54 protein-coding genes (1 of these 54 cut by a window edge) are annotated in these 56,353 nt (G+C 60.1%); 25 read left to right on the top strand and 29 right to left on the bottom strand.

Annotated features, from left to right (window positions below; translation table 11 throughout):
• The 4 genes from glyA to HB680_RS22200 form a co-directional block, all read left to right on the top strand.
• A protein-coding gene (glyA, locus tag HB680_RS22215; RefSeq protein WP_123404839.1) for a serine hydroxymethyltransferase crosses the window boundary here: on the top strand, window positions 1–367 show its final stretch. It extends 887 nt beyond the left edge of the window; 367 of the gene's 1,254 nt are visible here — the last part of the coding sequence; the start codon falls outside the window, past its left edge; its stop codon occupies window positions 365–367.
• A 337-nt stretch (window positions 368–704) separates the two neighbouring features.
• The gene (locus HB680_RS22210; RefSeq protein WP_213940651.1) at window positions 705–2,018 is read left to right on the top strand and encodes a C4-dicarboxylate transporter DctA; all 1,314 of its coding nucleotides are present in this window, start codon (window positions 705–707) and stop codon (window positions 2,016–2,018) included.
• A 92-nt stretch (window positions 2,019–2,110) separates the two neighbouring features.
• Entirely contained in the window at window positions 2,111–2,815 is a 705-nt protein-coding gene (locus HB680_RS22205) for an FCD domain-containing protein (RefSeq protein WP_213940650.1), read from the top strand.
• 24 nt (window positions 2,816–2,839) lie between these two features.
• Window positions 2,840–3,529: a GntR family transcriptional regulator gene (locus HB680_RS22200; RefSeq protein WP_213940649.1), complete on the top strand. Its 690-nt coding sequence runs from the start codon at window positions 2,840–2,842 to the stop codon at window positions 3,527–3,529.
• Between the two features lie 98 nt (window positions 3,530–3,627).
• Here HB680_RS22200 and yjiA read toward each other — a convergent pair whose 3' ends face one another.
• The 3 genes from yjiA to HB680_RS22185 all read right to left on the bottom strand — a co-directional run bounded on the left by yjiA (window position 3,628) and on the right by HB680_RS22185 (window position 7,042).
• Complete coding sequence (yjiA, locus tag HB680_RS22195; RefSeq protein WP_213940648.1) at window positions 3,628–4,599, bottom strand: GTPase; 972 nt, start codon at window positions 4,597–4,599, stop codon at window positions 3,628–3,630.
• 163 nt (window positions 4,600–4,762) lie between these two features.
• On the bottom strand, window positions 4,763–4,960 hold the full coding sequence (locus HB680_RS22190; protein WP_007895266.1) for a YbdD/YjiX family protein: 198 nt from the start codon (window positions 4,958–4,960) through the stop codon (window positions 4,763–4,765).
• A 15-nt stretch (window positions 4,961–4,975) separates the two neighbouring features.
• Window positions 4,976–7,042: a carbon starvation CstA family protein gene (locus tag HB680_RS22185; protein ID WP_213940647.1), complete on the bottom strand. Its 2,067-nt coding sequence runs from the start codon at window positions 7,040–7,042 to the stop codon at window positions 4,976–4,978.
• Between the two features lie 160 nt (window positions 7,043–7,202).
• On the opposite strand from HB680_RS22185, the gene HB680_RS22180 reads away from it, so the two are divergent.
• Window positions 7,203–7,571 carry a PilZ domain-containing protein gene (locus tag HB680_RS22180; RefSeq protein WP_213940646.1) on the top strand — a complete coding sequence of 123 codons (369 nt, stop codon included), beginning with the start codon at window positions 7,203–7,205 and terminating at the stop codon, window positions 7,569–7,571.
• Window positions 7,572–7,690: 119 nt separating this feature from the next.
• Here the strand turns inward: HB680_RS22180 and radA are convergent, their stop codons facing one another.
• Genes radA through HB680_RS22165 form a run of 3 tightly spaced genes read right to left on the bottom strand, consistent with a single transcriptional unit; the run spans window position 7,691 to window position 11,260 of the window.
• The gene (radA, locus tag HB680_RS22175) at window positions 7,691–9,058 is read right to left on the bottom strand and encodes a DNA repair protein RadA (RefSeq protein WP_213940645.1); all 1,368 of its coding nucleotides are present in this window, start codon (window positions 9,056–9,058) and stop codon (window positions 7,691–7,693) included.
• A gap of 45 nt (window positions 9,059–9,103) precedes the next feature.
• On the bottom strand, window positions 9,104–9,658 hold the full coding sequence (locus HB680_RS22170; RefSeq protein WP_213940644.1) for an ankyrin repeat domain-containing protein: 555 nt from the start codon (window positions 9,656–9,658) through the stop codon (window positions 9,104–9,106).
• 60 nt (window positions 9,659–9,718) lie between these two features.
• Window positions 9,719–11,260 (bottom strand): catalase, encoded by a 1,542-nt coding sequence (locus HB680_RS22165; RefSeq protein ID WP_213940643.1) that lies wholly within the window; start codon window positions 11,258–11,260, stop codon window positions 9,719–9,721.
• 287 nt (window positions 11,261–11,547) lie between these two features.
• Between HB680_RS22165 and mscL the strand changes: the two genes are divergently transcribed.
• Window positions 11,548–11,961, top strand: a complete 414-nt coding sequence (gene mscL / locus HB680_RS22160) for a large-conductance mechanosensitive channel protein MscL (RefSeq protein ID WP_213940642.1) — start codon at window positions 11,548–11,550, stop codon at window positions 11,959–11,961.
• Between the two features lie 47 nt (window positions 11,962–12,008).
• On the opposite strand, the gene HB680_RS22155 is transcribed toward mscL, so the two are convergent.
• Complete coding sequence (locus HB680_RS22155) at window positions 12,009–12,785, bottom strand: ferredoxin--NADP reductase (RefSeq protein ID WP_213940641.1); 777 nt, start codon at window positions 12,783–12,785, stop codon at window positions 12,009–12,011.
• A 352-nt stretch (window positions 12,786–13,137) separates the two neighbouring features.
• Here HB680_RS22155 and HB680_RS22150 point away from each other — a divergent pair, with 352 nt between their 5' ends.
• On the top strand, window positions 13,138–13,851 hold the full coding sequence (locus HB680_RS22150; protein WP_213940640.1) for an autoinducer binding domain-containing protein: 714 nt from the start codon (window positions 13,138–13,140) through the stop codon (window positions 13,849–13,851).
• Between the two features lie 168 nt (window positions 13,852–14,019).
• Window positions 14,020–15,144, top strand: coding sequence for a class I SAM-dependent methyltransferase (locus tag HB680_RS22145; protein ID WP_213940639.1), 1,125 nt, complete (start codon window positions 14,020–14,022; stop codon window positions 15,142–15,144).
• Window positions 15,145–15,217: 73 nt separating this feature from the next.
• Here the strand turns inward: HB680_RS22145 and HB680_RS22140 are convergent, their stop codons facing one another.
• The 3 genes from HB680_RS22140 to HB680_RS22130 all read right to left on the bottom strand — a co-directional run bounded on the left by HB680_RS22140 (window position 15,218) and on the right by HB680_RS22130 (window position 17,922).
• Window positions 15,218–15,385 (bottom strand): DUF2474 domain-containing protein, encoded by a 168-nt coding sequence (locus HB680_RS22140; RefSeq protein WP_082356715.1) that lies wholly within the window; start codon window positions 15,383–15,385, stop codon window positions 15,218–15,220.
• Between the two features lie 83 nt (window positions 15,386–15,468).
• The gene (gene cydB / locus HB680_RS22135; RefSeq protein WP_123367752.1) at window positions 15,469–16,476 is read right to left on the bottom strand and encodes a cytochrome d ubiquinol oxidase subunit II; all 1,008 of its coding nucleotides are present in this window, start codon (window positions 16,474–16,476) and stop codon (window positions 15,469–15,471) included.
• Between the two features lie 3 nt (window positions 16,477–16,479).
• Window positions 16,480–17,922 carry a cytochrome ubiquinol oxidase subunit I gene (locus HB680_RS22130; protein ID WP_213940638.1) on the bottom strand — a complete coding sequence of 481 codons (1,443 nt, stop codon included), beginning with the start codon at window positions 17,920–17,922 and terminating at the stop codon, window positions 16,480–16,482.
• Window positions 17,923–18,410: 488 nt separating this feature from the next.
• On the opposite strand from HB680_RS22130, the gene HB680_RS22125 reads away from it, so the two are divergent.
• A complete protein-coding gene (locus tag HB680_RS22125; RefSeq protein WP_213940637.1) occupies window positions 18,411–19,649 on the top strand; it encodes an MFS transporter in 1,239 nt (412 codons plus the stop codon).
• Here HB680_RS22125 and HB680_RS22120 read toward each other — a convergent pair.
• From HB680_RS22120 to HB680_RS22110, 3 genes are read right to left on the bottom strand one after another with little or no spacing between them, the layout of a single operon-like run.
• Window positions 19,646–21,847 (bottom strand): xanthine dehydrogenase family protein molybdopterin-binding subunit, encoded by a 2,202-nt coding sequence (locus HB680_RS22120; protein WP_213940636.1) that lies wholly within the window; start codon window positions 21,845–21,847, stop codon window positions 19,646–19,648. The genes HB680_RS22125 and HB680_RS22120 overlap by 4 nt on opposite strands.
• On the bottom strand, window positions 21,847–22,833 hold the full coding sequence (locus HB680_RS22115; protein WP_213940635.1) for a xanthine dehydrogenase family protein subunit M: 987 nt from the start codon (window positions 22,831–22,833) through the stop codon (window positions 21,847–21,849). Before HB680_RS22115 ends, HB680_RS22120 begins: the two co-directional genes overlap by 1 nt.
• Window positions 22,830–23,351 carry a (2Fe-2S)-binding protein gene (locus HB680_RS22110; RefSeq protein ID WP_213940634.1) on the bottom strand — a complete coding sequence of 174 codons (522 nt, stop codon included), beginning with the start codon at window positions 23,349–23,351 and terminating at the stop codon, window positions 22,830–22,832. Before HB680_RS22110 ends, HB680_RS22115 begins: the two co-directional genes overlap by 4 nt.
• Window positions 23,352–23,567: 216 nt before the next feature.
• On the opposite strand from HB680_RS22110, the gene HB680_RS22105 reads away from it, so the two are divergent.
• Complete coding sequence (locus tag HB680_RS22105; protein ID WP_213940633.1) at window positions 23,568–23,855, top strand: HigA family addiction module antitoxin; 288 nt, start codon at window positions 23,568–23,570, stop codon at window positions 23,853–23,855.
• A 6-nt stretch (window positions 23,856–23,861) separates the two neighbouring features.
• Here HB680_RS22105 and HB680_RS22100 read toward each other — a convergent pair whose 3' ends face one another.
• A complete protein-coding gene (locus HB680_RS22100) occupies window positions 23,862–24,413 on the bottom strand; it encodes a DJ-1 family glyoxalase III (protein WP_213940632.1) in 552 nt (183 codons plus the stop codon).
• Between the two features lie 66 nt (window positions 24,414–24,479).
• A complete protein-coding gene (locus tag HB680_RS22095; RefSeq protein WP_256735606.1) occupies window positions 24,480–24,863 on the bottom strand; it encodes a DUF4879 domain-containing protein in 384 nt (127 codons plus the stop codon).
• A 281-nt stretch (window positions 24,864–25,144) separates the two neighbouring features.
• Here HB680_RS22095 and HB680_RS22090 point away from each other — a divergent pair, with 281 nt between their 5' ends.
• From HB680_RS22090 to HB680_RS22070, 5 genes are all read left to right on the top strand, one after another.
• On the top strand, window positions 25,145–26,440 hold the full coding sequence (locus HB680_RS22090; RefSeq protein WP_213940630.1) for an NCS2 family permease: 1,296 nt from the start codon (window positions 25,145–25,147) through the stop codon (window positions 26,438–26,440).
• Window positions 26,437–27,516, top strand: a complete 1,080-nt coding sequence (gene trmA, locus HB680_RS22085; RefSeq protein WP_213940629.1) for a tRNA (uridine(54)-C5)-methyltransferase TrmA — start codon at window positions 26,437–26,439, stop codon at window positions 27,514–27,516. Before HB680_RS22090 ends, trmA begins: the two co-directional genes overlap by 4 nt.
• Before the next feature lie 226 nt (window positions 27,517–27,742).
• On the top strand, window positions 27,743–28,654 hold the full coding sequence (locus tag HB680_RS22080) for a LysR family transcriptional regulator (RefSeq protein WP_213940628.1): 912 nt from the start codon (window positions 27,743–27,745) through the stop codon (window positions 28,652–28,654).
• Window positions 28,655–28,863: 209 nt separating this feature from the next.
• On the top strand, window positions 28,864–29,304 hold the full coding sequence (gene aroQ / locus HB680_RS22075; protein ID WP_213940627.1) for a type II 3-dehydroquinate dehydratase: 441 nt from the start codon (window positions 28,864–28,866) through the stop codon (window positions 29,302–29,304).
• 5 nt (window positions 29,305–29,309) lie between these two features.
• Window positions 29,310–30,164, top strand: a complete 855-nt coding sequence (locus tag HB680_RS22070) for a shikimate dehydrogenase (RefSeq protein ID WP_213940626.1) — start codon at window positions 29,310–29,312, stop codon at window positions 30,162–30,164.
• 90 nt (window positions 30,165–30,254) lie between these two features.
• Here HB680_RS22070 and HB680_RS22065 read toward each other — a convergent pair whose 3' ends face one another.
• Together HB680_RS22065 and quiC are read right to left on the bottom strand one after the other, a co-directional pair.
• Window positions 30,255–30,932, bottom strand: a complete 678-nt coding sequence (locus tag HB680_RS22065; RefSeq protein ID WP_213940625.1) for a TetR/AcrR family transcriptional regulator — start codon at window positions 30,930–30,932, stop codon at window positions 30,255–30,257.
• Between the two features lie 102 nt (window positions 30,933–31,034).
• A complete protein-coding gene (gene quiC, locus HB680_RS22060; RefSeq protein ID WP_213940624.1) occupies window positions 31,035–32,936 on the bottom strand; it encodes a 3-dehydroshikimate dehydratase QuiC in 1,902 nt (633 codons plus the stop codon).
• 435 nt (window positions 32,937–33,371) lie between these two features.
• Between quiC and HB680_RS22055 the strand changes: the two genes are divergently transcribed.
• Window positions 33,372–34,694: an MFS transporter gene (locus HB680_RS22055; RefSeq protein WP_256735605.1), complete on the top strand. Its 1,323-nt coding sequence runs from the start codon at window positions 33,372–33,374 to the stop codon at window positions 34,692–34,694.
• A gap of 141 nt (window positions 34,695–34,835) precedes the next feature.
• Here HB680_RS22055 and HB680_RS22050 read toward each other — a convergent pair whose 3' ends face one another.
• Complete coding sequence (locus HB680_RS22050; protein ID WP_213940622.1) at window positions 34,836–35,714, bottom strand: DMT family transporter; 879 nt, start codon at window positions 35,712–35,714, stop codon at window positions 34,836–34,838.
• A 273-nt stretch (window positions 35,715–35,987) separates the two neighbouring features.
• On the opposite strand from HB680_RS22050, the gene HB680_RS22045 reads away from it, so the two are divergent.
• Window positions 35,988–36,881 (top strand): neutral zinc metallopeptidase, encoded by an 894-nt coding sequence (locus HB680_RS22045; RefSeq protein ID WP_213940621.1) that lies wholly within the window; start codon window positions 35,988–35,990, stop codon window positions 36,879–36,881.
• Entirely contained in the window at window positions 36,882–37,841 is a 960-nt protein-coding gene (locus HB680_RS22040; protein WP_213940620.1) for an alpha/beta hydrolase, read from the top strand.
• A gap of 115 nt (window positions 37,842–37,956) precedes the next feature.
• On the opposite strand, the gene HB680_RS22035 is transcribed toward HB680_RS22040, so the two are convergent.
• The 3 genes from HB680_RS22035 to HB680_RS22025 all read right to left on the bottom strand — a co-directional run bounded on the left by HB680_RS22035 (window position 37,957) and on the right by HB680_RS22025 (window position 40,090).
• Window positions 37,957–38,550 (bottom strand): HAD family hydrolase, encoded by a 594-nt coding sequence (locus tag HB680_RS22035; RefSeq protein WP_213940619.1) that lies wholly within the window; start codon window positions 38,548–38,550, stop codon window positions 37,957–37,959.
• Window positions 38,547–39,416 (bottom strand): acyl-CoA thioesterase II, encoded by an 870-nt coding sequence (tesB, locus tag HB680_RS22030; protein WP_123404765.1) that lies wholly within the window; start codon window positions 39,414–39,416, stop codon window positions 38,547–38,549. Before tesB ends, HB680_RS22035 begins: the two co-directional genes overlap by 4 nt.
• Window positions 39,417–39,520: 104 nt before the next feature.
• Complete coding sequence (locus HB680_RS22025; RefSeq protein WP_213940618.1) at window positions 39,521–40,090, bottom strand: GNAT family N-acetyltransferase; 570 nt, start codon at window positions 40,088–40,090, stop codon at window positions 39,521–39,523.
• A 73-nt stretch (window positions 40,091–40,163) separates the two neighbouring features.
• Here HB680_RS22025 and HB680_RS22020 point away from each other — a divergent pair, with 73 nt between their 5' ends.
• Both HB680_RS22020 and HB680_RS22015 read left to right on the top strand, forming a co-directional pair.
• Window positions 40,164–41,084, top strand: coding sequence for a histone deacetylase (locus HB680_RS22020; RefSeq protein ID WP_213940617.1), 921 nt, complete (start codon window positions 40,164–40,166; stop codon window positions 41,082–41,084).
• A 283-nt stretch (window positions 41,085–41,367) separates the two neighbouring features.
• Window positions 41,368–42,606 (top strand): TIGR03862 family flavoprotein, encoded by a 1,239-nt coding sequence (locus tag HB680_RS22015; RefSeq protein WP_213940616.1) that lies wholly within the window; start codon window positions 41,368–41,370, stop codon window positions 42,604–42,606.
• A gap of 431 nt (window positions 42,607–43,037) precedes the next feature.
• Here HB680_RS22015 and HB680_RS22010 read toward each other — a convergent pair whose 3' ends face one another.
• Together HB680_RS22010 and yedA are read right to left on the bottom strand one after the other, a co-directional pair.
• Window positions 43,038–44,369: a DEAD/DEAH box helicase gene (locus tag HB680_RS22010; protein ID WP_213940615.1), complete on the bottom strand. Its 1,332-nt coding sequence runs from the start codon at window positions 44,367–44,369 to the stop codon at window positions 43,038–43,040.
• 65 nt (window positions 44,370–44,434) lie between these two features.
• Entirely contained in the window at window positions 44,435–45,361 is a 927-nt protein-coding gene (gene yedA, locus HB680_RS22005; RefSeq protein ID WP_213940614.1) for a drug/metabolite exporter YedA, read from the bottom strand.
• A gap of 164 nt (window positions 45,362–45,525) precedes the next feature.
• On the opposite strand from yedA, the gene HB680_RS22000 reads away from it, so the two are divergent.
• Window positions 45,526–45,978: an Lrp/AsnC family transcriptional regulator gene (locus HB680_RS22000; protein WP_213940613.1), complete on the top strand. Its 453-nt coding sequence runs from the start codon at window positions 45,526–45,528 to the stop codon at window positions 45,976–45,978.
• Between the two features lie 123 nt (window positions 45,979–46,101).
• On the opposite strand, the gene HB680_RS21995 is transcribed toward HB680_RS22000, so the two are convergent.
• The 4 genes from HB680_RS21995 to HB680_RS21980 form a co-directional block, all read right to left on the bottom strand.
• Complete coding sequence (locus HB680_RS21995) at window positions 46,102–46,650, bottom strand: Bro-N domain-containing protein (RefSeq protein WP_213940612.1); 549 nt, start codon at window positions 46,648–46,650, stop codon at window positions 46,102–46,104.
• Window positions 46,651–46,974: 324 nt separating this feature from the next.
• Window positions 46,975–47,586, bottom strand: a complete 612-nt coding sequence (locus HB680_RS21990; RefSeq protein ID WP_213940611.1) for a 3'-5' exonuclease — start codon at window positions 47,584–47,586, stop codon at window positions 46,975–46,977.
• A gap of 22 nt (window positions 47,587–47,608) precedes the next feature.
• A complete protein-coding gene (locus HB680_RS21985; protein ID WP_054052625.1) occupies window positions 47,609–48,088 on the bottom strand; it encodes an NYN domain-containing protein in 480 nt (159 codons plus the stop codon).
• Window positions 48,089–48,223: 135 nt separating this feature from the next.
• Window positions 48,224–48,988 carry a DUF2076 domain-containing protein gene (locus HB680_RS21980; RefSeq protein WP_213940610.1) on the bottom strand — a complete coding sequence of 255 codons (765 nt, stop codon included), beginning with the start codon at window positions 48,986–48,988 and terminating at the stop codon, window positions 48,224–48,226.
• Between the two features lie 177 nt (window positions 48,989–49,165).
• Here HB680_RS21980 and HB680_RS21975 point away from each other — a divergent pair, with 177 nt between their 5' ends.
• Complete coding sequence (locus HB680_RS21975; protein ID WP_213940609.1) at window positions 49,166–49,840, top strand: YciC family protein; 675 nt, start codon at window positions 49,166–49,168, stop codon at window positions 49,838–49,840.
• A 76-nt stretch (window positions 49,841–49,916) separates the two neighbouring features.
• Window positions 49,917–50,996: an endonuclease/exonuclease/phosphatase family protein gene (locus HB680_RS21970; protein WP_213940608.1), complete on the top strand. Its 1,080-nt coding sequence runs from the start codon at window positions 49,917–49,919 to the stop codon at window positions 50,994–50,996.
• A 131-nt stretch (window positions 50,997–51,127) separates the two neighbouring features.
• On the opposite strand, the gene hrpB is transcribed toward HB680_RS21970, so the two are convergent.
• Complete coding sequence (gene hrpB / locus HB680_RS21965) at window positions 51,128–53,644, bottom strand: ATP-dependent helicase HrpB (RefSeq protein ID WP_213940607.1); 2,517 nt, start codon at window positions 53,642–53,644, stop codon at window positions 51,128–51,130.
• A gap of 109 nt (window positions 53,645–53,753) precedes the next feature.
• Here hrpB and HB680_RS21960 point away from each other — a divergent pair, with 109 nt between their 5' ends.
• Window positions 53,754–54,173, top strand: coding sequence for a polyribonucleotide nucleotidyltransferase (locus tag HB680_RS21960; protein ID WP_213940606.1), 420 nt, complete (start codon window positions 53,754–53,756; stop codon window positions 54,171–54,173).
• 30 nt (window positions 54,174–54,203) lie between these two features.
• Complete coding sequence (locus HB680_RS21955) at window positions 54,204–55,097, top strand: cation diffusion facilitator family transporter (protein WP_213940605.1); 894 nt, start codon at window positions 54,204–54,206, stop codon at window positions 55,095–55,097.
• Window positions 55,098–55,167: 70 nt separating this feature from the next.
• Here the strand turns inward: HB680_RS21955 and HB680_RS21950 are convergent, their stop codons facing one another.
• Complete coding sequence (locus HB680_RS21950; RefSeq protein WP_213940604.1) at window positions 55,168–56,253, bottom strand: DUF6515 family protein; 1,086 nt, start codon at window positions 56,251–56,253, stop codon at window positions 55,168–55,170.
• Window positions 56,254–56,353 lie beyond the last annotated feature (100 nt).

Raw genomic sequence — 56,353 nt, 5'->3', positions numbered from 1 at the left:
CATGGCCGAAGTGTTCATCGCGCGCGGCTTCGACGTGGTGTCCGGCGGTACCAAGAACCACCTGTTCCTGCTGTCGCTGATCAAGCAGGACATCTCCGGTAAAGACGCCGACGCCGCTCTGGGCAAAGCGTTCATCACCGTGAACAAGAACTCCGTGCCAAACGATCCACGCTCCCCGTTCGTGACCTCCGGTCTGCGTTTCGGTACTCCGGCCGTGACCACTCGCGGCTTCAAGGAAGCCGAGTGCAAAGAGCTGGCCGGCTGGATCTGCGACATCCTGGCAGATCTGAACAACGAAGCGGTGATCGACGCCGTTCGTGAGAAGGTCAAGGCCATCTGCAAGAAGCTGCCGGTATACGGCGCTTAATTGCACCGCTAAATCGCAGCGATAAAAAAAACCGGTCAGTGATGGCCGGTTTTTTTTCGCCTGTAGAAAGATCAAAAGATCGCAGCCTACGGCAGCTCCTACATGGAATCGCGTCCAACCGTAGGAGCTGCCGAAGGCTGCGATCTTTTGATTTTCAGGGAACCAGAACCACTGGTCAGACCGGTCATGCCAATTTTGCTATTTTCACTTGTCATCGGGAAAAAACCGAGCGTAGACTGCGCCTGCACTGGACATACCGGTAAGACCACAATAATTAAGTCCTGAATCTGATGCGTTCAAGCGCACGGCAGCCAGGACACCGACCAGGATTCCTCCCATGCTCAGATGGTGCTCGCGTTCAATCTTCCTCCAAGTAGTTCTCGGACTGGTGCTCGGCATCGTCTGCGGGCTGACCCTTCCTGAATACTCCGCACAGCTCAAACCCTTGGGCGACGGCTTCATCAAACTGATCAAGATGCTCATCGGCCTCATCGTGTTCTGCGTGGTGGTCAGCGGCATCAGCGGTGCCGGCGACCTGAAAAAGGTCGGGCGCATCGGCCTCAAGTCAGTCATCTACTTCGAAGTGTTGACCACCATCGCCTTGGTGATCGGCCTGGTGTTCGCGTTCAGTACCGGGATTGGCAGCGGCGCGAACATTCATCTGGACCAGTTGGCCAAAGCCGACATGGGCGATCTGGCCCAGCGCGGCCAGCAGATGCACACCACCACGCAGTTCCTGATGGACCTGATTCCGACATCGGTGATCGGCGCTTTCGCGGACAACAACATCCTGCAAGTGCTGCTGTTTTCGGTGCTGTTCGGCAGCGCGCTGAACCTGGTCGGTGAAGCGGCCTCGGGCATCTCGCGGCTGATCAATGAACTCAGCCATGTGATCTTCCGCATCATGGGCATGATCGTGCGCCTGGCGCCGATCGGCGTGTTCGGCGCCATCGCCTTCACCACCAGCAAATATGGCCTGGATTCGCTGCAACACCTGGGCAGTCTGGTGGGCCTGTTCTATCTGACCTGCGCCGCGTTCGTGTCGCTGATTCTCGGGTTGGTGATGCGCCTGTCCGGCCTGCGGATGTGGCCGCTACTCAAGTACCTGCGTGAAGAGTTGCTGATCGTCATGGGCACCGCCTCTTCCGACGCCGTGCTGCCACAGGTCATGCGCAAGCTTGAACATCTGGGCATCGGCAGTTCGACGGTCGGGCTGGTGATTCCAACCGGGTACTCGTTCAACCTCGACGGCTTTTCGATCTACCTGACCCTGGCCATTGTCTTCATCGCCAACGCCACCGGTACGCCGCTGGCCATGACGGATTTGCTGACCATTCTGCTGGTGTCGCTGATCACGTCCAAAGGCGCCCACGGCATTCCCGGTTCGGCGCTGGTGATTCTGGCGGCCACCCTCACCGCGATCCCGGCAATACCGGTGGTCGGCCTCGTGTTGGTGCTGGCGGTGGACTGGTTCATGGGCATCGGCCGGGCGCTGACCAACCTGATCGGCAACTGCGTCGCCACCGTAGCCATCGCTCGTTGGGAAAAAGACATCGATATTCAACGCGCAAACAAGGTGCTTTCCGGGCAGCAGGGTTATACCTTCCAGCCGAGAAAACCTGTAGCCGGGGCGCATCAACAAGACTTCTAACCCACAACCTGTAGGAGCTGCCGAAGGCTGCGATCTTTTGATCTTGCCTTTCGGCGCTCAACCACCCGTCATCGATGCTCACGGAGCCAACAGTGATTACCACTTCAACGGTCGTCAATTCAGTCGTAGAAAAACTTCGGGCCGCGCTGGCCCGTGGTCAGTGGCGCTCCGGCGACATGCTGCCGGGCCAGCGTGAACTGGCCGAACAACTGGGCATCAGCCGCCCGAGCCTGCGCGAAGCGGTGATCGTGCTGGAAACCCTCGGCCTGGTGCGTTCGATGCCGGGCAAAGGCGTGGTGGTGCTGGAAGCCAACCTCAGCGACAGCCAGCGCCACGACAGCGCGGTCGCCGGCGCGAGTCTGGAAGACGTGCTGCAACTGCGCTACACCCTGGAGCCGTTCATCGTCGGCCTCGTTGCGCAATCGATCAGCAGCAAGGAAGTCGGGCAACTGCGCCTGACCCTGATGGACATGCGCGAAGCCCTCGAAGCCAACGACAGCGAGGCCGGGGTCAACGCTTACATCGCGTTCCACGAAGAACTGTTCACCCTGACCTCGAACCCGATCTTCCAGAGCGTGGTGCAACAAACCAGCAACGCCCTCAAGCAAAGCGCCGAGGTGTTGCGCAACTCGCCGGAACATCTGGCCGAACGCCTGGAGGAAAACGAAGCCGTGGTGCGGGCCATCCGCAGCAAGAATAGCGCCCAGGCCAGCGCCGAAATGCGCCGGCACATCCTGCGCGAAGGCCAGCGTATGGGCATCGAACTGAACATTCCGGACGACCACCTCGGCAGTTGAAACCTTCCGAACTGGAGACAAGCCATGAACAGCTTCGCCTCACCGCACACACTTACCGCCCTGCCCTTCCCCCGGCGGACGGATGATCTCTATTCGCGGATCTTCGACGCGATTCTCGAACAGCGCATCGATGCGGCCAGTCGCTTTACCGAAGAAAGCCTGGCGCAGATGTTCAGCGCCCGGCGCAGTGACGTTCGCGACGTGCTGACGCGTTTGTCCCATCAGCAGATCATCGTCCTTCGCACCAACCATCGCCCCCGGGTCGCCACCCTCGACCACGAGCAAACCCGGCAGACGCTGCATGCACGGCGGCTGACCGAGATCACGTTGATACGACTGGCCTGCCAGCCATCCCAGCCGCAAGACTTGAAATCGCTGCGGGCCCTGATTGAAAGCGAGCGCCACTGCACCGCGCGCGGTCCGGCGATTCGGTTATCCGGGGATTTTCATTTGCGCCTGGCGGAAATGGCCGGGAATACACCGCTGGCGCATTTTCTCGGCAGTCTGGTGCCGCTGACTTCGTTGGCGATTGCGCAGTTTGATACGCAGTTGGAAGACTATTGCGTGTGGCAGGTGCATCTGGCGATGCTGGAGGCGGTGGAGCGTCGGGATGCCGTTGCGGCGGTGACCTTGCTGAGCCGGCATCTGGATTATCTGGAGGGGATGTTGCTGAACGCCGAATCATCGATCAGTAGAAATCGTGTTGCCGGTTAGATCGCCTTCGCAAGCAAGCCCGCTCCCACAGGGGAATGCATTCCAAATGTGGGAGCGGGCTTGCTCGCGAAGAGGCCATCACAGACACCAACCCTGTATCAGATGGCGGCAACCCGCTCAAACCCCGCCCGAATCTTCTCTTCCGGCAAATCATCCGCAATAAACACCATCACACTTTCCCGCGTCTCGCCCTCGGCCCATTCGGTGTCCCAGTCGAAGCCGTACAACTTCAGCACGCCTTGAAACACCATGCGCCGCGGCTCGCCAACAATGTTCAGCACACCCTTGTAGCGCAGCAATTGCTTGCCGTGGTCTTCCAGCAGTTCGTTCATGAACTCGCTGAGCTTGTCGAGATCCAGTGGCTTGTCGGTGCGCAGCACCAGGCTGGAAATGCGGTCGATGGACGGCGCTTTGCTCACAGGGCGCAAACTCACGCCACCAACCAGGTCGGCATTGAGGTTGAAACCGCGCACGTCGAGCAGTTCCGCCAGGTCGATCTTGCCGTGCTCGACCACGCGAATCGGCGCGCGACGGTTGATGCGGGTCAGGCGTTCACTGAGGGCGATGAAGGTCGGCTCGTCCACCAGATCGCGTTTGCTCACCAGCAAGCGGTCGGCAAAACCGATCTGCGCCTGGGCGATGGTCTGGGTCAGGTGAGTCTCAGCATGAGCGGCGTCCACCAGGGTGATGATGCCGTCGAGAATGTAGCGCTCGCGCAGTTCCTCATCGATGAAGAAGGTTTGCGCCACCGGCGCCGGATCGGCCAGGCCGGTGCATTCGATCACCAGGCGATCGAAGGCGATTTCGCCGCTGTCCAGGCGTTCGAGCAGCAGGTACAGGGCTTTGGTCAGGTCGGTGTGAATGGTGCAGCAGACGCAGCCGTTGGACAGCGTCATCACTTGTACTGGTTCGTCGCCCAGCAGTTGGGTGTCGATACCGGCGTCGCTGAATTCGTTTTCGATCACGGCGATTTTCAGGCCGTGCTCGGCTTTGAGCAGGTAGCGCAACAGCGTGGTTTTACCCGCGCCGAGAAAGCCGCTGAGGATCGTTACCGGGATGGGAGAGGACAACTGGAATCTCCTGTTTCACAAAATGAAAAATCAACACAAAACAAATGTGGGAGCGGGCTCGCTCGCGAAGGGGCCATCACATTCAACATCTCTGTTGACTGACACACCGCTTTCGCGAGCAAGCCCGCTCCCACAAGGGGGATTGCGTCAACCTGAGGTCAGGTTAACAACACTTCGGCCCACCCTTGCCACCGTAACGCGCTTCCTGACGTTCCCGAAAGAACATCTCGTAGCTCATCACTGGTTTGTCCGGGTGTTTGGTTTGCATATGCTCGACGTAGTTGTCGTAGTCGGGCATGCCGACCATCAGGCGCGCGGCCTGACCGAGGTATTTACCGAGGCGACTCAGGTCATTGAACATGTTTGCAATCCTCAGTTACGCGTCCGGTACAGCCTGGAAAGGTGCTTCTTTATCCGTACGTTCTTTGCTGCCCCAGGCCGAAATCCCGACCTTGAGCGCATAGAACAGGATGCTGAACACCACGAACAGGAACAGCGCCGTCAGCGTTGCGTTGGTGTAGGCGTTGAAGATCACGTGCTGCATCTGCGTAATGTCCTTGGCCGGGGCGAGGATCTGACCGTTGGCCAGGGCATCGCTGTATTTTTTCGCCAGGGACAGGAAGCCGATCGCCGGGTTGGCGTCGAACAGCTTGATGAAACCGGCGGTGGTGGTGCAGATCAACAACCACGCCGCCGGCATCAGGGTCACCCAGATGTAGCGTTGGCGTTTCATTTTGATCAGCACGACCGTGGCAAGCATCAACGCGATACCGGCGAGCATCTGGTTGGAGATGCCGAACAGTGGCCACAAGGTGTTGATGCCGCCCAACGGGTCGATCACGCCTTGATACAGCAACCATCCCCACATCGCCACACAACCGGCGGTGGCGATCAGGTTGGCGGTCCAGGACTCGGTGCGTTTCAGCGACGGGACGAAGGAGCCGAGCAAATCCTGAAGCATGAAGCGTCCAGCCCGGGTGCCGGCATCGACTGCGGTCAGGATAAACAGCGCTTCAAACAGGATCGCGAAGTGGTACCAGAACGCCATGGTGTTTTCACCCGGCAGCACGCTGTGCAGGATCTGCGCGATACCGACCGCCAGGGTCGGTGCACCGCCGGCACGGGCGAGGATCGTGGTTTCGCCAATGTCATGGGCCACCGCTTGCAACGCTTCCGGCGTGATCGCAAAGCCCCAACTGCTGACGGTTTGCGCCACGGCCACCACGTCACCACCGACCACCGCGGCCGGGCTGTTCATGGCGAAGTACACGCCCGGCTCGATCACCGAAGCGGCGACCATGGCCATGATCGCGACGAAGGATTCCATCAACATCGCGCCGTAGCCGATGTAGCGGGCATTGACTTCGTTATCCAGCAGCTTCGGCGTGGTGCCGGAAGAAATCAGTGCGTGGAACCCCGAGACCGCGCCGCAGGCGATGGTGATGAACAGGAACGGGAACAACCCGCCCTTCCACACCGGGCCGGTGCCGTCGATGAACTGGGTCAAAGCCGGCATTTTCAGCTCGGGCATGGTCACCAGAATCCCGATCGCCAACGCGATGATGGTGCCGATTTTCAGGAAGGTGGAAAGGTAGTCACGCGGCGCCAGGATCAGCCACACCGGCAGCGAGGCGGCCACGAAACCGTAACCGACCAGCATCCACGTAATCTGCACGCCGGTGAAACTGAACGCCTTGGCCCAGACCGGATCGGCGGCAATCTGCCCGCCCAGCCAGATCGAACCCAGCAGCAGCAACACGCCGACCACGGAGATTTCACCGATGCGACCCGGGCGGATGTAGCGCATGTAAATGCCCATGAACATCGCGATCGGGATGGTCGCCATCACCGTGAAAATACCCCACGGACTTTCGGCCAGGGCTTTGACCACGATCAGCGCCAGCACCGCGAGGATGATGATCATGATCAGGAAGCAGCCGAACAGCGCGATGGTACCGGGGATGCGGCCCATTTCTTCACGAACCATGTCGCCCAGGGAACGACCATTACGGCGCGTGGACAGGAACAGCACCATAAAGTCCTGCACCGCACCGGCCAGCACCACGCCGGCGATCAGCCACAGCGTGCCGGGCAGGTAACCCATCTGCGCCGCCAGTACCGGACCGACCAAAGGCCCCGCGCCCGCGATGGCCGCGAAGTGGTGACCGAACAGGATGTGTTTGTTGGTCGGGACGTAGTCCAGGCCATCATTGTTGAGCACGGCGGGGGTGGCCCGGCGCGGATCGAGTTGCATCACATTGTTGGCGATGAACAGACTGTAGTAACGATAGGCGACCAGATAAATGGCCACGGCAGCGACCACAATCCACAAGGCGTTGATCGCCTCGCCTCGACGCAGTGCCACTACGCCAAGGGCACACGCTCCTACGATTGCCAGCAGCAGCCAGGGTAGATGGCGTAGCAGGCTATTATTATTTTTCATTTTTTTATTCCAGCCAGGGTGGACAAGAAAGACAGCCACCCCGAGTTTAGCTCTACTGGCGACAAAGACCATAGTTCGACATTGGTCGAGCGCCATCACTGTGCTGGCAGCCTTTGGCGATGCAGGTCTATAGTCAGCGAACCTTCACGAGGATTGCGCCATGAGCGAGCACCCTGCTGATCGCCGTCGCTTCAAACGTATTGCGTTCGATGCCCGAACCGAGCTAAGCCAGGCGGAATTCACCTGGCCGGTGAAGCTGATCGACCTGTCGCTCAAGGGCCTGCTGATCGAAAAACCCGAGCCGTGGCTGGGTAATCCGGACTGGCATTTCCTGGTCGATATTCATCTGAACGCCGACGTCGAGATCAAGATGGACGTGATGTTGACCCACGATGACCACTGCCAGCTCGGGTTCGTCTGCAAACACATCAGCCTGGAATCCATCGAGCGTTTGCGCCGGTTGATTGAGTTCAACCTGGGCGATCCAGAGGAACTGGAGCGCGAATTGGGGGCGTTGATCGAGGTCTGAAGCCCACCGCAATTCAATGTGGGAGCGGGCTTGCTCGCGAAGAGGTCGTGTCAGTCGACATAAATGTTGAATGACACACCGCCTTCGCGAGCAAGCCCGCTCCCACAGGGATTTATGGGTTACTCGAATAAGGCGTCGAGGGCCTGTTCCAGTCGCGTCACCGCAATAATCTGCAACCCCGCCGGCGCTTCTTTCGGCGCGTTGCCCTTGGGCACGATGGCGCGTTTGAAGCCATGCTTGGCCGCTTCTTTCAGGCGTTCCTGACCACTCGGCACCGGGCGCACTTCACCGGACAAGCCGACTTCGCCAAACACCAGCAGATCATGGGGCAGCGGCCGGTTGCGCAAACTGGACATCACCGCGGCCATCAGCGCCAGGTCAGACGCGGTTTCCAGCACTTTGACCCCGCCGACCACATTGAGGAACACATCCTGATCGTGGGTCGGAATCCCGCCGTGACGGTGCAACACCGCCAGCAACATGGCCAAGCGGTTCTGATCCAGCCCCAGCGTGACCCGACGCGGGTTGGCCAGATGACTGTCATCCACCAGCGCCTGCACCTCGACCAGCATCGGCCGCGTGCCTTCCCACGTCGCCATGACCACGCTACCCGGGACTTCTTCCTGAGCACGAGTGAGAAAAATCGCCGAAGGGTTGGAGACTTCTTTCAATCCCTTGTCGGTCATGCCGAACACGCCCAGTTCGTTCACCGCGCCGAAACGGTTTTTCACCGCCCGCAGCAGACGCAAACGCCCATCGGATTCACCTTCGAAATACAGCACGGTGTCGACCATGTGCTCCAACACCCGCGGGCCGGCCAATGCGCCTTCCTTGGTCACGTGGCCCACCAGGAAAATCGCCGTACCGCTCTGCTTGGCATAGCGCACCAGCAACGCCGCACTTTCGCGCACCTGGGACACGCCGCCGGGTGCCGATTGCAGTTGCTCGGTGAAAATCGTCTGGATCGAATCGATCACCATGACCTTGGGCTTTTCCTGCCGGGCGGTGGCGATGATGGTTTCAATGCAGGTTTCGGTCATCACCCGCAGCTTGTCCTGGGGCAAACCGAGGCGCCGGGCGCGCATGGCCACTTGTTGCTGGGATTCTTCACCGGTGACGTACAGCGCCGGCATGCTCTTGGCGAGGTTGCACAAGGTTTGCAACAAAATGGTCGACTTGCCGATGCCGGGATCACCGCCGATCAATACCACCGAGCCATCCACCAGGCCACCGCCGAGCACGCGATCAAGTTCGCTGGAGGCCGTGGAAAAGCGTGGAATCTCTTCGACGCTGACTTCGGCCAGGGTCCGGATCTGGGCTTGCTGGCCGGTCCACCCGGTGCGACCGCTGGGCGCTGCCGCCCCGCCGCTCTCGACCATGGTTTCGGTCAGCGTGTTCCAGGCCCCGCACTCGCCGCACTGGCCGGCCCACTTGGGGAAGGTTGAGCCGCACTCGGTGCAGCCGTACATGCGCTTGGCCTTGGCCATCTGAACTCCCGGCAAAAACCGCGATGATAGCGCAGCCGAGCGGGATCAGCGCGGCGCGGCGTTGCGGATTTCGCCGCTGGCCAGACGCGCGGCGCTATTGCCCAGCGGATCTTCGGCGTTCAGGTCGGCCCCCTTGGCCTTGAGCGCATCGAGCAACTCGACACGGTTGAACAGCCCCGCGTACATCGCCGCCGTCTGCCCGGCGCCGTTGCGCTGGTCGGGGCTGCAATTGGCGGCCAACAGGGTCCGGGCAATTTGCACTTCGCCTTTGAAAATGGCGCCCATCAGCGCCGTGTTGCCGCGTTGGTCCTGAGCGCAGGCATCGGCGCCAGCGGCGAGCAGACGGTCCACAGCGGCGGTCTGGCCGTGATAGGCGGCCAGAATCAGCGCGGTGTAACCCTTGCCGTCCCTCGTATCGAGGGAATAACCGGCCTCGATAAAGGTGTCGAGCATCGGCACATCGCCACGGCGGGCGGCATCGAAGTAGTAATCCTGCAATTGGGCTTTCAGTGCGGCGGGATCTTTCGACGCGTCGGCCGTTGGTCCGGCAAACGCATTGACCGACAGGGCTGCCAGAAACAGGGATAGATAAAAACGCATGGACAGGCTCCTCGGTCTGACGGGGCCTCGAATGAGGCCCCGCGTTTCGGGCAAACGGGATCAGTCGACCAGTTTGGCCGCCAGCGCCTTGACTCGGGCCAGGTCACCCTTGGCAACCTTGGTCACGCCGGTGCCATATTCCGGATCGGCCTTATAAAGGAACGACAGCATGATGTGCTTGCTCTCGTCGTCGGTGGTGGCGAGCGAGCCGCCGAAGCTGTCGATCAGGTCCTGACGCTCTTTGGAGCTGAACGAGCGATACAGATCGCCGGCCTGCTTGAAGTTCTGCTCGCGCTGGATCTTCGCCTGCTGGGTGCTGCCCGACAGGGCCGACTGGCTGTAGCGTGCGGTTTCAGGTTCCTCACGGGGAAGCAAACGGCTTGGCTGGTAATTCACGCCAGAACTGCTGGCACCGCTGTTCATGGCGCCATCCTGGTTACCGTTGTTCACCGCAACCTTTGGCGCGTTGATCGGCAGTTGCAGGGCATTTGGGCCCAGACGATACATTTGCGTATCGGCATACGAGAACACTCGACCCTGCAATAAACGATCTTCCGAAGGTTCAATACCGGGAACCAGATTGGCCGGAGCCATGGCAACTTGTTCGGTTTCCTGGAACACATTGGCCGGATTACGATTCAAGATCATTTGTCCAACTTTTCGCTCTGGAATACCGGGCCAAATCTTGGTTGCATCCAAAGGATCGAAATCAAACTTGTACAAATCTTTAGGATTTACAACTTGGACGTACAAGTCCCACTTCGGAAAATCGCCCTTGCTTATATGAGTAACCAAATCGCTAGTCATATGACTGTAGTCTTGACCTTGAACTTTGACGACTGCCTCTGGATCGAGATTATTAATCCCTTGCAAACTCTTCCAGTGGAATTTCACGTAGTTCACTTCGCCCTTGGCATTCACTAACTTATAGGCGTGGACACCATTACCGTCCATCTCTCGATAACTGGCAGGCGTACCCGAGTTGGAATACAACTCGGTCAATGTGCGAGTGGCTTCCGGCACATGGGAGAAGAAATCGAACCGGCGGGAATCGTCGTCAAGGTTGGTGCGCGGGTCCGGCTTGAAGGCATGCACCATATCCGGGAACTTGATGGCGTCACGGATGAAAAAGGTCGGGAAATTGTTGCCGACCAGGTCCCAGTTGCCGTCCGCGGTGTAGAACTTGGTGGCGAAACCCCGAGGGTCACGCAGGGTTTCCGGGGAATGGTTGCCGTGCACCACCGCTGAGAAGCGCACGAACACCGGGGTGCTCTGGCCGCCGGCGAACACTTTGGCCTTGGTCAGGTCGCTGAGATCGTCGGTCACGGTGAACGTGCCGTGGGCGCCGGTGCCCCGGGCATGCACCACGCGCTCAGGAATCCGTTCACGGTCGAAACGCTGGAGTTTCTGGATCAACTGCACGTCTTGCAACAGCACCGGGCCTGTGGCGCCGGCGGTTTGCGAGTTCTGGTTGTCGCCGACGGCCGCACCGTTATCCCGGGTCAGGGTGGCGGCACTCACGGAAAAGGACAGCAGGCCGGCGCTCAAAACGCCCAGGGCACGGCGATGGGGAAAAGCCCCAAGGCCAAGGGAAGTTGTCATAGGAGTTTCCTCTGATTTTATAAAGCGCATCCAGGTGCGCTCAACAGAGGCTAGTGACCGACAGCTCAAAACCTAAATAGAAATGCCAAACCGGGGCGATAGCCAAAAGATGCTGGAAGGCCCGGTCTAGAGCGGGTAAACCGCGCGCGAATGATGGCCTTTTGTAAACTTTCTGCGGATGTGTGGGTCGATAGCAGGCAAGCGATGTAAGCAGTTGTGTCGAGCAGGATGGGTTTTGCTGATTTACACTGCGTTCACCAACCTCATCTGTAACAAGGAAATAACCTATGGGCGTGCTTAACGAGTTCAAGGCCTTCGCGGTCAAAGGCAATGTGGTCGACATGGCCGTCGGTATCATCATCGGCGCCGCTTTCGGCAAGATCGTCTCGTCGTTCGTTGGCGATGTGGTCATGCCCCCCATCGGCCTGTTGATCGGTGGGGTGGATTTCAGTGACCTGGCCATTACGCTCAAGGCCGCCGATGGCAACATCCCGGCGGTGGTGCTGGCGTACGGCAAGTTCATCCAGAGCATGATCGACTTCGTGATCGTCGCATTCGCGATCTTCATGGGCGTCAAGGCTATCAATCGCCTGAAGCGCGAAGAGGCCGTCGCACCGACCCTGCCGCCGGTGCCGACCAAGGAAGAAGAGCTGTTGAGCGAGATTCGTGATCTGCTCAAGGCCCGGAACGACCGGCCTTGAAAACGGTGTAGCGATGTAAAAACGGCGCCTTCGGGGCGCCGTTTTTATTACCAATAGTTTTCTACCGCCACCTGGCCGGGTCGTCGGCTAAGGCTGAGATTCATATCGCGCAGTTTCAGCAACTTTCGTGTGTCATCGATCATCTGCGGGTTACCACAGATCATCACTCGCGAATGCTCGGGCGTCAGCGCCAGCCCCGCCGCCCGCTCCAGCTCGCCATTTTCGATCAGGATGGTGATCCGCCCGCTCAGCACGCCGGGGACCTGCTCGCGGGTGACCGTGGGGATGAATTGCAGTTTGTGCGCATGCTCTGCCAGGTAGTCACGCTGCGCCAACCCCGCGATCAACTCCTGATAGGCCAGCTCCCGACCTTCGCGCGCACTGTAGACCAGGATGACTCGTTCGAATTTCTCCCAAACCTCGAAATCCTGCAAGATCGACAGGAATGGGGCCACGCCGGTGCCTGTTGATAACAGCCATAGATCACGACCATCAACGAACCGATCCAGGGTCAGGTAGCCCGTGGCCTGTCGCTCCACCAGCAACGTATCCCCCACTTCCAGGCGGCTCAACTCGCTGGTGAACTCGCCTCCCGGCACGACGATGGAGAAGAACTCAAGAAATTCGTCATAAGGGGACGACACCATGGAGTAGGCGCGCCATACCGTACTGCCATCCGGCTTGGTCACGCCCAGGCGAGCGAATTGCCCGGCACGAAAACGAAAACCGGCGTCCCTGGTGGTGCGCAGGGTGAACAGGCTCGCGGTCAGTGGCTGGACGTCGAGCAGGGTCTGGCGCGTGAATTTTTCTTCACTGGCGGTCATGGGGCACTCCATTGAACAGGTGAGGCCAGTGTCCCGCAAAGTACGCGACTTAAACACCTATGGTTTGTGGTGCTTTAGCTAACCGTTCTTATTTCTCTCTATAAAAACAACCAACCAAAACAATATTACTTGGCCAGCACCCATCGATAGTTGGACCGTTTACACCACAACTTTAAACAGAGTTGTCACATCAGCGTTACATGGATTAAGAACCAGTTATGCATTCAACCGCTTTTTCAAGATCAAAAAAATCAGAGCACTTCGGTAGGAATAGTCCTACACTCGTGACGTGCCGGATCCCGGATCCCGGATCCAATAGGCACCCCAGAGGAACGCCAATGGAGCAATGAAAATGGAAATATGGAAGGAGTCACAGTTAACCCAACTGTCATATAGCAAAGAAATTGATATTGCCTACCAGATCGCTCTGAATTTCGTTAAAAACCTCGGCTTCAAATTCTGTGCTTTTTCAATTACTTCAACATCAACGAATGCTCACAACAACACTTTTAACCGAAACAACTTCCCCCCTGACTGGAACACGCAATATGAACAAGAAAAATTTAACGCCATAGATCCAATAGTGGCTCATTGCAAGCACTCGATGTTACCGATTCTCTGGACTGAAGATGTCTTTTCCAAGACACCCTCGCTATGGAAAGCCTTGCAACATCAAGGATTGCAGCACGGTTGGTCGCAATCGACCCACGACGAAGAAAGCGGTCTGTGCAGCATCCTGAGCCTGGCCAGAAGCCACTGTCCAATTACCGCTTACGAGCTGTACGAAAACCTCGGTTTCACGGTTTTCATCAGTCGCCATCTGCACAGCCTCGCGGCCAAGGCCCTGCCCAAAAGCGCAAAAATACCCAGTGCACCGCACTTATCGCCCCGCGAAGTCGAGGTACTGAAGCTATCGGCCGATGGCAAGACCGCGTACGAGATTGCCCTGATCCTCAGCCTTAGCGAGCGCACGGTGAATTTCCATGTGCACCGGGCCATCGAGAAACTCGGGGTCTGCAACAAAACTGCCGCCGTGATCAAAGCGGTCAGGGTCAACATCATCTGAAAGCCCTCGAAAACCTGCGAGTAATCCCACAGAAAAAAACGTACCATTTGCGATCCCTCCAGAGTGATGTCGTAAGAAACCTCACGGCGCAGTCCACTCGGTCGGTTCCGCCCGCTACATCGCCCCAGGGCCGCGGGACACCCGTTGATTATCCAGAGCCCCCGCCCCATGCCCCTGCTCGAAACACCTTTCGCCCAACTCGACCTGATCCGCCAGCCCGAACAGCAGAACGAACCGCTGCAAGCCTTCGATGCCGCCGACGAGTACCTGCTCAATCATCTGGCCGAGCAGCAACCGGCGGCCGATGCTCGAGTGCTGGTGCTCAACGACAGTTTTGGCGCATTGGCCGCCAGCCTGGCGGGCAAGGTTCGGGTTATCAGCAGTGGCGACTCGTTCCTGGCCTTTCAGGGGCTGGAAAAGAATTTGATCCGCAACGGTCAGGCGTTCGACGCGGTACCGAGCGTGCCGGCCAGTGAAGCGTTTGTCGGGCCGTTTGACCGGGTGTTGATTCGGGTACCGAAGACGCTCGCGTTGCTGGAAGAGCAATTGATTCGCCTGCAAGGCCAACTGGCGCCGGGCGCCCAAGTGATTGCGGCGGCGATGGTCAAGCATCTGCCCCGCGCCGCCGGGGACTTGCTGGAGCGCTATATCGGCCCGGTGCAAGCCTCGTTGGCGGTGAAGAAGGCGCGGTTGCTGATCGCCATCCCGGAAGCCAAAGCACCGTCCGCCTCGCCCTACCCGTCCCGCTATTTGCTCGACGAGCCCGCGATCGAACTGCTCAACCACGCCAACGTTTTCTGCCGCGAAGGCCTGGACATCGGCACCCGGGCGTTCCTGCCGCATCTGCCGAAAAACCTTGGCACGGCGCGGGTGGCGGATCTCGGGTGTGGCAACGGCGTGCTGGCCATCGCCAGCGCCCTGCACAACCCTGAAGCGCATTACACGCTGGTAGACGAGTCCTTCATGGCGGTGCAATCGGCCAGCGAAAACTGGCGCGCGGCGCTGGGTGAGCGGGAAGTGATCGTACGCGCCGGCGATGGCCTGGCCGGTCAAGAACCGCAATCCCTGGATGTGGTGCTGTGCAATCCGCCGTTTCACCAGCAACAAGTGGTCGGCGACTTTCTCGCCTGGCGGATGTTCCAGCAGGCCCGAGAGGCGCTGGTGGTCGGCGGTGCGTTGTACATCGTCGGCAACCGTCACTTGGGTTATCACAGCAAACTGGCGCGGCTGTTCCGTGGTGTCGAGCAAGTGGCGGCCACACCGAAATTCGTGATTCTCAAGGCACGCAAATAACCCGGACAAAAAAAACCCTCCGTCAGGAGGGTTGAGGCCGTGCCACAAGGCACGGGATGGGAATCTCGGTGTTTCAGTGGGTGGTCAGGCCGGCGGCATTCATGAACATGCGCATCAGGCTGGCCACGATAAACAGCGCCACGACGCTGCCGGTCCAGATCATCGCCAGCCATCCGAGCCGCTGCCACAGCGGCTTTTTTTCGGCCTGTTCGATGTCGTGCAGGGAAGGTTTGGTGGACATGACACAATCCTCTCTTGAAGTGATGGCGCCTTTGATGACGCCTTCGCGAGCAAGCTTCGCTCCTACAGTTTCAGGGCGGCGGGCTAGTGGTAACCGTCTTCATGGGTGACCTTGCCGCGGAACACGTAGTAGCTCCAGAAGGTGTAGCCCAGGATGAACGGGATGATGAACAGCGTGCCCACCAGCATGAAGCCCTGACTTTGCGGCGGTGCGGCGGCGTCCCAGATTGAAATCGACGGCGGCACGATGTTCGGCCACAGGCTGATGCCCAAACCGCTGTAGCCGAGGAAGATCAACACCAGCGTCAGCAAAAACGGCGTGTAGTGCGCGTTGCGGGCCACGGCGCGGATCAGACCGTACATGGTCACCAGCACCAGGATCGGCACCGGCAGGAACCAGAACAGGTTCGGCAGGGTGAACCAGCGCGCCGCGATTTCGGCATGGGCCAGCGGGGTCCAGATGCTGACGATACCGATCACCGCCAACACCACGAACGCCAATGGCCGCGCCAGATCGTGCATCTGCTCCTGCAACTTGCCTTCGGTCTTCATGATCAGCCAGGTGCAGCCGAGCAGTGCGTAAGCCACCACCAGCGCTACGCCGCAGAACAGGGTGAACGGCGTCAGCCAGTCCAGTGAACCGCCGGCAAACTGTCGGTTAACCACCGGCAACCCATCGATAAACGCCCCCAGCGCCACGCCCTGGAAGAAGGTTGCCGCGACCGAACCACCAATAAAGGCCTTGTCCCACAGATGGCGCTTGTCGTCCTTGGCCTTGAAGCGGAACTCGAACGCCACGCCGCGAAAGATCAGCCCTATCAGCATGAAAATCAACGGCAGGTACAACGCCGACAGCACCACCGAATAAGCCAGCGGGAAGGCGCCGAACAATGCCGCGCCGCCCAGTACCAGCCAGGTTTCATTACCGTCCCAGACCGGTGCGACAGTGTTCATCATCACGTCACGGTCAGTCTTGCCCGGGATGAAGGGGAAGAGAATCCCGATCCCCAGGTCGAAACCGTCCATGACCACGTACATCATGATGCCGAAGATGATGATCACGGCCCAGATCAGCGGAAGATCAATACCCATGACTCAAATCTCCTTGGTCAGGCTGTGGCTGTGGTCACTGTCGGCGTCATCATCGTCAGCTGCGGACAGCGGACGGGACGGCGTGCGTTTCTTGCCAGGTCCACCCTCGTTGGTTTCCTTGCCTTCGTCGATCTTCGGCCCTTTGCGCACCAGCCGCATCATGTAGCCCAGACCGGTGCCGAACAGCGCGAAATACACCACCACGAACAACACCAACGTAATGCTCATCTGCACGAAGCTGTGATTGGAGGACGCATCCGCCGTGCGCATCAAGCCGTAGACGACCCACGGCTGACGGCCGATTTCCGTGGTGAACCAGCCCGCCAGGATCGCGATCAGGCCGGACGGGCCCATCCACAACGCCAGGTACAGGAACGGTCGCGAGGTATAGAGCTTGTCGCTCTTGCGCAGCCACAGGCTCCACAAACCGGTGAAGATCATCAGGAAGCCCAGGCCAACCATGATCCGGAACGACCAGAACACGATGGTCGAATTCGGCCGGTCTTCAGGCGGGAATTCCTTGAGCGCCGGCACTTGTTTATCCAGCGAGTGAGTCAGGATCAGACTGCCCAGGTACGGGATTTCTACTGCAAATTTGGTCTTCTCGGCTTTCATGTCCGGCCAGCCGAACAGGATCAGCGGGGTCGGTTCATCGCCGACGTTTTCCCAGTGGCCTTCGATTGCGGCGATTTTCGCCGGTTGATGCTCAAGGGTATTGAGGCCGTGGAAGTCGCCGATGACCGCCTGGATCGGCGCGACGATCAACGCCATCCACATCGCCATCGACAACATGGTGCGGATCGCCGGGTTGTCTTTGCCACGCAGCAAGTGCCACGCCGCCGAGGAACCGACGAAGAACGCCGTCGCCACAAACGCGGCGGTGGACATGTGCAGCAGGCGGTACGGGAACGACGGGTTGAAGATCACCGCCAGCCAGTCCGTCGGGATGACCTGACCGTTAACGATTTCGTAGCCCTGCGGGGTTTGCATCCAACTGTTGGAGGCGAGAATCCAGAAGGTCGAGATCAGCGTCCCGATGGCTACCATGACCGTGGCGAAGAAGTGCAGCTTGCGGCCGACCTTGTTCCAGCCGAACAGCATGACGCCGAGGAAACCGGCTTCGAGGAAGAAGGCGGTGAGCACTTCATAGGTCAGCAGCGGCCCGGTGACGGAGCCGGCGAAGTCCGAGAAGCGGCTCCAGTTGGTGCCGAACTGATAGGCCATGACGAGGCCGGAGACCACGCCCATGCCGAAGTTCACGGCAAAGATCTTCGACCAGAAGTGGTACAGATCGCGGTAAGTGTCGTTGTGGGTTTTGAGCCACAGGCCTTCGAGTACCGCCAGGTAACTCGCCAGGCCAATGGTGATGGCCGGGAACAGGATGTGGAACGAAATGGTGAACGCGAACTGCATCCGGGCGAGATCAAGTGCCTCCAAACCGAACATAAGTCTTCCTCTGTCAGGTAATACCGGCTGAAGGGCTTATAACCCTGCACCCACTCTGCCCCCACGGATATGGAGTGTGGCGAATTCCAATTCGTTCTTTTTTTAAAAACATCACAACGTAGGGAGTCTGGCCGTCTGGCCGCCGGATCAATTCCTTGTGGGGTATTGATCTGGATCAAGCAACGTTGAAAGAGTAGTCCCATTTTTGACGATGGACGGTGTGGTCTTTTGACGCGTGACAGGTTGCCTCAGCGGTTTGGCAATCAGCAGCAACACATCCCCTGTGTGAGCGAGCTTGCTCGCGAAGGCGGCGTGGCAGTCGATATCCATTTGCCTGACCCACCGCTTTCGCGAGCAAGCCCGCTGCCACAGAGGGATTCCGGTGATTTCGGGATAGGTGCCTAGCTACCTAAATTTTTTGTCAGCGCAACTTCTTGTTACAGCTTGGTGATAATCTCGACCCTTCCCCGCTCAAGACCAGCCTTCAGATGCCCAGCCAAGCGCCCCTGCTGTTACGTCACCACCGTCCTTTCATTGCGTTCTGGCTGGCCCGGGTGTTTACCGCCAGCGGTTTCCAGATGCTCACCGTGGCCATCGGCTGGAACCTGTACCAGTTGACCGGCAACGTGCTGGACCTGGGCCTGGTGGGTTTGGTCGAGTTCGCCCCACGGGTGCTATTTATGCTGCACACCGGGCATGTCGCGGACCGTTATGACCGGCGCAAGGTCGCGGCGATCTGCCAGTCCCTGCAAGCCCTGATCGCCCTGTCTCTGGCCATTGGCAGCGCCACCGATCACGTCACCCGGGAGATGATCTTCATCCTCGCCTTCCTGCTCGGTGCCGCGCGCTCCTTCGAGATGCCGACCACCCAGGCCCTGCTGCCGAGCATCGTACCCAGCGCCTTATTTCCCCGCGCCGTGGCCGCCGCGCAATCGGCGCAGCAATCCGCGACCATCGTGGCGCCTGCGCTCGGCGGTTTGCTGTACGCCTTCGGCAGCGTGTGGGTCTATGGCCCGACGGTGGTGCTGTACATCATCGCCTGTTGCTTGATGCTCAACCTGCCCGCGCGGCAGACGCCGTTGAACAAGGGCAAGGCAACCATGGATTCGCTGCTGGCCGGTATCCGTTTCATTCGCAGCCGCCCGGACATCCTCGGGGCGATATCCCTGGACCTGTTCGCCGTCCTGCTGGGTGGCGCGACGGCGCTGCTGCCGGTGTTCGCCAAGGATATTCTGCTGACCGGCCCTTGGGGCCTCGGCCTGCTGCGTTCGGCGCCGGCGGTGGGCGCATTGTTAATGTCGCTGTTCCTCGCGCGGTTCGCCGTGGAGCGCAAAGTCGGACGGGTGATGTTTACCGCTGTGGGCATCTTCGGCGTGGCGACCATCGCCTTCGGCCTGTCCACGTCATTCTGGTTCTCCCTGGCGGTGCTCGTAGTGCTGGGCGCGGCGGACATGATCAGCATGGTGATCCGTGCGTCCTTCGTGCAACTGGAAACCCCGGACGAAATGCGCGGCCGGGTCAGCGCCGTGAACGGTCTGTTCATCGGCGCCTCGAACCAGTTGGGCGAGTTCGAATCCGGCCTCACCGCCCATTGGTTCGGCACGGTGCCGGCCGTGGTCATGGGTGGTATCGGCACGCTGGTGGTGACCGGGACCTGGATCAAACTGTTCCCGACCCTGGCCAACCGCGACCGTATGCACGTCGCGGTGGAAGAGGCCAAGGTCTAGAGCAATTTATCCAGGGTGATGGGGAAATCCCGCACCCGTTTGCCGGTGGCGTGATAGATCGCATTGGCCACCGCTGCCGCCACCCCGACGATACCGATCTCGCCGACGCCCTTGGAACCGAGGGCGTTGACGATCTCGTCGTGTTCTTCGACAAACAGCACGTCAATCTCGCCGATATCGGCGTTTACCGGGATGTGGTACTCGGCCAGGCTGTGATTCATGTGGCGACCCAACGCATGGTCGGTTTGTGTCTCCTCGTGCAGCGCCATGCCGATACCCCACACCACGCCGCCGAGAATCTGACTGCGGGCCATTTTCGGATTGACCACCCGCCCAGCGGCAATCGCGCTGACCACTCGATTGACCTTCACCGTGCCCAAATCCTCATCCACCAAGACTTCGACGAACACCGCCGAATGAGTCGCTGTGGCGTAGGCTTCGCGTTTTTTATCCGGCTCGGCGTCGACTTGAACCTCAATCGCGTCTTCGCCGCTGTCCCGGACCAGATCGGCCAACGGGATACGGGCCTCCTCGAATGACAGCTGCCCGTCTTCGAACACCGCCTGCTCCGACGTCACGCTACTGAAGGCCGGCGACGTTTGCCGCGCCACGGCGAGCAGTTTGTCCTGCAAGGCTTCGCAGGCCTGCTGCACCGCCGTGCCAACCGACGACACCGTGAACGATCCGCCCTGCAACGGCGCGGTCGGCAATGAAGAGTCGCCGAGGACAAAGGTGACATCCTTCAGCGAAACGCCTGACGCTTGCGCGGCGATTTGCGTCATCACCGTGTAAGTCCCGGTGCCGATATCGGTGGTGGCGCTGCTGACGGTGAGACGGCCGTGGTGATCGAGTGAGGCCTTGGCACTGGCCTTCTGCTGCATCGCTTCCCAGACGCCACCGGCCATGCCCCAACCGACCAACTGCCGGCCCTGGCGCATGCTGCGCGGTTCAGGGTTGCGCGATTCCCAGCCAAAACGTTTGGCGCCCTGGGCGTAACACTCGCGCAGTTCTTTGCTGGAGTACGGTTTGTCTTCGTTCTGATTGCGCTCGGCATAATTGATCAGGCGCAGTTGCACCGGGTCGATGGCCAGCGCGCAGGCCAGTTCATCCATCGCACACTCCAGACCCATCAGCCCCAGTGCCGCGCCCGGCGCCCGCATGTCCAGTGGGGTGAACACGTCCAGTGGCAGCAATTTGTAGGTCAGTTGCACGTTGTCGCAGTGATAGAGCATGCCGCTCCACTCCACCACGTGCTCGGTGAAATCCTCGAAACGCGCGGTCTGGCCGATGGCGGTATGCGCCACCGCGAGCAAGCGCCCGTTGGCCGCCGCGCCTAATTGCAGACGCTGCAAGGTACGGGGGCGATAGCCGAACGTGAACATCTGTTGCCGGGTCAACGTCACGCGCACCGAGCGTTTGAGGTGTAGTGCCGCCATCACCGCCAGCGGCAGTTGATACTGCGGGCGCAGGCCGGAACCGAAGGCGCCGCCGACATACGCAGCAAAAATTCTGACCTGCGCTTTCTCCAGGCCGAAGACCTTTTGCACATAAGACTGACAGTTCTGTGGGCCCTGGGTCTTGTCGTGGATATGCAGACTGCCATCGGGTTGATACAGCACCGTACTGGCGTGGGGTTCCATCGGGTTGTGGTGTTCGATGGGTGTGCTGTAGTTCAAATCGAGGCTCATGGCCGCGCCAGCGAACTCGGCCTGAAAATTCCCACGGGGTTTGGGCAGTTCGGCGGGTGCGGGATGGGCTTCGCCTTGCAGGATCAGCAGATCGGTCTGATGAGGTTCGGTCTCGTATTCAACCGTGATCAATGAACCGGCATGGCGCGCCAGCTCCAGGTTATCCGCCACCACCAGTGCCAACGGCTGACCGCTGTACAGCACTCGATCGTTGTACAACGGCCGGAACGGCGAGCCGTCCGCCGAGTCGGCGTCTTCATAATCCTTGTCATAACTGGCGATCTTCGGGCGGTTGGTGTGATCGATTACCGCGATTACGCCCGGCAACGCGAGGGCTTTGCTCGCGTCAATGTTGATCACGCGACCGCAGGCGATGCGACTGGAAACAACACTGCCATGCAGCAGGCCATCCTCGGGAAACTCTCCCGCATAACGCGCCTGACCGGTGACTTTAAGATGACCGTCGACCCGGTCCAGCGGTTGCCCCATTGGCTTGGTAAAGGTAGTCATCAGGCTTGCCCTCCCCGCGCGGCGTCGCTCAAGGCGCGGACAATCGCGCGGCGGGCCAGGGTGACTTTGAACGCATTGTGTTGGAGAGGCTGCGCGTTTTGCAGCAAAGCGTCGGCGGCAGCGGTGAAGGTTTCGAGGCTGGCCGCTTTGCCCACCAACCAATTCTCCACAGCTGGGTCGCGCCACGGTTTGTGGGCCACGCCGCCGAGGGCAAGGCGCGCCTCGCGAATCACCGGCCCGGTAAAATCGAGCGCGGCGGCCACCGAAACCAACGCGAAGGCATAGGACGCCCGGTCGCGAACTTTCAGGTAATGACTGTATTCGGCGAAACCGACGGCGGGCAGTTCGATGGCAGTGATCAGCTCATCGTCGGCCAAGTTGTTGTCGCGCTCGGGGCTGTCGCCAGGTAAACGGTGGAAGTCGGCGAACTCGATGGTTCTGGCGCCATGGCGACCTTGCACATGCACCACTGCTTCCAGCGCAGCCAGTGCCACGCACATATCCGATGGATGCGTGGCGACACATTGCGCACTGGCGCCGAGGATGGCGTGAATCCGGTTCAGTCCCTCCCGCGCCGGGCAACCGCTGCCGGGTTCGCGTTTGTTGCACGGCACGTTGGCGTCGTAGAAGTAATAGCAGCGGGTGCGTTGCAGCAGGTTGCCGCCGGTGCTGGCCATGTTGCGTAATTGCGGTGAGGCGCCCGCCAGAATGGCTTGGGATAACAGCGGATAACGCTGCTCAATCACCGGGTGCCAGGCAAGATCCGCGTTACTCACCAGCGCGCCAATCATCAGTCCGCCCCTGTCCGTCTCGCTGATCTCACGCAACGGCAAACCGGTGATATCGATCAGGTGCTCGGGGCGGGTCAGGTTTTCCTTCATCAAATCCAGAAGATTCGTACCGCCCGCGATGAAGCGCGATGCCGGGCCGGCGAGATGTACGGCATCCTGCACCGAATCCGGCTTGCTGTAGTGGAACGGATTCATTGGCCACCTCCTTGCTGGCAGGCAGGCAAGGCTTCTTCGATGGCATCGCGAATATTGCTGTAGGCGCCGCAGCGGCAGAGGTTACCGCTCATCAGTTCCTTGATCTGTTCAGTGGTCTGCGCCCGACCTTCGTTCACCAGCCCGACCGCCGAACAAATCTGCCCCGGCGTGCAATAACCGCATTGAAAGGCATCGTGCTTGATAAAGGCTTGCTGCATCGGATGCAGTTCTTCGCCGCTGGCGAGGCCTTCGATGGTGGTCAACTCCGCGCCGTCGCACATCACCGCCAAGGTCAAGCAGGCATTCACCCGCTTGCCATTGAGCAACACCGTGCAGGCGCCGCACTGGCCGTGGTCGCAGCCCTTTTTGGTGCCGATCAGGTCCAGTTGCTCGCGCAGCAGGTCCAACAGCGTGGTCCAGGGCAACACATCAAGTTCACGCACCTGGCCGTTGAGCCTCAGGCGCAGCGGATGACGGGTGAATAACGCTGGCGCAGCGTCGGGAGTGATCGGGCTCATAAACACCTCACGGTTGGTCGTACATTCGCGGCGTTTTGGCAAACCGCCGTCATAAGGGGTACGACTTCGGGGGTTGGATGAGCGTTCAAAGGAATTGATCTGTGGTGTTTGCTCGGCGCAAAGCACACTTTGGCCGACCAAGTGCGATACATAGATACCGCATCGAGTGTAATGTATCGCCTTACACTTTCTCGACCACTGACAGGAGGCAGGACCATGCCCATGCACAACCCGCCGCACCCTGGCGAAACACTCTTGCAGGACGTGCTGCCCGAGCTTGGCATCAGTGTCACTGAGCTGGCCCGCCATCTCGGTTTTGCACGACCGCATCTTTCCAGGGTGTTGCATGGCCACGCGCCGATCAGCCCGGACCTCGCGGTACGTCTTGAGCGGGCAGGCATCGGTAAAGCCCGGATGTGGCTAGGTGTTCAAACCGATTACGACCTCTGGCAGGCCGAGCATCGTGAGCAGCCGGCCATCGAGCCCATCGCTCTCCATGCCTGAGCAGACCTAAACCAACAACTCCCCCGCCACCGCCGCCCGTGTGGCTTTGCCACAGAGTTGTTCCACCAGCGCCAGCGCAAAGGGCAGCGCGGCGCCGGAGCCTTGGGCGGTGATGCAGTTGCCATCGACCACCACCGGTTGATCGATGAAGTTGCAGCCCGATAAGTGGTGACTGACCGCCGGCAGGCAGGTCATGCGCCGTTGCCGCAAAACCCCGAAGGCTTGCAGCGCCAGGGCCGGCGCTTCGGCGATGCCGGCGAACAGGCGTCCGGCGGCTGATTGATCCTTGATCAATTGTCCCAGGGGTTGATGCGCCGCCAAGTGTTGCGCGCCAACGGCACCACCGGGCAGGGCAATCAGGTCGAACGGCTGGGCCAGCAGGTCCACGAGCATGGCGTCGGCGGTCAGGCGGGTGCCGCGGGCGCACGTGAGCATGCGCCGCCCTTCGATGCTGGCGAGCACCACTTCGACTTGGGCGCGGCGCAGTACATCAACCAAGGTCACGCATTGCAGGTCATCGATGCCCTCGGCGAGGGTAATCAGAGCTCTAAAGGTCATGGGCACGGTCCAAGGGATGATCCTTGAAGCTTAGTCAGCTTTAGTGTCCCTTGTTCGCGTCGGCCGTTACTTGATGTAAAGCTGCGTCGAAACCGCGTCGCCACCGCCGTTGATCGACCGGTTACTGAACGTGAATGTCCCTTCCTGCCTGTCACCCAGATCGAAGATGTACAGCTTGCCGACAACCCGCGTCTGGGTGCTGGTGCATTGCGTCGGGTTGCCGTTGTCGTAGGCGCAGACATTGGTTTGCATCCCGTCGAGATTGAAACCGTCGAGCTGGACCGTCGGCTTGCGGCCATAACCCATCTCCAGCACATAGACCTTGATGTTCGCCCCGCCGTGATTGCACGTCGTCCGTTCTTGCCCCGCCGAGATGTTTTCAATACCGCACGCCGCCGACTGGACCTTGAGCACCTGAACATTGCTCAACGGCGGTGCCGAAGCCGCCATCACCGCAGGCACACTGGCCAGCAACGCGAAAAACAGCCCCGACGACCGAACGATATTGCACGTGATGCGAACCATGACGACTCCCCCAAAACAGGCGCGCAGTATGGCTCAGTTCAGCGAACGGCAAAACATCGCCGACGATCGCAGCCAATACCCCACGCTGCTGGTATGATGCGCGGCTTTTTCCGACCCACAGAAAATTCCCGGGTGCCTTGGGCAGTCTGTGCTTTGCTGTTGAGGTCGATACATTCACGGCGCACTGCGCGCCACGGGGAGCAGACATGCTGGAAAGGCTGTTTCAACTCAAGGCACACAACACCAACGTGCGCACCGAGATTCTTGCGGGCGTCACGACCTTCCTGGCCATGGCCTACATTCTGTTCGTCAACCCGAGCATCCTCGGCGAGACCGGCATGGATAAGGGCGCCGTGTTCGTCGCCACGTGTCTGGCAGCGGCCTTTGGCTCGACGGTGATGGGCCTGATCGCCAACTACCCGATCGCCCTCGCGCCGGGCATGGGCCTGAACGCCTTCTTCACGTACACCGTGGTCCTGCACATGGGCCACACCTGGCAAGTGGCGCTGGGCGCGGTGTTTATCTCGGCGGTGTGCTTCTTCCTGCTGTCGATCTTCCGCATCCGCGAATGGATCATCAACAGCATCCCGTTGCCCCTGCGTTCGGCGATTGCCGCCGGTATCGGTCTGTTCCTGGCGCTGATCGCCCTGCACAACGCCGGCATCGTGGTCAGCAACCCGGCAACCATGGTCGGCCTCGGTGACTTGAAACAGCCGGCCCCGATCCTTGCGACCCTGGGCTTCGCCCTGATCGTCGCCCTCGAAGCGTTGAAGGTTCGCGGCGCGGTCCTGATCGGCATCCTGGTGGTGACCATCGTGTCTATCGTGATGGGCTTCACCCCGTTCGGTGGCGTGATGTCGATGCCTCCGTCCCTGGCCCCAACCTTTCTGCAACTGGACATCAAAGGGGCTCTGGACATCGGTCTGGTCAGCGTGATCTTCGCCTTCCTGTTCGTCGACCTGTTCGACAACTCCGGCACCCTGATCGGCGTCGCCAAGCGCGCCGGCCTGATGGGCAAGGACGGCCACATGCCGAAAATGGGTCGCGCACTGATCGCCGACAGCACCGCGGCCATGGCCGGTTCGCTGCTGGGCACCTCGACCACCACTAGCTACATCGAATCCGCCGCCGGTGTAAGCGCCGGTGGCCGTACCGGTTTGACCGCCATCGTCGTGGCGATCCTGTTTCTGCTGGCGCTGTTCTTCTCGCCACTGGCCGCCAGTGTTCCGGCGTTCGCTACCGCACCGGCGCTGCTGTTCGTCGCCGTGCTGATGACATCCGGTCTGGCCGAAATAGACTGGGACGACATCACCGTGGCCGCACCGGTCGTGGTCACCGCCCTGGCCATGCCATTCACGTATTCCATCGCCAACGGCATCGCCTTCGGTTTCATCGCCTGGACCGTGATCAAGTTGCTGTCCGGCCGCGCCCGTGAGCTGAACCCGGCGCTGGTGATTCTGTCGATTCTGTTTGTGATCAAGTTGGGTTGGTTCAACGCATGACTTTTGATTCCCAGGCCTACGCCGTACAGCTCGAAGAAAAGGTCACGCGCTTGCGTGACCTGCTGGCCCCGTTCGGTGCGCCAGAACCTGAAGTATTCGACTCGCCGCTGAAAAACTTCCGCCTGCGCGCGGAGTTTCGCCTGTGGCGCGAAGGCGGCGACCGTCACTATGCGATGTTTGCCCAAGATGACAAACGCACGCCGATCCTGATCGAAGAGTTCCCGATCGCCAGCCTGCGCATCAATGAATTGATGCCCAAGCTCAAAGCGGCGTGGCAAGCGAGCGCGGCCCTGAGCCACAAGCTGTTCCAGGTGGAGTTCCTGACCACCCTGGCCGGCGATGCGATGATCACCCTGTGCTATCACCGCCCGCTGGACGAACACTGGCACACCGCCGCGTCGAAGCTGGCGGCAGACTTGAACGTCAGCATCATCGGCCGCTCCAAGGGCAAGCGCGAAGTCATCGGCCATGATTATGTGGTCGAGCAATTCGAAGTCGGCGGTCGCACTTTCAGCTACCGCCAACCGGAAGGCGCGTTCACCCAGCCCAACGGCACCGTGAACCAGAAGATGCTGAATTGGGCTTACGATGCCTTGGGCGATCGCACCGACGATTTGCTGGAACTGTATTGCGGCAACGGCAACTTCACCCTGCCCCTCGCCACTCGCACGCGCAAAGCGCTGGCCACCGAAATCAGCAAGAGCTCGGTCAACGCGGCGTTGAGCAACCTCAGCGAAAACGCCGTGGATAACGTCACCCTGGTGCGTCTGTCCGCCGAAGAACTGACCGAAGCCTTGAACGAAGTGCGGCCGTTCCGTCGCCTGCACGGCATCGACCTCAAGAGCTACGAATTCGGCAGCGTGTTCGTCGACCCGCCGCGCGCCGGCATGGACCCGGACACCTGCGAACTGACCCGACGCTTCGACAACATCCTCTACATCTCCTGCAACCCGGAAACCCTGGCGGCCAACATCGCCCAGTTGCACGACACTCACCGCATTACTCAATGCGCGATGTTTGACCAGTTTCCGTGGACCCATCACATGGAATCCGGGGTGTTGCTGACCCGGCGGTGATTGCCGGTGCCTGATACGAATCAGCCGTCGTGATGACGGCTTTTTTGTGGGTGCTTGTTGGACGATGAATAACCTGTGGCGAGGGAGCTTGCTCCCGCTGGACTGCGCAGCAGTCTCGTTTTGTGGGGCGGCTTCGCAGCCCGGAGGGAGCAAGCTCCCTCGCCACAGGTTCAATGTGATACATAAAGACTCAGACAACTCCATTCAATCCCCGGTGTAATCAATCATGCAGCGACACTTCGACGATCTTCAGCTCGGCAGCATCGAGCTGTTTTGCCTGGCCGCCGAAGCTGGCAGCTTTACCGCTGCCGCACTGGTGGCCGGGGTCACGCCGGCAGCGGTGAGCCGGTCGGTGTCGCGCATGGAGGAGCGCCTGGGTGTGCGGTTGTTCGCCCGCACCACTCGCAGCGTCAAGCTGACCGACAGTGGCCGGCGTTATTACGAGGAATGCCGTCAGGCGCTGGCGCAATTGGTTGAAGCGCAAAGGGAGGTCATGGGCCAGCAGCAGGAACCGTCCGGCACCTTGCGCATCAGTATTCCTACAACGTATGCCCATCACCGAATCCTGCCGCTGTTGCCGGCGTTTCGCGCGCGGTTTCCGGCGGTGAAGGTCGAGACGCATATCAGCAATCGCAACATCGATTTTGTCGGTGAAGGCTATGACATGGCGATCCGCGTGCGGGCGATTCCGGATTCCGGTCTGATCGCCAGGCCGCTGGAAGATGCGGCGCTGGTGATGATTGCCAGTCCCGAATACCTCAAACGCGTCGGGGTGCCGCAAACGCTCGACGATCTTCAGCAGCACGAATGCATTCAGTACGAATTGCCCAGCAGTGGCCGGCGGATTGCCTGGCTGTTTAACGACGACGGCGAGCCCCGGGAGATTCTCGCCGAGGGTAGCCTCAGTTGCTCCGACGACGTGCTGGGTGGCGTGACCCTGGCGAAACACGGTGCGGGGTTGTTTCAGACCTATCGTTTTATCGTCGAAAGCGAGTTGGCCGATGGTTCGCTGGTGGAGGTGCTCAAGCCGTATGGTGGACGTTCGCGGCCCTTCACCTTGCTCTATCCGCAGAGCCGGCATGTGCCGTTGCGGTTGAGGGCTTTCATTGATTTTTTGGTCGAGCATTTGCCGCGTTAAAAAATCGCAGCCTGCGGCAGCTCCTACAGAGGAATGCGTTCAACCTGTAGGAGCTGCCGAAGGCTGCGATCTTTTGCTTTTGTCCGATCACCGAACACAAAACAGCGCCAAATCTTCTCTTCAATTGACCAAAGTAACTGTCTAGTACAATTTATCTCCCAGGGCGAAACCTATAGCCCATGCCAAAAATAATAAGTGGAGAGACCCCGATGCCCCCTATCGTTCTGGTGCTCAACGGCCCGAACCTGAACCTGCTCGGCACCCGTGAACCGGCGACCTATGGTCACGAAACCCTGGCCGACATTTCCGCGTTGTGCGGTCGCGCCGCCGAGGAATTCGGTCTGACGGTGGAGTTTCGCCAGACCAACCATGAAGGCGAATTGCTCGACTGGATTCACGCCGCTCGCGGCCGTTGCGCCGGGATCGTGATCAACCCGGCAGCCTGGACTCACACGTCGGTGGCGATCCGCGATGCATTGGTCGCCAGTGAACTGCCGGTGATCGAAGTTCACCTGTCCAACGTCCACGCCCGCGAACCGTTCCGTCATCACTCCTTTGTCTCGGCCATTGCCACCGCAGTGATGGCCGGCTTCGGCAGCCACGGCTATCGTCTGGCGCTGGAGCATTTCAGCCAACGTTTGAAAGGGTGAGCGCCATGACACACAACACCGCGGTACTCGCCGGGCTGATCGGCGCCGGCATCCAGGCCTCGCGCACGCCGGCGCTGCACGAGCATGAGGGCGATGCCCAGGGCCTGCGCTACCTCTATCGCCTGATCGACCTCGACCCGTTGCAGCTTGACTGCAATGCCCTGCCCGATCTGCTGATGGCTGCCGAGCGCATGAACTTCACCGGGCTGAACATCACCTTCCCATGCAAGCAGGCCATCATTCCGCTGCTCGACGAATTGTCCCCGGAGGCCCGCGGCATTGGCGCGGTGAACACCGTGGTGCTGAAGGATGGCAAACGCATCGGCCACAACACCGATTGCCTGGGCTTTGCCGAAGGTTTTCGCCGGGGCTTGAAGGACGTTTCTCGTGAGCGTGTCGTCCAGATGGGTGCCGGCGGCGCCGGTGCGGCAGTGGCCCACGCGTTGTTGAGCGAAGGCGTCCGGCAACTCAGCCTTTTCGATGTGGATGACGGCCGGGCGCAGGCGTTGGCGAACAACCTCAATCAGCACTTCGGTGCTGGCCGCGCTGTGGCCGCGCATGATCTGGCGAGTACCTTGGCGGTGGCCGATGGCCTGGTGAACACCACGCCCATGGGCATGAAAAAACTGCCGGGCACGCCGGTGCCGGTGGAGCTGTTGAGGACTGAATTGTGGGTGGCGGAGATTGTTTACTTCCCGCTGGAAACCGAACTGCTACGTAACGCCCGGGCCATGGGTTGCCGGACGCTGGATGGCGGGACCATGGCGGTGTTTCAGGCGGTGAAGGCGTTTGAATTGTTCAGCGGCGTGGTGCCGGATGCGTCGCGGATGTTGGCGCATTTTCAGAGTATGAATGGTTGAAGATCAAAAGATCGCAGCCTTCGGCAGCTCCTACACGGGTTTTGGGTACACCTGCAGGAGCTGCCGAAGGCTGCGATCTTTTAAAATTAATCAGGCCTGCAAATAGCGCAAAACCGACTCGCAAATCATCGCCCGATGACGCTGCTTGACGCCGTCGTCCGGCAAGTCGATCTGAAAAATCTCACCAAAGGTATGGCGGTTCGACACGCGATAAAAGCAGAACGAACTGATCAACAAATGCACATCCAGCGGTTCCAGGCCGGCCCGGAACACCCCTTCTTCAGCGCCGCGACGCAGAATCTCATTCAGCGAATCGAGGATGGTGTTGTTCATCGCCTTGATCGCATCGGAGCGCTTCACAAACTCAGCGTTGTGAATGTTCTCGATGCAGACGATACGCACAAAGTCGACATTGCGGTCATGGTGATCAAAGGTAAATTCCACCAGCCGCCGAATCGCCTCCACCGGCGCCAGTTCGGCCAGGTGCAGCCGGTTTTCGGTGCTGCGGATATCGCCGTAGAGTTTCTCCAGCACCTCGACGTACAGCTGCTCTTTACTGCCGAAGTAGTAATAGATCATGCGTTTGGACGTGTGGATGCGCTCAGCGATCGCGTCGACGCGAGCGCCGGAAAGCCCTTGCTGGACGAACTCGACAATCGCCTCTTGGAGGATGTTTTCGCGGGTTTTTTCCGGGTTGTTCTTGCGACTCTTGCGAGGCTCGACAAGCGGTTCGTCGGAGGCTACGGGGAGTTCTGAAGTTATTGTCATTGCGGGCTCACGGCCATCACTGCACAGGTGGGCGATTATGGGCTGCGCCGCACAGTGAAGGAAGTCGCGCGGCCGCCGTTTAACCCCATGTTTACGATTTTCCTACAACTTTGCCTGACGTACGGCACCACTTCGGGACTTGGCCATGGCCGCCAGACGCACCGCGACATTGGCCGCACCGTAACCGGCGTACCCGTTTTTGCGCTGGATGATTTCAAAGAAAAATCGCCCTTCGAACGGCTCGGTATAAACGTGAAACAACTCGCCGCCCTGGGCATCGCGGTCGTAGAGCACGTTGAAATACGCCAGTTCGCTGAGGAACTCATCATCGAAATCAAACCGCGCGGCGAGGTCATCGTAGTAGTTGAGCGGGATATCCAGCAGCGGCACGCCCGCCTCTTTCGCTCGGCTGACTTCGGCGAAAATATCGTCGCAATCGAAGGCGATGTGATGCACCCCGGAGCCGCGATAACTCGACAGTGCGTGTGAGATCGCGGTGTTGCGGTTCTCGGAAATGTTCAGCGGCAAGCGGATCGAACTGTCGCGACTGCGCAGTGCGCGGCTCTTCACCAGGCCGTAGGGATCGGGTAGCACCACTTCGTCGTCCGCCTCGAAATCCAGCAGGCTTTTATAGAACAGCACCCAACTGTCGAGGCTGTCCGCCGGCAGCGCCATGGCCATGTGGTCAATGCGCTTGAGGCCTCCAGTGGCGGAGGCCACCGGTTGCAGATTGAAATCAGTACCGTAGACATCGGCGTGCTGATCCACCAGGTAAATCAGGCTGCCGTCCGGCGCGCGGACCGCCGCCAGCTCCAGTTCATTCGGGCCGACCAGTCCGCGATAAGGCTGGCCCTTGTAGGCCACGGCGCGTGCGAGAGCGCTGGCACTGTCGTTGACCCGCACGGCGGTGGCGCACAGCGACGGGCCGTGGGCCTCGAAAAAGCTGTGGGCGAAAGAGTACGGTTCAGAGTTGAGGATCAGGTTGATATCACCCTGGCGCAGCAGGCTGACGCTCTTGGAACGATGCTGCCCGGCCTTGACGAAACCCAGGCGCTCCAGCCAATGCGAGAGCTTGGCGCCGAGGCTTTCATCCACCGCGAATTCGAGAAACTCAATGCCGTTGTACTCGCTGGCCCTGGGGGTTTCGAACAGGATGTCGACGTTGGCCACTGGCTTGGCTTCCTGCGCCAGACGCTGGCGGGTTTTCTCCTCCAGGTACAGCAACGAGCGCAAACCGTCGGCGGCATTGGCCCGTGGCGGCGCGGCGCGAAAGCCGTCGTTGAAGATCTCCAGCGACAGCGGCCCGGTGTAGCCACTCTTGATGATCGGGGCGAGGAAACCCGCCAGATCGAATTCACCCTGGCCCGGAAAGCAGCGGAAATGCCGACTCCACTCCAGCACATCCATGGCCAGGATCGGTGCGTCGGCCATTTGCACGAAGAAGATTTTGTCGCCGGGAATCTCGGCGATGGCGCTCGGGTCGCCCTTGAGCGACAGCGTATGAAAGCTGTCGAGCAGCACGCCCAGACTCGGGTGATCTGCTTGGCGCACGATGTTCCACACCTGTTGATACGTGTTCACATGCCGGCCCCATGCCAGTGCTTCGTAGCCGATGCGCAAACCGCGAATGCCGGCCCGCTCCGCCAGCAGACGCAAATCATCGACCAGGATTTGCTCATCGCCGATTGAATCGGCCGACGCATTGCTGCACACCAGCACCAGGTCGGTGCCCAATTCCTGCATCAAATCGAACTTACGCTCGGCTCGCTCCAGATTGCGCGGCAGACGATCGCGGCGGCAGCCTTCGAAATCGCGGAAGGGTTGAAACAGCGTGATGGCAATCCCGAGATCGGCGCACATCTGTTTAATTTCTCGGGGGCTGCCGTCGTAATACAGCAGGTCATTCTCGAAAATCTCCACCCCGTCGAACCCGGCGGCGGCGATGGCTTCGAGTTTTTCCGGCAGGGTACCGCTCAAGGAAACGGTGGCAATGGAACGCTGCATATCTCGACTCCCGGTGATTGCACATCCCTTTGTAGGACGGAGGACTGGTGGACTGTAGGAGCTGTCGAGTGAAACGAGGCTGCGATCTTTTGACTTTGATTTTTTAAGATCAAAAGATCGCAGCCTCGTTTCACTCGACAGCTCCTACACGGCTCCAACACGCCTCCTACACAGCGCCTACAGGGATCGCGTTTTCTTGGGGTAAATTATTGGCTCCAAGCTCCCACACAGCAATTCAAAGTGTACCAGGCAGTTAGTTTTATGTGCGATTATCGAACACAATGGCCCTTGGCGAATTGACGATTTTTTGTCCACTGCCCAACATCCACTGCACATTGAGCCCGGTCATGAAAACCGTGGTTCGGTTACAAAAGACCTAGAACACCACATAAAAATAATCGGGTGGCCTACATGACTCCTTCTCAAAGCTCTCCCATGGAGCATTCCTCCATGACTCCTGCCCGCAGCGGCATCGGCATCGGCGACAAGATCCGTGGCGCCATGGCCGTCGGCAAAACCCGTTGGGGCATGCTGGCGCTGGTGTTTTTCGCCACCACCCTGAACTACATCGACCGCGCCGCACTCGGCGTCATGCAGCCGATCCTGGCCAAGGAAATGAGCTGGACGGCGATGGACTACGCCAACATCAACTTCTGGTTTCAGGTCGGCTACGCCATCGGCTTTGTGCTGCAAGGTCGGCTGATCGACCGGGTCGGCGTCAAGCGCGTGTTCTTCTGCGCGGTGCTGCTGTGGAGCCTGGCCACCGGCGCCCATGGCTTGGCCACGTCGGCCGCAGGCTTCATGGTCTGTAGGTTCATTCTCGGTTTGACCGAAGCCGCGAACTACCCGGCCTGTGTGAAAACCACGCGGTTGTGGTTTCCGGCCGGCGAACGCGCCGTGGCCACCGGCATTTTCAATGCCGGGACCAACGTTGGCGCGATGTTCACGCCAATGCTGTTGCCGCTGATCCTCCACGCGTGGGGCTGGCAGGCAGCGTTCCTGTGCATGTCGGCACTGGGCGGGATCTGGTTGCTGTTCTGGGGCCTGAAGTATTTCAACCCGGAAGAGCACCCGAGCGTCAAACAATCGGAACTGGACTACATCCAGAAGGAAGTCGAGCCGGAACAATCCCGCGTGTCGTTCTCCACCATCCTGCGCATGCGCGGCACCTGGGCCTTCGCCCTCGCCTACTCGATGACCGCGCCGGTGTTCTGGTTCTACCTTTACTGGCTGCCACCGTTCCTCAATCAGCAATACAACCTGGGCATCAACGTGACCCAAATGGGCATTCCGCTGATCATCATTTACCTGACGGCGGACTTCGGCAGTGTCGGCGGCGGGATCCTGTCCTCGTTCCTGATCGGTCGCGGGATCAACCCGATCAAGGCGCGGCTGATGTCCATGTTCCTGTTCGCCTGCTGCATCATCGGCGTGATCATGGCGGCCGGATCGAGCAACCTGTGGGTCGCAGTGGCGGCGATTTCCCTGGCCATCGGCGCGCACCAGGCCTGGACCGCGAACATCTGGAGCCTGGTGATGGACTACACGCCTAAACACATGATGAGCACGGTGTTTGGTTTCGGTGGGATGTGCGCCGCGATTGGCGGGATGTTCATGACGCAGTTGGTCGGGCACATTCTGACGGTGACCAACAACAACTACACCGTGCTGTTCACCATGATCCCGGCGATGTACTTCATCGCGCTGATCTGGATGTACTTCATGGCACCGCGCAAGATTCCTACGATCGCTGACTAAAACACACCTCTATCCCCTTGTGGGATGTCCCCTGTGGGAGCGGGCTTGCTCGCGAAAGCGGTGCGTCAGACACGATGATGGTGGCTGACACGACGCCTTCGCGAGCAAGCCCGCTCCCACATGAGGTTCATTGCAAGGTTTTCAGCGGCGGCTCTGCTGCCACGCCGCCGCCAACCCGCTGCAACAAATCACCGCGATCCCGACCACCGTCGTCAGGGTCGGCGTGTGGGAAAACAGCAGCCAGCCGAGCAGACCGGCAAACACAATCTGACAATACCCAAACGGCGCCAGCAACGCCGGGGCCGCGTAGCGGAAGGCCTGGGTCAGAAACAAATGCGCGGTCATCCCGCAACACCCCAATGCCAGCATCAACAACCCATGACCCAACGTTGGCACCTGCCAGAAGAACGGCACCAGCGCGCTCATCACCAGGGTGTTGCACAACCCGGCGAAGAAGTTGCTGGTGGTCGGGCTGTCGATCTGGCTGAGCTTGCGGGTGAGCAACTGATAGAAGCAGAAAAACATCGCCGAGCAGAACGGTAGCAACACCGCAGGGGTGAACAGTTCACCGCCGGGGTGGACGATGATCAACACGCCGACAAACCCGCAAATCACCGCGATCCATTGGCCACGGGTGACGTGTTCCTTGAGCAGCGGCACCGACAGCGCGGTGACCAACACCGGCGCGAGGAAGTTGACCGCCGTGGCTTCCGCCAAGGGGATGTACAACAGGCCGGTGGTGAAAAACAGGCTGGTACCCAACAGGCACAACGCCCGGGCCAATTGCAGCAAAGGTCGTTTGGTGCGTAGGACGCGTAACCCGGATTGCGGCAGAAAGATCCCGGCCATCAACAAGGTGTGAACCAGATATCGCGCCCAGACCACCATGATGATCGGGTAAAAACCGGAGAGGTATTTGGACAGCGCGTCATGGCTGGAAAACAGGAACGTCGCGGCGACGATCAGCAAAATCCCTTTGAAGGGTTTGTTTACACCGGAGAGTGGGGTGCTGAGGGTCATGGCAATCCTTTGGAATTTTAATTCCAACACGTTAGAACCTGGTTCCAGATTCTTACACAGGCGAACGAAAAAAGTGTGCGGACAGCGCCCGGCTTCCGTTTCTTCGACAAAAACCCGGTGGCTGACGGAATTTGCCGGGCGATTCACGCTCAATACAACGCGATCGTTTTCCCGGCCACGTCGAAATATGGACGACCGGACTGGCGCCACGCCTACCCAGCAGCAACACTCATCACCACGCGTCTTCACCCAGTAAATAAAGAGGATTCCCACATGCTATGGAAAAAAGGCCGACGCAGCGACAACGTGGTCGATGCCCGGGGTGATGATGGCGGCGGTGGCGGCGGCGGAATGCGTTTCGGGGGCGGCAAGGGTTTGAGCCTGACCGCCATCCTGTTGATTGTCGGGATTGGCTGGATCACCGGCCAGGACCCGATGCAAATCCTCGGACAACTGACCGGGCAAATGACCGAGCAATCGGCACCGGCCACCAACCAGACCCGCAAGGCGCCACCGGCCAATGATGAACAGGCCGAGTTCGTGCGCTCGATCCTCGGTGATACCGAGGACACCTGGGGCCAGATTTTCCAGCAGGCCGGCAAGCAATATAGGAACCCGACCCTGGTGCTGTTCAGCAACCGGGTGAACTCGGCGTGCGGCCTGGCCACTTCGGCGACCGGGCCGTTCTACTGCCCGGCCGACCAGAAGGTGTATCTGGACATGGCGTTTTTCCAAGAGATGTCGCAACGCTTTTCCGCGGCGGGCGACTTCGCCCAGGCCTACGTGATCGCTCACGAAGTCGGACACCATGTTCAGACGTTGCTCGGTGTTTCAGCGAAAATTCAGACCGCTCGCCAGCAAGGTCGGCAAATGGAAGGCGATGGTGGTTTACTGGTGCGTCAGGAACTGCAGGCCGATTGCCTGGCCGGGGTCTGGGCCAACAATGCGCAGAAGCGCTTGAACTGGCTGGAACCCGGTGACATCGAGGAAGCCCTGAACGCCGCCAATGCAATTGGCGACGACCGCTTGCAACAGCAAGGTCAGGGCCGCGTCGTACCCGACTCCTTCACCCATGGAACGTCAGCGCAAAGGGTGCGCTGGTTCAAAACCGGTTTCGCCCAGGGCCAGGTCGGCCAGTGCGATACCTTTGCGGCGAAAAATTTGTAAATGCATAGATGGTTATTGGTTTTGTTGATCGCCTGCGCAAGTGCCCAGGCTGACGAGCACGGGGTCAAAGAGATCAGCCCCGGGCGCCTGTTGTTGAAAGAAGGTGAGATGGCGGTGGGCATGGGCCCGGCGCCGGCGAAAATCGAACGGGTGTTGATCATCATCCATGGTCGATTGCGTAACGCCGAGACCTACCGTCGCAGCGCCGAAAAAGCGGCTGAAGCGGCCGGGCAAAGCGCGACCACGCTGGTGATCGCCCCGCAGTTTCTCAATGAGACCGACGTCACGCGCAATCCCGTGGCTGACAGCGTGTTGCGCTGGAAGGGCAATGACTGGATGGCCGGCGGGTTATCCACCGCGCCGTTTGCTCTGAGCTCGTTCGCCGCCCTCGACCAAATCATCGACAGGCTCAGCGACCGCCGGCAATTTCCGGACGTGAAGCAAATAGTCATCGCCGGTCATTCCGGTGGCGGCCAAGTGGTGCAGCGCTATGCATTGCTGGCCCACGACCAACCGGCGCTTACGGCGGCCGGGGTGAAAATCCGCTACGTGGTGGCCAACCCCTCGTCCTACGCCTACTTCAATGAGCAGCGGCCGGTGGCGTTCGATCATGCGCGGTGCACGGGTTTCAATCGCTGGAAGTATGGCCTGACCGACCTGCCCATCTATGCCGGTGGGCAAACGGCTCCGCAGATTGAAAGCATCTACATCAAGCGTGACGTGACTTATCTGCTCGGCCAGCAGGACACCGACCCGCAGCACCCGGCGCTGGACAAGGGTTGCGAAGCGGAGGCCCAAGGGGCTTATCGCCTGGCTCGCGGACACAACTTTTTTGATTATCTGCTGCGGCGTAATCCACAAGGGGTTAACCAGCGCCTGATCGAAGTGCCCGGGGTTGGGCATAACGGGGATGGGATGTTTACGTCGCCGGAGGGGCAGAAGGTTCTGTTCAGTCAGTGAGTTTTGTATTGCCTGCCAAGGCCTCTTCGCGAGCAAGCCCGCTCCCACATTTGGAATGCATTCCCCTGTGGGAGCGGGCTTGCTCGCGAAGGCGTCTAGACAGACAACAAATCACTCAAGCCGAAAGCATCCGCCGCAGTTCTACGCAATCAACCGCATGCCAATCCGCCAACTCCGGCCACGGGTTGTCCGGCAGATTCACCAACACCGTCCGCGCCCCTGCCGCTCGGCCGCAATCCAGATCAAAGCGGTAATCCCCGACCATCACCATCTCGCTCGCCGGCACATTCCACGCTTCGGCCAATTTCAGCAAACCACCGGGATGCGGCTTGGGCGGTGCTTCGTCACGGCCCAGAACATCCTCCACCGCAAAGCAATCGGCGAGGCCGATGGCCTCCAGCGTCACGTGGGCCAATTCCCGCGCATTGCGGGTCAGGATGCCGAGGCGATAACCGCGCCCGGCCAATTCACGCACCAGTTCCACCGCGCCGGGCGCCGGCTTCGAGCCCAACGCCAGGTCCCGCTCATGCTCCAGCAACCAAGCATGTTTGACCGCCGCTTCTTCGGCCGGTAATGCCGCGAGGTGGGTCAGGATGTCGTCTTCGGCCGGGATCGCCAGCGCCACGCGAATCGCCGCGAAGTCATGCACCGCCACCGTCAGGGTGCCGTCCATGTCGAACACCCAGTGCTGCACTTCGGCCAGGGTCATGCCCAATCCTTGCGATGGCGAATCAGGCCTTCCTGAGTGACCGAAGCCACCAGTTGCCCGGCGCGGTTAAACACGCTGCCACGGGAGAAACCACGGGAGTTGCCGGCCCACGGACTGTCCATCGCATAGAGCAACCAGTCATCGGCGCGCAGGTCCGAATGGAACCACAACGCGTGATCGAGGCTGGCGACCTGCATGTCTTTCTGCCACACCGATTTGCCGTGGGGCAGCAACGAGGTGGTCAGCAGGCCGAAGTCCGAGGCGTAGGCCAGCAGGTATTTGTGCAGCGCCGGCGAGTCGGCCAAGGCACCGTCGGCGCGAAACCACACGTACTTGATCGGGTCAGACGCTTGCGGGTTGTAGGGATCTTTTTCGGTCACCGGGCGGAATTCGATCGGTTTCGGGCACAGCAGTTTTTCGCGCATGTGTTCCGGAATCAAATGTGCGCGTTGCTGGGCGAGCTCCAGCTCCGACGGCAGGTTTTCCGGGCCGACCACTTGTGGCATTTCGGTCTGGTGCTGGAAGCCTTCTTCGTCGTACTGGAAGGACGCGCTGCACGTGAAAATCGGATTGCCCTTCTGAATCGCCGTCACCCGACGGGTGCTGAAACTGCCGCCGTCACGCACCCGATCGACCTGGTACACCACCGGCAACTTGGCATCGCCCGGGCGCAGGAAATAACCGTGCATCGAGTGCACATGCCGCGTCTCTTCGACGGTCTGACTGGCCGCCGACAGGGACTGGCCGAGCACCTGGCCGCCGAACAACTGACGGAAACCCAAGTCCTGGCTGCGGCCGCGGAACAGGTTTTCTTCAATCGGCTCCAGCGTCAGCAGGTCTACCAGATCTTCCAATACTTGGCTCATTCAGGCTCTCCTCACACAAAGCAATGCCGCGCAGTCTTGGCTGCGGCGGTCGATTCAGTTAATGGCACTGGCCAATGGCGACCATTGTAAACGTCCGTGCCTGCTTATCCATGCAAGGTTTGCAGCCATTGTTCACGGGTGATGCGGTACAGGACATGGTGACGCAGCGGATGGTCAGGCGCGAGCTTCGGGTGCTCGAAGTCATCGGCTGAATCATGCTGCATGCCGATGGCTTGCATGACTTTCTGCGACGGCGTGTTGCTTTCGGTGGTGAACGACACCACCTCTTTCAACGACAACCGGTCAAAGCCGCAGCGCAGCGCGGTCCACGCGGCTTCACTGGCGTAGCCCAGACCCCAGTGCTCCCGGGCCAGGCGCCAGCCGATTTCCGTGGCCGGCGTGAAGGGTGCGTCGAAACCGACCACACCCAAACCGGTAAACCCGATAAAGGCACCGCTGTCCTTGCGCTCCAATGCCCATAGACCGAAACCGTGCTCGGCAAAATGCCCGCGAATCCGCCCGATCAGCGAAGCACTTTCCAATCGACTCAAGGGCTCGGGAAAATAACGCATCACCTGCGGATCGGCACACATCGCCGCAAACGCCGGCAAATCCTCATCGCGCCACTGCCGCAATAGCAATCGCGCGCTTTCGAGTTCGAGTATCGGCTCCATCGTGCCCTCCAAGTCCATGCCGCGAGTCTACATCGCTGGTAGGATCGTTCCTTCATTCTTGTATGACTTCATCATGTCACTGCCGCTGATCTACCACGAAGACTACAGCCCCGAATTCCCGGCGGAGCACCGCTTCCCCATGGACAAATTCCGCCTGCTGCGCGATCACCTGGTGGACAGCGGCCTGGTCCGGGACGCCGACCTGCTGCGCCCGGAACTGTGCCCGGCTGAGATTCTCGCCCTCGCACATGACCCTGCGTATATCGAACGCTATATGAGCGGCGAGTTGTCCCGCGAAGACCAGCGGCGCCTCGGCCTGCCGTGGAACGAAGCCCTGGCCCGGCGCACGGTGCGGGCGGTCGGCGGTTCTTTGCTGGCGGCCGAGCAGGCGCTGGAACATGGACTGGCCTGTCACCTCGCGGGCGGCACGCACCACGCCCACTACGATTACCCAGCCGGGTTCTGCATCTTCAATGACCTGGCCGTGATCAGCCATTACCTGCTGGAAAGCGGTCGGGTGAATCGGGTACTGATCTTCGATTGCGACGTGCACCAGGGCGACGGGACTGCACGCATCCTGCACAACACCCCGGACGCGATCACCGTTTCCCTGCACTGCGAAAAGAATTTTCCTGCACGCAAAGCCGAAAGTGACTGGGACATTCCTTTACCCAAGGGCATGGGCGACACGGATTATTTGCAGGTAGTGGACGACGCGCTCAACTATTTGCTGCCGCTCTACCAACCGGACCTGGTGCTGTATGACGCCGGGGTCGATGTGCATAAGGATGACGCGTTAGGTTATCTAAAGCTGACAGATGAAGGCGTCGCCGCCCGGGATGAACGCGTGATGCGCCACTGCCTGGGCCGTGACATCCCGGTAGTCGGAGTGATCGGCGGCGGCTACAGCAAGGACCGCCAGGCCCTGGCCCGTCGTCACGGCATCCTCCATCACAGCGCACACCGGGTATGGCAGTCATCAGGTTGTCATTGAAGTATGAATCTTTACCCACAATGCCTGTGGAACTGCCTGTGGATAACCTGAGTGAAAGCGCCTACAGCCCATGCTGTCTGTAGCTTGCAGAGTACTGATTGTTTTTTGACCACTACTTTATGAACACCTGTGATCCACTGTGGGAGGGGGCTTGCTCGCGAAAGCGTCGTGTCAGGCAACAATGATGTCGACTGACACGGCCCCTTCGCGAGCAAGCCCGCTCCCACAGGGAATGTGTACTGATAGAATGCGCGGCTTATCCAGCCACGCCGCAGCTCTCGCCATGACCCAATCCGCCGCCCTGCCCTTTCAAGTCGCCATCATTGGCGGCGGCCCCGCCGGCCTGATGGCCGCTGAGGTACTGAGCCAGGCCGGGATCAAAGTCGATCTCTACGACGGCATGCCGTCCGTGGGACGAAAATTCCTGCTGGCCGGCGTCGGCGGCATGAACATCACCCACTCCGAAGCCTACCCGGCGTTCCTTTCGCGCTATGCCGAACGCGCGCCGCATATGGCCCCGCTGCTGCGAGCCTTCGGTGCCGATGCGCTGTGTCAGTGGATTCACGACCTGGGCATCGAAACCTTTGTCGGCAGCTCCGGCCGGGTTTTTCCTACAGACATGAAGGCCGCGCCCCTGCTCCGCGCCTGGCTCAAACGCCTGCGCGATGCCGGCGTAGTTATCCACACCCGCCATCGTTGGCTCGGTTGGAATGAACACGGTGATTTGCGTATCGACAGTCCCGCCAGCGAAATCATCGTTAAACCCGACGCCACCCTGCTCGCCCTCGGCGGCGGCAGTTGGTCGCGCCTGGGCTCGGACGGCGCGTGGATGTTGCCTCTGGAACAACGCGGCGTAGGACTCGCGCCGTTGCAACCGAGTAATTGCGGCTTCGAGGTGCAGGCCTGGAGCGAATTGATGGTCAGTAAATTCGCCGGTGCGCCGCTGAAAAATATCGCCATTGGGTTGAATGACGACATTCCGCGTCTCGGAGAATGTGTGATCACCGCCACCGGGATTGAAGGCAGTTTGATCTACGCGTTGTCGGCGCCGATTCGCGACGCGATCAACCAGCAGGGTTCGGCGACGATCCATATCGATCTGTTGCCGGGCCGGCCTGTGGATAAAGTTGAAGCGGCGTTGCGCAAACCGCGCGGTTCACGCTCGATGTCCAAACACTTGCACAGCCAGCTCGGGCTCGACGGGGTAAAAGCGGCGCTGCTACGCGAACTGACGGCTGCCGATGCCTATGCCGATCCGGCCTTGCTGGCCAAAGCGATCAAGGCGTTGCCACTGACGCTGGTGAAAACCCGTCCTCTGGACGAAGCCATCAGCAGTGCGGGAGGGGTGAAGTTTGAGTCGATGGATGAGCGTTTGATGCTCAAGCAACTGCCTGGCGTGTTCTGCGCGGGGGAAATGCTGGATTGGGAAGCGCCGACGGGGGGGTATTTGCTGACCGGGTGTTTTGCGAGCGGGCGGGCGGCGGGGTTCGGGATGATGGAGTGGTTGAAGCGAGGGGCTTGATTCGTTTGGCTGAAGTACTTTTAGCGCTTTCGAAATCCAGCCCCTCACCCCAGCCCTCTCCCCAATGGGGAGAGGGGGAAAGGGAGCCAATCGGGGGCTTTTCAAAACCTGAGTTCAACTCAGGACTTTCAGGTCGATGTAACTCTAAGAACAACTTGGTCAGTTCCCTCGCTCCAGCGGGGAAAGGGAGCCGATCTCATTGTTTTCAAGCCTGAGTTCGACTCAGGACTTTCAGGTCGATGCAGCTCCAAGAACACCTCGGTCAGTCCCCTCACTCCAGCGGGGAAAGGGAGCCGATCTTCATTGCTTTCAAGCCTGAGTTCGACTCAGGACTTTCAGGTCGATGCAGCTCCAAGAACACCTCGGTCAGTCCCCTCGCCCCCTTGGGGAGAGGGCTAGGGTGAGGGGTCGATCTAAAGCCGATCACACTATCAAGGCTTTTTCTTACGCGGCCCAGTGTTAAACACCGGCACTTTGCGCACAGGCTTGATCGAAGGCTCCACCGCCGAAGCATCCCCGCTCTCAACCCATTTACCCAAATTGCGCTTGCTGCCGGAGGCCTTTGGCTTCTTCGGTTTTTTCGGCTTCTTCACCACCTGACCACTGGAATCGGTATCCGGCACCCGGTGCTCAGGCTCGAAATCCTGCTCGGTCTGGCGGGTCAACGTCTGGCGGGTCAACATCTCGATGGCTGACAGCTGATTCACTTCATCGGCGCAGACCAGGGAAATCGCCTCCCCGGTAGCGCCCGCACGACCGGTACGGCCGATGCGGTGGATGTAGTCCTCGGCCACGATCGGCAGGTCGAAGTTGACCACCAATGGCAGGTCTTCGATGTCCAGACCACGGGCCGCGACGTCAGTGGCGACCAGAATCTGAATCTCACTGGCTTTGAACCGATCCAGCGCCCGCTGACGGGTCGCCTGAGGTTTGTCGCCGTGGATGCCGTCGGCATTGATGCCCAGGCCCTGGAGTTTTTCCACCAGCGCGTCCACGCCGTTGCGGGTCTTGGCGAACACCAGCACCTGCTTCCATTTGCCCTTGCGCAGCAAATGAATGAACAGTTCCGGCTTGCGCTTCTTGTCCACCACCACAACCCATTGCTTGACGGTGTTGGCCGCCACGTTGCGCGGGCTGACTTCGATGCTCAGCGGATCGTTGAGCATTTGCCCGGCCAGCAGGCGAATCGCGTCGGAGAAGGTCGCGGAGAACAGCAGCGTCTGACGCTGCTTCGGCAACACGCGATAAATATTCCCCAGCTCTTCGGAAAAGCCCAGGTCGAGCATGCGATCGGCTTCGTCGAGGATCAGGGTTTGCAGTTGGTTGAACTTGAGGGCCTTCTGACGATACAGGTCGAGCAAACGCCCGGGCGTGGCCACCAGTACATCAACACCTTTGCGCAACTTCATCATCTGCGGGTTGATGCTGACACCACCGTACACCGCGTAAGTGCTGAGCGGCAGGTTCTCGGCGTACTGACGCACGGCTTCGTGAACCTGTTCGGCCAGTTCGCGGGTCGGCACCAGGATCAGCGCGCGTACCGAGTTGGAGGCCACTTTCGGCCCTTCCATGGCCAGCAACTGCAGCAGCGGCAGCGCGAAACCGGCAGTTTTGCCGGTGCCGGTCTGGGCCGCAGCCATCAGGTCGCGACCGGCCAGCACCGCCGGAATGGCTTGCGCCTGGACTGGCGTAGGCGTCTGGTAGCCGAGCGTCTCAAGAGAGCGCAGCAAAGGTTCGATCAGGCCAAGGGAGGCGAAAGTCATGGGATTACCGTAGGAAAATGCGGAGCGGTTGTGCAAAACGAGTGTGCAATGGCGCGCAGTTTACCCTAATTCACACGGGATTCTGTCGGCGCCACCACCACGGGTCGCGCCGGACCACGACGCCACTGCGGCAACCCGATCAACACCACGGCACTGATGATCACCGCCATGGCGATCGCTTCCTCGATACCGATGCTCTCGCCGACAAACACGATCCCCAGCAACACCGCCACCGCCGGATTGACGTAGGCATAACTGGTGGCCGCCGCCGGACGCACGTTTTTCAACAGGTACATGTAGGCGTTGAAGGCAATGATCGAACCGAAGCCGATCAGGTAAGCCAACGCGAACCAGCCTTCAATTGGCGGCACACTGTCCAGGTGTTCACCGCTGACCGTACTGCCGATCAGCAACACCACGCCGCCCACCAGCATTTCCACGGCACTGGCCATCGCGCCCTGGGGCAGCGGCAAGTGTTTGCTCCACACCGAGCCAAAGGCCCAGGTCGCGGCGGCGAACACCAACAGCGCCGCGCCCAATGGGCTCGATTGCAGGTTGGAGCCGAGGTTGAGCATGGCGATGCCGATCAGCCCAAGCACAATCCCGGCCCATTCGAGACGGGTATTACGCGCGCCCCAGAAATATCCACAGAGCAAGGTAAACAACGGCACCGTCGCCACCGCCAACGCGGCAACGCCGGACGCCACGCCCGTGTGTTCGGCCACACTCACCGCGCCGTTACCGAAACTGAGCAGCAAAATCCCGATGATCCCTGCCGCTTTCCACTGCGCCCAGGTCGGTGCCGGCGACCCGCGCCAGCGCAGGAACGCGTACATCAGCGTCCCGGCAATCACAAAGCGAATGCCGCCGAGCATCAACGGTGGCCAGTACTGCACGCCGATGCGAATGACCAGATACGTCGAGCCCCAAATCACGTACAACGCGAAAAAAGCGGCGATCAACGGTAAGGGAAAGCGACGTAAGCCAGGCATTGGGCAGCTCGACAGGCAGGATAAGGAGATCGGATATTCTAGAAAGGCCAGACAGTAAAAATAAGTTACAAAACCTGTTTATAGCGCCGGTACACTTTTCAAAACACGGAGATCAGTGGGATAAACCGTGCTTTCGAAAGTCATATCATTTTCAGGAATTTACGATGGACAAGTACGACCGCATGCTCCTCAGCGCCCTGTTGGAAAACGGTCGCGCGTCCTACGCCGAACTGGCGCGCAAAGTGAACCTCTCCGCCCCGGCCGTGGCCGAGCGCGTGGCCAAACTCGAGGCATCCGGGGTGATTACCGGTTACCAGGCCAAAGTCGACATGTCGAAAATCGGCCTGCCTATCCAGTGCGTGATCGAACTGCGCCTGAACCAGCACGGCAACCAGAAAACCTACGACGACCTGATCAAAATCCCGCAACTGACCGAGTGCCATCGAGTGACCGGTGATCCCTGCGTGATCATGCAAGCGGCGGTGGGCTCGATGCCGGAGCTGGAAGCGTTGATCAATCGCGTGGCCAAGTTCGGGTTCAGCAAGACGTCGATTGTGTTGTCGAGCGCGATAGAAAAGCGCGTGCCGTTGGGGCAGTTGGAAGGAAATGGCAAATAGCGATCCCGTAGGAGCTGTCGAGTGAAACGAGGCTGCGATCTTTTGACTTTGCCCATAAAAACAAGATCAAAAGATCGCAGCCTCGTTTCACTCGACAGCTCCTACAGGGGTCCAGTGGTGTCGTCAGAATCCGCGAACGCCGCTATATCCGGCGCCCAGCAAACACGGCATGTCTTTCAGACGAACCCATGGTTCCGTTCGCCAATGCAGCAGGCTTAACGTGCCCCCCGCCCATTCCATTAACCGCAAACTGGGCGCTTGATTCGAACCAGCTCCGCCACCGTCCCGCAGCATCGGCACCACATGATGGGTCAGCCAACACCGCAGATTCCGGTTCTCCGGGCAGTAGTGATAGACCAACATCGCGTACACGCCGGACTCACTCAGCATCAATGTTTCCTGAGGGTCGTCGCTTCCAGACAAACACATCATCCGGCGTTGATCGGCGTCGAGCTTGAGGGCGTACCGGCCGTTGATATCCACGCCCATTAGACGGCCGATATCGCGAGCGCAAAACCAGGCTTCTGCGTGCAGTAAAAGTGCTTTTAGTTGGATGTGGTGACGGATGAATGTTTGGGGGACGAAGTGAGCTTCTCTCGAAGCTGATTGCGCTATTGCAGACTGATCTGAGCCAGCACTGTTATTAGGGATATTGGGATTAGCTTTGATCATGGGCGAATCTCCGAACCAAGTGTGCCTCCAAAGATTCGGGCTTGCAGTCCCGGTCACCGCATTGGCAGCGACGCTCAAAAGGTTATCGATGCCCCAGAAGAGGGGCAAGACAGACATTCCCTATTATTCGGTAGGACCGATCATCGAATCGGAGACACCTTTAAACAGATCGACATTGCGTAGGAGCGTAGGAGCTGTCGAGTGAAACGAGGCTGCGATCTTTTGATCTTGATCTTTTAAAAGCAAGATCAAAAGATCGCAGCCTCGTTTCACTCGGCAGCTCCTACAGAGGTTCGGGGATGTTCGGGAGATAGGGGGTATCAGTCAGAACCCGCGATGGCGCTTCAGATGTTCGTTGATCTTCGCCGCCGGCACCTTCTGCAGGCTAACGAGCAGATCATGGGACAACTCCCGCAACCCATGCTGCTGGCGCAGTTGCTCAGCCAAATGCGTCGTCAGGTTCGCTGCCATCTCCGCATCGGCCATCGCTCGGTGAGCCTTGCCGGTATTGGGCAAACTGGCGAACGTGGTGAGGGTCCCGAGCTTGTGATTCGGCGCCGCCGGCATCAACCGACGGGCCAATAACAGCGAACAGGCAAAACTCTGCAACCGCGTACGCTTGATCCGCCCCAGTTCAAAATCCCAGAACTTCTGGTCGAACGCCGCGTTGTGCGCCAGCAACGGCGTGATGCCGACGAACTCATTCACTTCGTTCATCACCTGCTCGGCCGACGGCGCGGTACGCAGCATGGCGTTGCTGATGCCGGTGAGTTGTTCGATGAAGGCCGACACGCGCACGCCGGCGTTCATCAGGCTCTGGTAACGCTCGACGATGCGCCCCTGTTCGAGGATCACCACGGCAATTTCCGTGGCCCGGCAGCTGCTGCTCGGGGAGATCCCGGTGGTTTCAAAGTCGATGACGGCTATGCGTTCCAAACCTGTTTCTACTCCGTAAAAATCAATTCTTGAGCAGCAGCGCGCCTTCGATCGGCACGTAGCGGCTGGCGGCGCGGATCAGCGAATTCGCGGTCAGGCCCGGCACGCCGTAGGCCACGGCTTGCACGCCGTGTTTGCTGATGATGCGCTCCAGCAGCATGTCGAAATCACCGTCGCCGGAGGCCAGCACCACTTCGTCGACGTGGTCGGCGGCGTCCATGATGTCGAGGGTGATGCCCACGTCCCAGTCGCCCTTGGCCGAGCCGTCGCTGCGCTGGATGTAGGGCTTGAGCTTCACGATGAAGCCGAGGTTGCGCAGGATCTGCTGGAACTGCTGCTGTTTGCTGTCACCGCGATCGATGGCGTAGGCATAGGCCTCGACAATCTCGCCCTGTTTGCTGATATCAGCCCACAACGCGGCATAGTTGAAGTGGCAACCATAGGCCTGACGCACGGTGTAATAGAGGTTTTGAACGTCGGCGAACACTGCGATTTTCTTCATCGCTTCCCTCTTGGCGCACAGGCGCAGGCTTTGAATCCGGCACTAGGCCCGAAAAGTCGCCCAGTATGCCAGCCTGAAGGATTGTTCCGCGAATAATCGGCCCGGGGCGATTGCGCGCCCCGGACGAGTGGTGGGTCAGATAAAGGAATCGTCGTCATCGCCGCCGAAGAATGACGAGCTGTCATCGCTGTAGTCGGCGTCGGTGAAATTGCCTTGGTCGTTGGAATCGTTGCCGGCCACATGCTGGTCATTATTCCAGTCGTTGCCGCTGTGATCGTTGACCTGCGCCGGCTCTTCCTTGATGACTTCGACGATTTCCTGCGGTTGCTGATTGCTGTGGAACAGGCTGCTGATGCCTTGCGCCAGCATCACACCACCGGCCACGCCAGCCGCCGTTTTCAAAGCGCCACCGAGGAAGCCGCTACCGACCGGGGCCTGCTGTTGCGGCGCGTAGTTTTGCTGCGGGGCGCCGTAGTTCTGTTGCGGTGCACCGAAGTTTTGCTGTGGCGGTTGCGAGTTGAACGACGGCCGGGCCGGTTCACGCCAGCCACCGGTCGCGGGTGGAGGGCTCTGAGTTGGCTGTTGATCGCGGGAACCGCCACCAAAGATGCTCGACAGGAAACCACCACTGCTCGGCGCCGGAGCCGCCTTGGCCTGCTGCAATTCAGCCTGCAATTGCTGGATCTGCTGCGCCTGTTGCTTGTTCTGTTCGTCGAGGCTTTTGATCGCAGCCTCTTGCACCAGAATCGCCTGGGTCATGAAATAGCCCGCGGCGGGCTGGCGAGTCAGGTGCTCCTTGATCCGCGCCTCGGCCTGGGCGTCACGCGGGGCTGAATCCGTTTCGGCCTGTTGCAACCGGGAAAACAGTCCATCGATCAGGGTTTGTTCTTCGCTGTTCATGGCGACCTCGTAGATTGCCGGGAATATCGTCACCCTCATCCACTGTGGATAAGGTGCCCGACAGTAATGGGGCTGCAACAGGATGTTTCAATGGCCTTTACCTAACGTTTACGTTTGCGCCCTCCAGCGCTTCATCGGTTAAAGTGTGGAACTGCTTTTAACCTGCGATACCGACTGATGAATCCGTTCGATGTGCTGCGTGACTCCTTGTATTTCTTCAAGCGCAATCTGCGCCAGATCGTGCAACTGTGCTTGCCGCTGGTGATTTTCGAAGCGTTCTTGCAACAAGTGGTGGACAACACCGCCGGCCCGGACGGGTTCCCCGGTTACAGCGTGATCGTCGGTTTGCTGGTCTATCCGCTGTACACCGCGGCGCTGATTCTGTTTCTCGATGCCCGCAGTCGTGGCGAATCGCCGCGCATCCGCGACTTGCTGGCTACGTCGGCCACCTTGTGGCCACGTTTCGCCCTGCTCACCGCGCTCAACACCTTGTTGATCCTGCTTGGCCTGTCGCTGTATTTCCTGCCGGGCATCTGGCTGATGGTGGCCCTGGCCTTCGCCGAATACCTGCTGGTGCTGCGCGGCATGGCGCCGCTGGCGGCGATGAAGGAAAGCCTGCGCCTGACTCGCGGCCATTTCCTGCGCATTCTGGTGTGCATTCTGGCGGTGATGGCGCCGCTGTGGTTGCTCAAGGGTGCCAGCCTGGAGATCTACCCGGAGCCACAGAATCCGGTGCTCGGCTTGCTGATCGACAGCGCCCACAGTTTCCTGCAACTGTTCACCAGCGTGGTGCTGTTCCGCCTGTTTATGCTGATTGGCGAAGTGCCTGACAAAACCGATAGACCCGTCTGACCGCTCTACCCTTGGGCGCGGACGCCGCTCTCGGGTATGCTCGGGGTCATCTTTGTAACGCTATTAAGCCGAGCCAATGACCCGTCTACTGCGCTACACCCTGCTGGGCCTGCTGATTATCCTCGGCCTGGCGGGCCTGTTGATCTACAGCGCCACCTGGCGGCCTGAAGCCAAGGAAGTGTTGCCGGTCAGTTGCAACGCCAAGGCGCCTACCCTGGTGCCCGGTCAAGCCTTGAAGGTGATGACGTGGAACGTTCAGTACCTGGCGGGTAAACGCTACGTGTTCTGGAACGACCTGGCCCAGGGCGACGACGAAAAACCCACCCTCGAAGACATGGCGTTCAGCCTTGATGAAGTGGCACGGGTGATTCGCGACGAGGATCCGGACATCGTGCTGCTGCAAGAGCTCGATAACGGCGCCAAGGCCAGCGATTATCAGGATCAGTTCAAGCTGTTGCAGGAACGGGTCGCCGACCTTTATCCCTGCAGCGCCCACGCCTTCGACTGGAAGGCCAATTTCGTCCCTGAGCCGCACATCTTCGGCAGCGTCGGCCGGCAACTGGCGACCCTGAGCCGCTACCAGATCGAACATGCCGAGCGCCTGCAATTGCCGGTGGCGCCCGCCAATCTCATCAGCCGTCAGTTCAAACCGAAAAACGCCTTGCTGGTGACCTATCTACCGTTGAGCGATGGCGGGCAGGTCGCGGTACTCAACACGCATCTGGACCGTGTCATCCAGCCCTATGACACCCTGCAAACCCAAGTGACGGCGGTGGCCAAGGTGCTCGACCGATACGAGAGTCGCGGCACACCGTGGTTGATCGGCGGTGACTTCAATCTCTTGCCCCTGGGCCAATACCGACGCCTGCCCACCGAGCAACGTACGCCCTACTCCGCCGACAGCGCCCTGCATGTGCTGTGGGACAAATACCCGATGATCCCCACCAATAACGAAGCCAGCGGTGCCGATCGGGCACAGTGGCTGACCCATTACCCGAACGATCCCGGCCTGAACGGCCCGGACCGGACGGTGGATTACCTGTTTTACAGCCCGCGGATCAAGCGTGTTGAAGCGACAGTGCGGCAGGACGATACGTTGCGGATTTCCGATCACTTGCCGGTGATTGCACGGTTTTTGTTGCCGGCTGCGCCGTAGGTCAATATCAAAAGCTTCGCGAGCAAGCCCGCTCCCACAAGGGATCTGCGTCGCACACAAAATCTGTGTCGACTGGAGATGCCTTGTGGGAGCGGGCTTGCTCGCGAATGCCGCACCGCCGATTGACCTGACTATTTACGCGGCTTGATCCGCGCCGTCGCCTCAGCCACCAACGGATCATCCGGCCAGTAATGCTTCGGATACCGCCCTTTCAAATCCTTCTTCACCTCGGCATAGGTGCTGCGCCAGAAGTTCGCCAGATCCTGAGTCACCTGCACCGGTCGCCGCGCCGGGGACAGCAGGTGCAACTTGACCACTTGCCGGCCGCCAGCGATGCGCGGGGTTTCGGCCAGACCGAACAGTTCCTGCAAACGCACCGCCAGAATCGGCGGTTGCTCGCTGTAGTCCAGCCGAATCGATGAGCCGGACGGCACGCTCAAATGATGCGGCGCCAGTTCATCGAGACGTTGCGGCAATGGCCACGGCAGCAGGTTATGCACGATGCTCGACAGGTCCAGATTGGCGAAGTGACTGAGCCGCGATACTTTGCCCAGGTACGGCAACAGCCAATGTTCGAGGCTTTTGACCAGCGCGGCGTCGCTGACATCCGGCCATTCACTCTCACCTTTACTGCCCAGGTCCAGCTGCCGCAACAACGCCACCCGCGCTTGCCACTGACGCAGCTCCGGGGTCCATGGCAACAACTCCAAACCTTTACGCCGTACCAGATTGACCAACGCCTGGCTGCGCGCCGTTTCGTCGAGCCCGGTCAAGGGCTCGCGGCTGAGGATCAACTCACCGACCTTGCGCTGTCGCTCGGCCCGCAGCACGCCTTCGCGCTCGTCCCAATCCAGTTGATCGACGCAGCGCACTTGCTCGGCCAATACCGAATCGAACAGCGCCGGATCGAAATCCGCCGCCAGATAAATCCGTTCTTCGCGCTGGCCCTGACGACTGCCGAGATCGGCGATCACCAGCCAGGGTTGTTTCATCAAACTGTCGGCCTCGGCAAACAACGCCGCCCGACCGTTGGCCAGACGATATTCCGCGCCACCAGCCCGGCGCTGTTGCGCGACCCGATCCGGATAAGCCAGCGCCAGCAGCGCACCGAGCCAGCGTGGATGATCGGGATCGCTGACCGGCTCCGCGGCGTTACCGCGCAAGTAGCCGCGATACTGCCGCGCCAGTTGCCGGGCTCGTTGCACACCGCCTTGGGCGCCGCGAGCAGCGCGCTCTTCGCCGGACAACAGGACCAATCGAGTGTGCAGATCGGCCCCGGCACCGCGCAAAATATCCCGTTCGCCCAGCAGTGCCGCGACGTTGCAGGCCATGTCCGCCAGCCCCAATGCCTGACCGCGCAGCAGCAAATGCGCAATGCGTGGATGCGCCGGCAGTTCGGCCATGGCCTGGCCGTGACGAGTCAGCGCATCGCCGTCCAGTGCACCGAGGCGATCGAGCAAATCCTGAGCCTGCGCATAAGCCGCGGCGGGCGGTACGTCGAGCCACACCAATTGGCCTGGCGTAACGCCCCAGCGACCGAGTTGCAACGCCAGCCCGGCGAGATCAGCCGAAAGAATTTCCGCACTGGCATACGCCGCCAGTTGTTCGTGCTGATCCTGCGACCACAGGCGATAACACACGCCCGGCTCCAAGCGCCCAGCCCGGCCTGCGCGCTGCGTGGCGCTGGCGCGGGAGATGCGCTGGGTGTCCAGGCGCGTCATGCCGCTGCCCGGGTCGAAACGCGGCACCCGCGCCAACCCGGCGTCGATCACCACGCGCACACCATCGATGGTCAGGCTGGTCTCGGCGATGTTGGTGGCCAGCACCACTTTGCGTTTACCGACAGGCGCCGGGTCGATCGCGGCGCGCTGCGCGGCCAGATCCAATTCACCGTGCAGCGGACAAAGCAAAACCTGCGTGCTCTCGCCCAAGGCATCCGCCAATTGTTGATGCACCCGCCGGATTTCCGCCTGCCCCGGCAGGAACACCAGCACGCTGCCGGTTTCATCGTTCAAGGCTTCGAGGATGGTTTGCACCAGACGCGGCTCGATGAATTCACCGGACTGGAACGGCCGGCCCCAGCGCATGGCCACCGGGTACATGCGCCCTTCGCTGCGCAGGATCGGCGCGTCATCGAGCAAGCCGGCCAGGCGCTCGCCTTCCAGGGTGGCCGACATCAACAGGATTTTCAGCGATTGGTCTTCGCGAAACAGTTCCCGGCCATTGAGGCTCAGGGCCAGCGCCAGATCCGCGTCGAGGCTGCGTTCGTGAAACTCGTCAAAGATCAACAACCCCACGCCATCCAGCGCCGGATCATCCTGCAAGCGCCGGGTGAGAATGCCTTCGGTGACCACTTCGATCCGGGTGTTGGGGCCGACTTTGCTGTCGAGACGAATCCGATAGCCGACGGTTTCCCCGACCTTTTCGCCCAGCTCACTGGCCAAACGCTCCGCCGCCGCCCGCGCCGCCAGGCGACGGGGCTCGAGCATCAGAATCGTCTGCCCGGCCAGCCACGGCTCGTGGAGCAAGGCCAACGGCACACGGGTGGTTTTACCGGCGCCGGGCGGTGCTTCGAGCACGGCTTCGTGACGTGTCGCCAAGGCTTCACGCAGGGCGGGTAAAACTTCATCAATCGGCAAAGAAATCATGCTGGCTCCCAAACAGAGGCGCGAGTATAACGGCGAACTGTCTGGCGTTAATCACAGTCCTAATTCATATAGACGCCCATTCGTTTTCAAATGACCCAGGAGATTTCCCATGCGTGTTCCCTTTCGCCTGATTGGCGGTGTTCTCGTCGCCACCTTGCTGACCCAGGTGACCGCCTGCGGTTCGATTTTCTACCCTGACCGTCGCGGCCAGATCGACGGCAAGATTGACCCGGCGATTGCAGTGCTCGATGCCGTGGGTCTGCTGTTCTACATCGTTCCCGGCCTGATTGCGTTTGCCGTCGACTTTGCCACCGGCGCGATTTATTTCGAACCGGGCAAGACCGCCCAGGTCGCACCCGAAAAACTCAAGGAAGCGATCGGCCCGGACGGTCAGGTCGATAACCGCAAGTTGCAGACTATTCTGGAAACCGAACTGGGCCGCAGCTTCCCGCTGGATGACCCACGCCTGATCCAGCACAAGGGCAGCACTCAGCAACTGGCCATGTTCGGCCTGCAACCTGCCGCGTAAATCCGTGCCCTTAAAGGAACTGCCGCACCTATGACCACCAGCCTCAAACACGCTCGCCTGCTGCGGCTGGCGACCCGCGCCTCCGTGGCGGTGGCGTGCACGTTGATCATTGCCAAAGCCATCGCCTGGTGGCTCAGCGGTTCGGTGAGCATGCTCGCCGGGTTGACCGACTCGGCCCTCGACGGCATCACCTCGCTGCTCAATCTGTTGGCGGTGCATTACGCCTTGCGCCCGGCCGATGACGACCATCGTTATGGGCACGGCAAGGCCGAATCGCTGTCGGGCATGGCCCAGGCGCTGTTCATTGGTGGCAGTGCGGTGCTGATTGCCTTTCAGGCGTTTGATCGGTTGAAGCATCCGGAACCGGTGGGGGCGCCATGGATCAGCATCGGGGTGATCCTGTTTTCCCTCGCGCTGACCGTGGCGCTGCTGATGCTGCAACATCGGGTCATCAAGGCCACCGGCTCCAACGCTGTGCGTGCCGACTCCTTGCATTACCGTTCCGACCTGATGCTCAACGGCAGCATTCTGATTGCGCTGGTACTCGCCGGGTTCGGCTGGCATTCGCTGGACGCCTGGTTCGGCTTGGGGATTGCGGCGTACATCCTCTGGAGCGCGGTGCAGATCGCCCGGGAAAGTTTTGCGGTGCTGATGGATGAAGAGCTGCCACCGGACGTGAGCCAGCACATGCTGGAACTGGCCTGCGGCGTGCCGGGCGTATTGGGCGCGCATGATTTGCGCACGCGGATTTCCGGCAATCACTGGTTTGTGCAATTGCACCTGGAATTGCCGGGGGAGTTGACGCTGTCAGTCGCCCACGGCATCAGCGATCAGGCCGCCGATGCGATTCACGCCGCTTACCCACGAGCCGAAGTGCTGGTGCACGCCGACCCGATGAAAGCAGCTGCAAGCGGCAAGCTTTAAGCTCCAAGCTCCAAGCTCCAAGCTTCAGGCTTACCGCTTGAAGCTTGCAGCTTGCAGCTTGCAGCTGCCGTTATTCCACCTGATATCCGCGGCTGCTCAGGCAGTTGCCCTGGGCCTGGCGGTAGGCTTGCACGACTGACGGATCTGGCTGGTACGTCGCGGTTTGCGGATTGAAGCCGCTCTGCTGCACCGCGTATTGCGAGCACTCGTAACCGTCCTGGGCAACTTGCTGCGGAGACTGGCCGTTGGCCGGATACGCCGTCACGTCAATGCCGTTGCTGGTCGGTTGCGGTTGCGGAGCACCGACTGGCGGCTCGACCACTACATAATCCTGAGTGCTTTCTTCGTAGGCGTAATACGAGCCGGCGGCGAGGAACAGCAGCGCACCGCCGATCCACACTTCCCGGGCGTAATCAGGCATGTAGTGCACGCGGATCCCGCGTGGTGGCTGAACCACTACGTAGCGCGGACCTTGCGGGCGATACCAGTAGCCGCCGGAGTAGAAGTAATCCTGGCCACGGTACGGCACGCGGAAGTTGCGGTCCGGGAAGCGATCGACCATTTGGCCCGGACGGTACTGTGGGCCGGGGCCCCAGCCATTGCCGTGGCCATTCGGGCGACCTTCCCAGCGATGATCATCGGGACGCGGGCCTTGATTGTTGCCCTGCCAGTGCTGGTTGTTATCGTTGCGTCGCGGTATGTCCTGATAGTTACCGTACCGAGGCTGCTGGGTCTGGCGCACGGTGTCGGGTCGGCCCTGGATCGGCAGGCTGTTAGCCGGTAACTGCGGCGGTGGCGGCGCAGGTCGAACCTGAGTGTTGGCATCATGTTGGCGATTCTGCCATTGACCATTTTGGCCATTCTGGCCGTTGTGCTCGAACTGACGGCTGTTCTCGCCACGAATGATTTCGTTGTTCTGCGGGCGCGGTTGATTCTGCTGCGGATTGTTCTGCGGCCGCGGCTGATTGTTCTGTTGAGGGTTGTTTTGTGGGCGCGGCTGGTTGTTACCACCATGGCCCTGATCATTTCGCTCATGATCACGCCCGTGCGGTACACCTTCGGGCCCCCGGTTCTGCGGCTCATCGGCCAGCGATTGCGCAGTGACACTTACACACAGCAAACCAACACCGGCCAAACGCCAGATGCGCGACTTCATGCTTTTCCTCACTGCGGGTTAGGGCCTGTACGTAAGACTGGAAAAGCACAGGCCGGTTCTGCAACAGGTTATCAGTCACGCAACTTATTTCGCAGGCAAT

The sequence above is a fragment of the Pseudomonas sp. dw_612 genome (assembly GCF_018449725.1).
In the GTDB taxonomy this organism is placed as follows: domain Bacteria; phylum Pseudomonadota; class Gammaproteobacteria; order Pseudomonadales; family Pseudomonadaceae; genus Aquipseudomonas.
This window is presented reverse-complemented; position numbering and strand designations above follow the sequence as displayed.

Bases quoted from the DNA above. Each gene is read 5' to 3' on its own strand.
- HB680_RS22040 (WP_213940620.1), top strand. From the start codon at position 36,882: ATGCATAGATGGTTATTGGTTTTGTTGATCGCCTGCGCAAGTGCCCAG.
- HB680_RS21950 (WP_213940604.1), bottom strand. From the start codon at position 56,253: ATGAAGTCGCGCATCTGGCGTTTGGCCGGTGTTGGTTTGCTGTGTGTA.
- radA (WP_213940645.1), bottom strand. From the start codon at position 9,058: ATGGCCAAGGCCAAGCGCATGTACGGCTGCACCGAGTGCGGCTCAACC.
- HB680_RS22150 (WP_213940640.1), top strand. From the start codon at position 13,138: ATGGAAATATGGAAGGAGTCACAGTTAACCCAACTGTCATATAGCAAA.
- HB680_RS22125 (WP_213940637.1), top strand. From the start codon at position 18,411: ATGCCCAGCCAAGCGCCCCTGCTGTTACGTCACCACCGTCCTTTCATT.
- hrpB (WP_213940607.1), bottom strand. From the start codon at position 53,644: ATGATTTCTTTGCCGATTGATGAAGTTTTACCCGCCCTGCGTGAAGCC.
- HB680_RS22045 (WP_213940621.1), top strand. From the start codon at position 35,988: ATGCTATGGAAAAAAGGCCGACGCAGCGACAACGTGGTCGATGCCCGG.
- HB680_RS21960 (WP_213940606.1), top strand. From the start codon at position 53,754: ATGCGTGTTCCCTTTCGCCTGATTGGCGGTGTTCTCGTCGCCACCTTG.
- HB680_RS22105 (WP_213940633.1), top strand. From the start codon at position 23,568: ATGCCCATGCACAACCCGCCGCACCCTGGCGAAACACTCTTGCAGGAC.
- HB680_RS22185 (WP_213940647.1), bottom strand. From the start codon at position 7,042: ATGAAAAATAATAATAGCCTGCTACGCCATCTACCCTGGCTGCTGCTG.
- HB680_RS22100 (WP_213940632.1), bottom strand. From the start codon at position 24,413: ATGACCTTTAGAGCTCTGATTACCCTCGCCGAGGGCATCGATGACCTG.
- HB680_RS21980 (WP_213940610.1), bottom strand. From the start codon at position 48,988: ATGAACAGCGAAGAACAAACCCTGATCGATGGACTGTTTTCCCGGTTG.
- HB680_RS22020 (WP_213940617.1), top strand. From the start codon at position 40,164: ATGTCACTGCCGCTGATCTACCACGAAGACTACAGCCCCGAATTCCCG.
- HB680_RS22120 (WP_213940636.1), bottom strand. From the start codon at position 21,847: ATGACTACCTTTACCAAGCCAATGGGGCAACCGCTGGACCGGGTCGAC.
- HB680_RS22090 (WP_213940630.1), top strand. From the start codon at position 25,145: ATGCTGGAAAGGCTGTTTCAACTCAAGGCACACAACACCAACGTGCGC.
- HB680_RS22140 (WP_082356715.1), bottom strand. From the start codon at position 15,385: ATGTCCACCAAACCTTCCCTGCACGACATCGAACAGGCCGAAAAAAAG.
- HB680_RS22065 (WP_213940625.1), bottom strand. From the start codon at position 30,932: ATGACAATAACTTCAGAACTCCCCGTAGCCTCCGACGAACCGCTTGTC.
- HB680_RS22035 (WP_213940619.1), bottom strand. From the start codon at position 38,550: ATGACCCTGGCCGAAGTGCAGCACTGGGTGTTCGACATGGACGGCACC.
- yedA (WP_213940614.1), bottom strand. From the start codon at position 45,361: ATGCCTGGCTTACGTCGCTTTCCCTTACCGTTGATCGCCGCTTTTTTC.
- tesB (WP_123404765.1), bottom strand. From the start codon at position 39,416: ATGAGCCAAGTATTGGAAGATCTGGTAGACCTGCTGACGCTGGAGCCG.
- HB680_RS22025 (WP_213940618.1), bottom strand. From the start codon at position 40,090: ATGGAGCCGATACTCGAACTCGAAAGCGCGCGATTGCTATTGCGGCAG.
- HB680_RS22210 (WP_213940651.1), top strand. From the start codon at position 705: ATGCTCAGATGGTGCTCGCGTTCAATCTTCCTCCAAGTAGTTCTCGGA.
- aroQ (WP_213940627.1), top strand. From the start codon at position 28,864: ATGCCCCCTATCGTTCTGGTGCTCAACGGCCCGAACCTGAACCTGCTC.
- HB680_RS22170 (WP_213940644.1), bottom strand. From the start codon at position 9,658: ATGCGTTTTTATCTATCCCTGTTTCTGGCAGCCCTGTCGGTCAATGCG.
- HB680_RS22080 (WP_213940628.1), top strand. From the start codon at position 27,743: ATGCAGCGACACTTCGACGATCTTCAGCTCGGCAGCATCGAGCTGTTT.
- HB680_RS22165 (WP_213940643.1), bottom strand. From the start codon at position 11,260: ATGACAACTTCCCTTGGCCTTGGGGCTTTTCCCCATCGCCGTGCCCTG.
- HB680_RS22070 (WP_213940626.1), top strand. From the start codon at position 29,310: ATGACACACAACACCGCGGTACTCGCCGGGCTGATCGGCGCCGGCATC.
- HB680_RS22095 (WP_256735606.1), bottom strand. From the start codon at position 24,863: ATGGCGGCTTCGGCACCGCCGTTGAGCAATGTTCAGGTGCTCAAGGTC.
- HB680_RS21970 (WP_213940608.1), top strand. From the start codon at position 49,917: ATGACCCGTCTACTGCGCTACACCCTGCTGGGCCTGCTGATTATCCTC.
- HB680_RS22050 (WP_213940622.1), bottom strand. From the start codon at position 35,714: ATGACCCTCAGCACCCCACTCTCCGGTGTAAACAAACCCTTCAAAGGG.
- HB680_RS22200 (WP_213940649.1), top strand. From the start codon at position 2,840: ATGAACAGCTTCGCCTCACCGCACACACTTACCGCCCTGCCCTTCCCC.
- HB680_RS22155 (WP_213940641.1), bottom strand. From the start codon at position 12,785: ATGACCGCCAGTGAAGAAAAATTCACGCGCCAGACCCTGCTCGACGTC.
- HB680_RS22110 (WP_213940634.1), bottom strand. From the start codon at position 23,351: ATGAGCCCGATCACTCCCGACGCTGCGCCAGCGTTATTCACCCGTCAT.
- HB680_RS22000 (WP_213940613.1), top strand. From the start codon at position 45,526: ATGGACAAGTACGACCGCATGCTCCTCAGCGCCCTGTTGGAAAACGGT.
- mscL (WP_213940642.1), top strand. From the start codon at position 11,548: ATGGGCGTGCTTAACGAGTTCAAGGCCTTCGCGGTCAAAGGCAATGTG.
- HB680_RS22015 (WP_213940616.1), top strand. From the start codon at position 41,368: ATGACCCAATCCGCCGCCCTGCCCTTTCAAGTCGCCATCATTGGCGGC.
- HB680_RS22010 (WP_213940615.1), bottom strand. From the start codon at position 44,369: ATGACTTTCGCCTCCCTTGGCCTGATCGAACCTTTGCTGCGCTCTCTT.
- HB680_RS22130 (WP_213940638.1), bottom strand. From the start codon at position 17,922: ATGTTCGGTTTGGAGGCACTTGATCTCGCCCGGATGCAGTTCGCGTTC.
- HB680_RS22190 (WP_007895266.1), bottom strand. From the start codon at position 4,960: ATGTTCAATGACCTGAGTCGCCTCGGTAAATACCTCGGTCAGGCCGCG.
- quiC (WP_213940624.1), bottom strand. From the start codon at position 32,936: ATGCAGCGTTCCATTGCCACCGTTTCCTTGAGCGGTACCCTGCCGGAA.
- HB680_RS22115 (WP_213940635.1), bottom strand. From the start codon at position 22,833: ATGAATCCGTTCCACTACAGCAAGCCGGATTCGGTGCAGGATGCCGTA.
- HB680_RS22180 (WP_213940646.1), top strand. From the start codon at position 7,203: ATGAGCGAGCACCCTGCTGATCGCCGTCGCTTCAAACGTATTGCGTTC.
- HB680_RS21975 (WP_213940609.1), top strand. From the start codon at position 49,166: ATGAATCCGTTCGATGTGCTGCGTGACTCCTTGTATTTCTTCAAGCGC.
- HB680_RS21955 (WP_213940605.1), top strand. From the start codon at position 54,204: ATGACCACCAGCCTCAAACACGCTCGCCTGCTGCGGCTGGCGACCCGC.
- HB680_RS22145 (WP_213940639.1), top strand. From the start codon at position 14,020: ATGCCCCTGCTCGAAACACCTTTCGCCCAACTCGACCTGATCCGCCAG.
- HB680_RS22055 (WP_256735605.1), top strand. From the start codon at position 33,372: ATGGAGCATTCCTCCATGACTCCTGCCCGCAGCGGCATCGGCATCGGC.
- HB680_RS21985 (WP_054052625.1), bottom strand. From the start codon at position 48,088: ATGAAGAAAATCGCAGTGTTCGCCGACGTTCAAAACCTCTATTACACC.
- HB680_RS21995 (WP_213940612.1), bottom strand. From the start codon at position 46,650: ATGATCAAAGCTAATCCCAATATCCCTAATAACAGTGCTGGCTCAGAT.
- cydB (WP_123367752.1), bottom strand. From the start codon at position 16,476: ATGGGTATTGATCTTCCGCTGATCTGGGCCGTGATCATCATCTTCGGC.
- trmA (WP_213940629.1), top strand. From the start codon at position 26,437: ATGACTTTTGATTCCCAGGCCTACGCCGTACAGCTCGAAGAAAAGGTC.